The 57,671-nt window shown below is 41.2% G+C and carries 44 protein-coding genes (1 of these 44 running past the window's edge); 26 read left to right on the forward strand and 18 right to left on the reverse strand.

Features of this window, described 5'->3' with window-relative positions; all coding sequences use genetic code 11:
- Positions 1-402: 402 nt before the first annotated feature.
- Both CXF81_RS04250 and CXF81_RS04255 read left to right on the forward strand, forming a co-directional pair.
- Positions 403-4,881, forward strand: a complete 4,479-nt coding sequence (locus tag CXF81_RS04250; RefSeq protein WP_101180135.1) for a hybrid sensor histidine kinase/response regulator — start codon at positions 403-405, stop codon at positions 4,879-4,881.
- The gene (locus CXF81_RS04255; protein WP_101180136.1) at positions 4,874-6,661 is read left to right on the forward strand and encodes an EAL domain-containing protein; all 1,788 of its coding nucleotides are present in this window, start codon (positions 4,874-4,876) and stop codon (positions 6,659-6,661) included. The genes CXF81_RS04250 and CXF81_RS04255 overlap by 8 nt, the downstream gene beginning before the upstream one ends.
- A gap of 75 nt (positions 6,662-6,736) precedes the next feature.
- On the opposite strand, the gene yghU is transcribed toward CXF81_RS04255, so the two are convergent.
- The 8 genes from yghU to CXF81_RS04295 form a co-directional block, all read right to left on the reverse strand.
- Entirely contained in the window at positions 6,737-7,600 is an 864-nt protein-coding gene (gene yghU, locus CXF81_RS04260) for a glutathione-dependent disulfide-bond oxidoreductase (protein ID WP_101180137.1), read from the reverse strand.
- Between the two features lie 213 nt (positions 7,601-7,813).
- The gene (gene prpF, locus CXF81_RS04265) at positions 7,814-8,989 is read right to left on the reverse strand and encodes a 2-methylaconitate cis-trans isomerase PrpF (protein ID WP_101180138.1); all 1,176 of its coding nucleotides are present in this window, start codon (positions 8,987-8,989) and stop codon (positions 7,814-7,816) included.
- 14 nt (positions 8,990-9,003) lie between these two features.
- The gene (gene acnD, locus CXF81_RS04270) at positions 9,004-11,592 is read right to left on the reverse strand and encodes a Fe/S-dependent 2-methylisocitrate dehydratase AcnD (RefSeq protein WP_101180139.1); all 2,589 of its coding nucleotides are present in this window, start codon (positions 11,590-11,592) and stop codon (positions 9,004-9,006) included.
- Between the two features lie 190 nt (positions 11,593-11,782).
- Positions 11,783-12,904 carry a 2-methylcitrate synthase gene (gene prpC / locus CXF81_RS04275; protein WP_101180140.1) on the reverse strand — a complete coding sequence of 374 codons (1,122 nt, stop codon included), beginning with the start codon at positions 12,902-12,904 and terminating at the stop codon, positions 11,783-11,785.
- A gap of 31 nt (positions 12,905-12,935) precedes the next feature.
- Positions 12,936-13,814 (reverse strand): methylisocitrate lyase, encoded by an 879-nt coding sequence (gene prpB / locus CXF81_RS04280; protein ID WP_101180141.1) that lies wholly within the window; start codon positions 13,812-13,814, stop codon positions 12,936-12,938.
- 54 nt (positions 13,815-13,868) lie between these two features.
- Positions 13,869-14,525 carry a GntR family transcriptional regulator gene (locus CXF81_RS04285; protein WP_101180142.1) on the reverse strand — a complete coding sequence of 219 codons (657 nt, stop codon included), beginning with the start codon at positions 14,523-14,525 and terminating at the stop codon, positions 13,869-13,871.
- A gap of 195 nt (positions 14,526-14,720) precedes the next feature.
- The gene (locus tag CXF81_RS04290) at positions 14,721-15,917 is read right to left on the reverse strand and encodes an OmpA family protein (RefSeq protein ID WP_101180143.1); all 1,197 of its coding nucleotides are present in this window, start codon (positions 15,915-15,917) and stop codon (positions 14,721-14,723) included.
- Positions 15,918-16,153: 236 nt separating this feature from the next.
- Entirely contained in the window at positions 16,154-16,621 is a 468-nt protein-coding gene (locus CXF81_RS04295; protein ID WP_101180144.1) for a transcriptional repressor, read from the reverse strand.
- Positions 16,622-16,845: 224 nt separating this feature from the next.
- On the opposite strand from CXF81_RS04295, the gene nudC reads away from it, so the two are divergent.
- Both nudC and hemE read left to right on the forward strand, forming a co-directional pair.
- The gene (gene nudC / locus CXF81_RS04300; RefSeq protein WP_101180145.1) at positions 16,846-17,658 is read left to right on the forward strand and encodes an NAD(+) diphosphatase; all 813 of its coding nucleotides are present in this window, start codon (positions 16,846-16,848) and stop codon (positions 17,656-17,658) included.
- Positions 17,659-17,774: 116 nt separating this feature from the next.
- Positions 17,775-18,839 (forward strand): uroporphyrinogen decarboxylase, encoded by a 1,065-nt coding sequence (hemE, locus tag CXF81_RS04305; RefSeq protein ID WP_101180146.1) that lies wholly within the window; start codon positions 17,775-17,777, stop codon positions 18,837-18,839.
- An 86-nt stretch (positions 18,840-18,925) separates the two neighbouring features.
- Here hemE and queG read toward each other — a convergent pair whose 3' ends face one another.
- Positions 18,926-20,149: a tRNA epoxyqueuosine(34) reductase QueG gene (queG, locus tag CXF81_RS04310; RefSeq protein WP_101180147.1), complete on the reverse strand. Its 1,224-nt coding sequence runs from the start codon at positions 20,147-20,149 to the stop codon at positions 18,926-18,928.
- 19 nt (positions 20,150-20,168) lie between these two features.
- Here queG and CXF81_RS04315 point away from each other — a divergent pair, with 19 nt between their 5' ends.
- From CXF81_RS04315 to CXF81_RS04370, 12 genes are all read left to right on the forward strand, one after another.
- Complete coding sequence (locus CXF81_RS04315) at positions 20,169-21,668, forward strand: NAD(P)H-hydrate dehydratase (protein WP_101180148.1); 1,500 nt, start codon at positions 20,169-20,171, stop codon at positions 21,666-21,668.
- Positions 21,669-21,687: 19 nt separating this feature from the next.
- Entirely contained in the window at positions 21,688-22,170 is a 483-nt protein-coding gene (gene tsaE, locus CXF81_RS04320) for a tRNA (adenosine(37)-N6)-threonylcarbamoyltransferase complex ATPase subunit type 1 TsaE (RefSeq protein ID WP_101180149.1), read from the forward strand.
- A 153-nt stretch (positions 22,171-22,323) separates the two neighbouring features.
- Complete coding sequence (locus CXF81_RS04325; protein WP_101180150.1) at positions 22,324-23,658, forward strand: N-acetylmuramoyl-L-alanine amidase; 1,335 nt, start codon at positions 22,324-22,326, stop codon at positions 23,656-23,658.
- A gap of 41 nt (positions 23,659-23,699) precedes the next feature.
- The gene (gene mutL, locus CXF81_RS04330) at positions 23,700-25,553 is read left to right on the forward strand and encodes a DNA mismatch repair endonuclease MutL (RefSeq protein ID WP_101180151.1); all 1,854 of its coding nucleotides are present in this window, start codon (positions 23,700-23,702) and stop codon (positions 25,551-25,553) included.
- 15 nt (positions 25,554-25,568) lie between these two features.
- A complete protein-coding gene (gene miaA, locus CXF81_RS04335) occupies positions 25,569-26,507 on the forward strand; it encodes a tRNA (adenosine(37)-N6)-dimethylallyltransferase MiaA (RefSeq protein WP_369828639.1) in 939 nt (312 codons plus the stop codon).
- 94 nt (positions 26,508-26,601) lie between these two features.
- Positions 26,602-26,841 (forward strand): RNA chaperone Hfq, encoded by a 240-nt coding sequence (gene hfq / locus CXF81_RS04340; RefSeq protein WP_006014764.1) that lies wholly within the window; start codon positions 26,602-26,604, stop codon positions 26,839-26,841.
- Between the two features lie 107 nt (positions 26,842-26,948).
- The gene (hflX, locus tag CXF81_RS04345) at positions 26,949-28,232 is read left to right on the forward strand and encodes a ribosome rescue GTPase HflX (protein WP_101180153.1); all 1,284 of its coding nucleotides are present in this window, start codon (positions 26,949-26,951) and stop codon (positions 28,230-28,232) included.
- Between the two features lie 102 nt (positions 28,233-28,334).
- Positions 28,335-29,492 (forward strand): FtsH protease activity modulator HflK, encoded by a 1,158-nt coding sequence (gene hflK, locus CXF81_RS04350; protein WP_101180154.1) that lies wholly within the window; start codon positions 28,335-28,337, stop codon positions 29,490-29,492.
- Positions 29,493-29,495: 3 nt separating this feature from the next.
- The gene (hflC, locus tag CXF81_RS04355; RefSeq protein ID WP_101180155.1) at positions 29,496-30,380 is read left to right on the forward strand and encodes a protease modulator HflC; all 885 of its coding nucleotides are present in this window, start codon (positions 29,496-29,498) and stop codon (positions 30,378-30,380) included.
- Positions 30,381-30,678: 298 nt separating this feature from the next.
- Complete coding sequence (locus tag CXF81_RS04360; RefSeq protein WP_101180156.1) at positions 30,679-32,289, forward strand: AbgT family transporter; 1,611 nt, start codon at positions 30,679-30,681, stop codon at positions 32,287-32,289.
- 110 nt (positions 32,290-32,399) lie between these two features.
- Positions 32,400-33,491 carry a ferrochelatase gene (gene hemH / locus CXF81_RS04365; RefSeq protein ID WP_101180157.1) on the forward strand — a complete coding sequence of 364 codons (1,092 nt, stop codon included), beginning with the start codon at positions 32,400-32,402 and terminating at the stop codon, positions 33,489-33,491.
- A gap of 59 nt (positions 33,492-33,550) precedes the next feature.
- Positions 33,551-34,012 carry a DUF4112 domain-containing protein gene (locus CXF81_RS04370; protein ID WP_101180194.1) on the forward strand — a complete coding sequence of 154 codons (462 nt, stop codon included), beginning with the start codon at positions 33,551-33,553 and terminating at the stop codon, positions 34,010-34,012.
- Between the two features lie 58 nt (positions 34,013-34,070).
- Here CXF81_RS04370 and CXF81_RS04375 read toward each other — a convergent pair whose 3' ends face one another.
- Entirely contained in the window at positions 34,071-36,017 is a 1,947-nt protein-coding gene (locus CXF81_RS04375) for a TonB-dependent siderophore receptor (RefSeq protein WP_101180158.1), read from the reverse strand.
- 241 nt (positions 36,018-36,258) lie between these two features.
- Here CXF81_RS04375 and CXF81_RS04380 point away from each other — a divergent pair, with 241 nt between their 5' ends.
- Together CXF81_RS04380 and CXF81_RS04385 are read left to right on the forward strand one after the other, a co-directional pair.
- Entirely contained in the window at positions 36,259-36,585 is a 327-nt protein-coding gene (locus CXF81_RS04380) for a hypothetical protein (RefSeq protein ID WP_101180159.1), read from the forward strand.
- A gap of 273 nt (positions 36,586-36,858) precedes the next feature.
- Positions 36,859-41,469, forward strand: a complete 4,611-nt coding sequence (locus CXF81_RS04385) for a carboxypeptidase regulatory-like domain-containing protein (RefSeq protein WP_198556320.1) — start codon at positions 36,859-36,861, stop codon at positions 41,467-41,469.
- A gap of 70 nt (positions 41,470-41,539) precedes the next feature.
- On the opposite strand, the gene CXF81_RS04390 is transcribed toward CXF81_RS04385, so the two are convergent.
- Positions 41,540-41,902, reverse strand: a complete 363-nt coding sequence (locus CXF81_RS04390) for a DUF2237 family protein (RefSeq protein ID WP_101180160.1) — start codon at positions 41,900-41,902, stop codon at positions 41,540-41,542.
- 73 nt (positions 41,903-41,975) lie between these two features.
- On the opposite strand from CXF81_RS04390, the gene ubiG reads away from it, so the two are divergent.
- The 3 genes from ubiG to CXF81_RS04405 all read left to right on the forward strand — a co-directional run bounded on the left by ubiG (position 41,976) and on the right by CXF81_RS04405 (position 44,501).
- A complete protein-coding gene (ubiG, locus tag CXF81_RS04395; RefSeq protein ID WP_101180161.1) occupies positions 41,976-42,749 on the forward strand; it encodes a bifunctional 2-polyprenyl-6-hydroxyphenol methylase/3-demethylubiquinol 3-O-methyltransferase UbiG in 774 nt (257 codons plus the stop codon).
- Positions 42,750-42,856: 107 nt separating this feature from the next.
- On the forward strand, positions 42,857-43,465 hold the full coding sequence (locus CXF81_RS04400; protein ID WP_101180162.1) for a glutathione S-transferase family protein: 609 nt from the start codon (positions 42,857-42,859) through the stop codon (positions 43,463-43,465).
- A 25-nt stretch (positions 43,466-43,490) separates the two neighbouring features.
- A complete protein-coding gene (locus CXF81_RS04405; RefSeq protein WP_101180163.1) occupies positions 43,491-44,501 on the forward strand; it encodes a zinc-binding alcohol dehydrogenase family protein in 1,011 nt (336 codons plus the stop codon).
- Positions 44,502-44,568: 67 nt separating this feature from the next.
- Here the strand turns inward: CXF81_RS04405 and CXF81_RS04410 are convergent, their stop codons facing one another.
- Complete coding sequence (locus CXF81_RS04410) at positions 44,569-45,858, reverse strand: serine hydrolase (RefSeq protein ID WP_101180164.1); 1,290 nt, start codon at positions 45,856-45,858, stop codon at positions 44,569-44,571.
- A gap of 445 nt (positions 45,859-46,303) precedes the next feature.
- On the opposite strand from CXF81_RS04410, the gene CXF81_RS04415 reads away from it, so the two are divergent.
- On the forward strand, positions 46,304-46,681 hold the full coding sequence (locus tag CXF81_RS04415; RefSeq protein WP_101180165.1) for a GntR family transcriptional regulator: 378 nt from the start codon (positions 46,304-46,306) through the stop codon (positions 46,679-46,681).
- Positions 46,682-46,690: 9 nt separating this feature from the next.
- Entirely contained in the window at positions 46,691-47,533 is an 843-nt protein-coding gene (locus CXF81_RS04420; RefSeq protein ID WP_101180166.1) for a hypothetical protein, read from the forward strand.
- A 147-nt stretch (positions 47,534-47,680) separates the two neighbouring features.
- Here the strand turns inward: CXF81_RS04420 and CXF81_RS04425 are convergent, their stop codons facing one another.
- From CXF81_RS04425 to CXF81_RS04435, 3 genes are all read right to left on the reverse strand, one after another.
- The gene (locus CXF81_RS04425) at positions 47,681-47,917 is read right to left on the reverse strand and encodes a hypothetical protein (RefSeq protein WP_101180167.1); all 237 of its coding nucleotides are present in this window, start codon (positions 47,915-47,917) and stop codon (positions 47,681-47,683) included.
- A 182-nt stretch (positions 47,918-48,099) separates the two neighbouring features.
- Positions 48,100-49,737 (reverse strand): cisplatin damage response ATP-dependent DNA ligase, encoded by a 1,638-nt coding sequence (locus CXF81_RS04430; protein WP_101180168.1) that lies wholly within the window; start codon positions 49,735-49,737, stop codon positions 48,100-48,102.
- A 36-nt stretch (positions 49,738-49,773) separates the two neighbouring features.
- Positions 49,774-50,793, reverse strand: coding sequence for a ligase-associated DNA damage response exonuclease (locus CXF81_RS04435; protein ID WP_101180169.1), 1,020 nt, complete (start codon positions 50,791-50,793; stop codon positions 49,774-49,776).
- 164 nt (positions 50,794-50,957) lie between these two features.
- On the opposite strand from CXF81_RS04435, the gene CXF81_RS04440 reads away from it, so the two are divergent.
- Positions 50,958-53,423 carry a ligase-associated DNA damage response DEXH box helicase gene (locus CXF81_RS04440; protein ID WP_101180170.1) on the forward strand — a complete coding sequence of 822 codons (2,466 nt, stop codon included), beginning with the start codon at positions 50,958-50,960 and terminating at the stop codon, positions 53,421-53,423.
- A complete protein-coding gene (gene pdeM, locus CXF81_RS04445; RefSeq protein WP_101180171.1) occupies positions 53,420-54,163 on the forward strand; it encodes a ligase-associated DNA damage response endonuclease PdeM in 744 nt (247 codons plus the stop codon). Before CXF81_RS04440 ends, pdeM begins: the two co-directional genes overlap by 4 nt.
- A 6-nt stretch (positions 54,164-54,169) precedes the next feature.
- Here pdeM and CXF81_RS04450 read toward each other — a convergent pair whose 3' ends face one another.
- The 3 genes from CXF81_RS04450 to folM all read right to left on the reverse strand — a co-directional run bounded on the left by CXF81_RS04450 (position 54,170) and on the right by folM (position 57,156).
- Positions 54,170-55,060 (reverse strand): carbon-nitrogen hydrolase, encoded by an 891-nt coding sequence (locus tag CXF81_RS04450; protein WP_101180196.1) that lies wholly within the window; start codon positions 55,058-55,060, stop codon positions 54,170-54,172.
- Between the two features lie 47 nt (positions 55,061-55,107).
- Positions 55,108-56,175 carry an agmatine deiminase family protein gene (locus tag CXF81_RS04455; RefSeq protein WP_101180172.1) on the reverse strand — a complete coding sequence of 356 codons (1,068 nt, stop codon included), beginning with the start codon at positions 56,173-56,175 and terminating at the stop codon, positions 55,108-55,110.
- 273 nt (positions 56,176-56,448) lie between these two features.
- Positions 56,449-57,156: a dihydromonapterin reductase gene (gene folM, locus CXF81_RS04460; protein ID WP_101180173.1), complete on the reverse strand. Its 708-nt coding sequence runs from the start codon at positions 57,154-57,156 to the stop codon at positions 56,449-56,451.
- A gap of 191 nt (positions 57,157-57,347) precedes the next feature.
- On the opposite strand from folM, the gene folE reads away from it, so the two are divergent.
- A protein-coding gene (gene folE, locus CXF81_RS04465; protein ID WP_101180174.1) for a GTP cyclohydrolase I FolE crosses the window boundary here: on the forward strand, positions 57,348-57,671 show its 5' end (the start). It continues 378 nt past the right edge of the window; only the first 324 of its 702 coding nucleotides appear in the window; its start codon is at positions 57,348-57,350; its stop codon lies beyond the right edge, outside the window.

Genomic DNA, 57,671 nt, shown 5'->3' on the forward strand with positions numbered 1-57,671 from the left:
ATGGTGTCATCTGGCATTCAGTAACGGAGGTCAACCACGCGCAGAGTGCAGCAAATGATTCCGGAGTAAGTGGAATTAGTCCTCAGATGAAATTGATCAAAAAGTGGGCGGTCAAAAATATTGCGAACGCTTCTACTGAACCAAGCAATATTATTAAGTTAGAATTATCTAAAGAATAACAATAATTTAAATCATTTAGTTAATTATAAAAAGGCCTGATAGTTATTTGTAGGCCTTTTTTATACCTTTCGATAAAGTTATTTTGGTTTTGAATTGATAAATGTTTTAGACTACGGTTAGTTTATAAGAAATTTACCAGTAGTAAGTATGTTCGCCTTAATAATTAATAAGATACTTAGTCCAAAGTTTTTGTTTTCAATATCGTTATTCTTTTGCGGATTAATGATGGCGCAAACTATTGAAGCTAAATTGTTTTATGAAAAACTAAGTCGCGATATCTCCTTTTCTACATTGAATGAACGCCACGAACTCTCGGGACCCGTGATTAATGATATCGAACAAGATAATGATGGATTTATTTGGATAGCCACGCAAGATGGGTTAAACAAATACGATGGTCAAAAAGTAACTAAGTACAAGCATGAACCACAAGATGAAAATAGTCTCCCCAGTGGTTGGATTGTTGATATTTTTTCCGATAGCGAAGGCAATTTGTGGGTTGCGGGCAAAAATGCTATCAGCCTCTATATACCCGAAAGAGATTGGTTTCAAAATTTCACTGATCCAAAAGAGCATCCGCTTGCTCAAGGTCTGAAATTTACAGTAATATCGCAAGTCGAAAAAAACGAAGTTTGGTTTGGCACCCTAGATGGTGGCATCGCCGTTTTTGATATAACGAAAAAAAAATTCGTTGAGCAAATCAATAAGAAGAGCGGGCTGCAGTCAAACCATATATGGGATATCGCTGTTGATGATCAAAACAATGTTTTTGTGGCAACTAGAGATGCAGGTTTACTTTATAGGGCATCTGGTACAGATAAGTTTATAGCTTTTGACCTCGAATCAGATATTAAATTACCGACTGACAATATCCGCTCGATTCTTATAGATGAAGAAAATCGAGTGTGGCTTGGTTCAAGGAATTCAGGCCTAATTTTATTTGATCTTATTAATGGAGTCCAAAGACATTTTGAATCGAGTATCGACGATCTATCTGGTATTTGCTCAAACTCAATCAATGATCTCTTTCAAGATAATGGTGGTTATATTTATGTTGCCACTGACAGCGGTCTTTGTGAATGGGATGAAAATACAGAATCATTTATTCAATACATTCATAGTGATTCAAATGATTCCAGTTTAGCAGAAGGTCAAGTATTGAGCTTGTTACAAGATCAAGGAGGTGTTCTTTGGGTTGGTACGTTTTATGGTATCAGTAAATGGAACCGATCAGTTAACAGCTTCCAGCTTGTAAATAGCAAAACGCTAACAGGAAAAGACTTGTCGAGCGATGCTATCTATTCGTTTGCGGAGGCTAAAAATGGCGATTTGTACGTAGGCACTATGGGGGATGGTATTAATGTCATTGATGTTGATAAGTCAACCATATCTTATATAAAGGCTCAGCCCGGTATAGAAGGTGCTTTGCAAGATGATCGCATAACAAGTCTATTAATAGACTCTAAACAAAACTTATGGGTAGGAACGGTTTTTAACGGTCTGCACTTTCGAAAGAACGGCAGTGATAAATTTATTCATTACGAGCATGATCCAACTGATGACTCGACGCTAAGCTCTAATAAAATAAGTAAAATAATGGAAATTGGTAATGGAAATATCGCTGTCGGTACTTATGGAGGTGGTATTAATATCCTTACCAGTTCTGGTAATATACAACGATTTAAGCATGACGATAACAACAGACAAAGTCTGTCGAATGATAGAATCACTCATATGGTAGTGGGAGAAAATAGTACTATTTGGGTCGCCACTAATGGTGGAGGATTAGACCATTTTGATCTAACTACCAAAGAGTTTACAAATATTCCTTTAAAAAGTAAAGATATCTACAGCGTTTTGTTAACTGATAAATATCTTTGGTTTAGCACCAGTGATAAAGGTGTCGGCAGGATTTCAACAACAGACCTGAAAAACAAACAATTCAATTTTGAATATACTGGGGAAAATGAAGGCTTAGCGACTAACTTTACGTATGGATTGCTTTCTGATGAACTCGGTTATATATGGGTTAGCTCGTCAAAAGGAATTAGCTTTATATCACCGGAAAATAATAAAGTTAGTAATTTCGATACTAATCATGGGCTACAAGGTATAGATTTTAATAGTAGTGCATTTTTCAAAGGTCAAGACGGGCGAATGTTTTTTGGTGGTTCGAATGGCTTTAATACTTTCATTTCGAATAATGTCCCCGTCAATTTGTATAAACCACCAATTGTATTAACTGAGTATCGTCGATTAAACGACTCAATTCCCATTCATCGCGCTTTTAATAGTGAAGGTAATATAGAGCTCGATTATGACGAAGCTGACTTTGGCTTTAGCTTTGCTGCCCTTGATTACACGCGTCCCGAGTATAATCTCTATCAGTATCGCCTGGGTGGTTTTGACAGCGACTGGATCGACTTAGTTAATTCTAATCAGGTGAATTTTTCCACTTTATCAGATGGACAATATGTTGTTGAAGTGAGAGGAAGCAACAACGATGGTATTTGGTCTGACGATACTTTAAAAATTCATGTTGTCGTTAACCCGCCAGTATATCGCTCAAGTTATGCTTATTTAATCTACTTTTGGATATTCGTGTTTATTGCATACCGCCTATTTACCATGGCACAGCGAAAAAAGTTAAAGCAAATTGCATACAGCCTTCAACTTGAAAAAGAAGTCAGTTTAAGAACTACCGAACTTAAACAAGCAAATAATCAACTTGCCATTGCTGTAGAAGAAACAAGTAAGGCTAAAGATCTTGCAATTAAAGCCGCTCAAGCTAAATCAAACTTCTTGGCGATTGTTAGCCACGAAATTAGGACGCCAATGAATAGCATTATTGGTATGAGTGAATTACTTTTATCATCCCAGCTAAATGAAAATCAAAAGCGTTACGCGAATGCAGTTAGTCGAGCTGGTGAGAGTCTTTTGCAACTCATTAACGATATTCTCGATTTGTCAAAAATAGAGGCGGATAAAATTGAACTTGAAAACCATGAGTTTGATTTTCATGCATTAATAGAAGAATTGCTATTTTTGTTTTCCGTGAGAGCGTCAGAGAAGCAGTTAGAACTAGGGTATAGTATTTCCAAAGATTGCCCGAGATATATTCTAGGTGATGTCCATAGATTACGCCAAGTTGTGTCTAATTTACTGAATAATGCAATTAAGTTTACGTCTAAGGGAGGTATTAATTTAGAAGTTCATTTCGTGAACAAAGAGATTGTAATTTCTGTTACCGATACCGGCATTGGTATAGAAAAAGAGCATTTCGATAAGATTTTCAATGAATTTCAGCAAGCTGATTCAACCACAACCAGAAATTTCGGCGGTACTGGTTTAGGGTTATCAATTACGCGTAAAATAATTGATCAAATGCTGGCAAAAATTGATGTTGACTCAACTTTGGGCGAGGGGACTACTTTTACTGTTCGCCTTCCAGTAACGTTACCAAAGAAGAAGTATGTTGGTGTTTCTAAAGTGGAAGATTTAAGCATGCGGCCTATTCTATTAATTTGCACTAATGATATAGCTGCAAAAATGATGCAAAATACCTTCGAGCGCCTACAAGTACAAGCTTTGCAAACCACAATTGAGGCTCTGCGAGATGACGTTGCTCCAGCAGACAATGCGCTCATATTCATTGACCATCCCGATTTTTTGTTAAATCGTGCCTTTATTTCAACAACGCTCGAAAGTACAGACTACTGCGTGCTTTTACGGACTACTGAAAAAGCCGAGTCCGTTAATGAGTTTGGATTACGCCGTATTGAAAAACCAATTCGTCTAGATACTGTGCGTGCAGAGATCCTATATGCAAGTAACCTTGAAAATGACATGACAGAGACATCAGCTGAGTTAAGTCAGTTAACTGAAAATAATTCTCGTTTTAGTGCAAAAATACTCTTAGTTGAGGATGTTGTCGCTAATCAAGATGTTGCTGTCACTATGCTAGAAATGTTCGGATGTGAAGTTGATATCGCTGGCAATGGTCAGGTAGCAGTCGATTTGACCCAGAAAAGCCAATATGACCTTATCTTTATGGATTTGCATATGCCGGTAATGGACGGGCTAACGGCAACATGTATTATCCGTGAAAACGAAAAATCCACCGCACGGTCCATTCCAACACCTATTATTGCGTTGACCGCTGGTGTATTCGACGAAGAAAAAGGACTTTGCCTAGAAATAGGTATGAATGACTTTATGTTGAAGCCTTTTACGGCCTCTCAATTATTCAGTATGATTGCTGAACATATTCCTGAAAAACAAATAAAGATTAGTCCGCTGGATGCACTGTCAAGTTCTAAGCCTAATTTAAGTATAGAAGTTGATCATTGGATTGATGCCGACGCGGTCGAAAGCATTCGTGAAATTGAAATTCGAACGGGCAAAAAACTCTATTTACGTGTTGCCGATTCGTTTAATGCGGTCATGACTGAACAAATGCCTGCATTACTCGAGGCCTGCAGGAGCGGCGATAGAGCCACCGCAATGGAATTAGCTCACGCAATGAAATCACTTTCTGGCAACCTCGGTACCATCGCATTTACGAAGCTATTATTAGCTATTGAAACGGCTGCCAAAAAAAATCAACCGATAGATGACGCCGAAAAATTAGATGAACTTCAAGATGTTTTCGATAAGTCACTTGAAAGCTTAAAAATATTAATTGAGAAGATGTATGACTGAACCCTCGCTTAATAGTTGCACTGATGCGACTGTATTGGTTTGTGATGATGACCCAACCTACTTGTTGCTGATGGAAGAAACGTTAAGCAGTGATAATCTTAACGTACTGACGGCAGCCAATGGCCTGGACGCGTTGAAACTATATCTAAAGCATTTCCCCAGTATTGTACTGCTTGATGTGCATATGCCAATGCTGAGTGGATTTGAGGTTTGTGCTGAAATAAGGAAACATCCTAAAGGCAAAGATACACCAATCTTAATGGTGACTGGAGCCGACGATATATTGTCTATTGAGAGTGCTTATAAGCATGGCGCTACAGATTTTCTACCTAAGCCAATTAGATGGCCTATGGTTGCTCACCGAGTGCGTTATATGCTTAAAGGCAGCGAAACTTTTAATAGTCTAAAACAAAGCGAAGAAAAGATGCGTCGTCTGGCTTATTTTGATTCATTAACAGGACTACCAAACAGACAAAGCCTTGATGAAAGCCTGGAAAATGCAATTCTGTGTGCTGTCAAAGAACAACAGAATCTATGTATTATGTACATCGACTTAGATAACTTTAAGCGCATTAACGACACCCTAGGCCATGAGTTTGGTGATAAGTTACTTAAAAAAATCAGTGAAAAAATTCTTCATTGTTTGAAAGATGAAACCTGCATCCCAGAAACTCTGCAAAATACTACTGAAATTGAGGTATGTCGATTGGGCGGTGACGAATTTATGATCCTGCTAAACAATACCTTGAACGATGGTGACGTAAAGGTAGTTGCTCAATCATTGGTAGACTGTATTTCTGAATTAGTTTCAATTGATGATTACGAAGTTGCATTAACACCGAGTATTGGCATTGCCGTGTACCCCAGAGATGGTGCTAATTTGACAGAGCTGAAAAAGCATGCAGATGTTGCAATGTACTACGCAAAGACTATGGGCCGAAATGGTTATCGTTTCTATTCGGAATCGTTGAATGAAAACGCGATGAAGTTTTTGCAAATAGAAGGGTGTCTGCGCAATGCTTTAAACAATGATGAATTTTCATTACATTATCAGCCTCAGGTTTGTCTAAAGAACAAGAAAATAATTAGCGTAGAGGCATTGTTGCGTTGGGAAAGTCCTGAGCTAGGCAACGTAACGCCCAGTGAATTTATTCCTGTTGCTGAGGATTCTGGCATTATCAACGACTTAGGTGAGTGGGTAATGCGCAAAGCCTGCGTTCAAGCTAAAGAGTGGATGGACGCGGGTATGCAAAACTTTAGAGTGTCGGTAAATCTCTCTAGCATTCAGTTTAAGCGTGCATCGTTGCTGAATATGATAAAACGGGCGCTTGAAGACAGTGGATTGCCTGCATCATTATTAGAAGTTGAATTGACTGAAAGTGCAATAATGAATGATATCGACCAAAATATCACACGCTTAAATCAGATTCGTGATTTGGGCGTAGCTATCGCTCTTGACGACTTTGGCACGGGCTATTCATCACTTAGTTATCTAAAAAGATTTCCGATAAATACTCTTAAAATTGATCGCTCATTCATTATCACTATTGATACAGACCCAGAAGACGCTGCAATTGTTGAGGCAATTATTACGCTTGCAAATACACTGAAACTGACGGTTATTGCTGAAGGGGTAGAAACACATGGGCAGCTTAAAGCTTTAAATCGTTTTCATTGTGACATTATTCAGGGGTTTTATTTTAGTAAACCGTTGCCCGCTGAACAAATAACAGAGCTCCTTCAGCAACCGCTAAAAAAAGCCCTTTTCGCGCAAATATGAGCCCATTAATGCAGGCTGTATGATAGGCCTGATTAATGGAGGATAGCTAAATTAAATATATTTGATTATAGATGATTAAGCTAACTTATCTTGAGTCTTTGTTTTGAAGTCGGTTGAATCATGGCGTTCATGCAGTTGGCCTGCAGGCTCACCCCAAGTGCGATTGACCATTTTGGCGCGCTTAACCTGAGGACGCGCATCAATAGCCTTGGTCCAGCGTTGCAAGTGTTTATACTCTTCAACTTGCAAAAACTCACCCGCTTCATACAATTTACCGAGTGCTAAACCACCATACCAAGGCCAGATCGCCATATCAGCAATAGTGTATTCGCTACCACTTATAAACTCGTTTTCAGCTAACTGGCGGTCTAACACGTCCATTTGACGCTTTACTTCCATTGCATATCGGTTAATAGGGTACTCGTACTTTTCGGGAGCATATGCATAGAAGTGACCAAAACCGCCTCCAAGCATGGGTGTGCTGGCTATCTGCCAAAAAAGCCATGACATTGTTTCAGCTCGTTTAACCGGCTCTTTTGATAAAAATGTATCGAATTTATCCGCCAAATATAACAGTATTGAGCCTGATTCAAATATGCGCGTGGGTGTTGCTGTACTGTGATCGACTAGTGCTGGTATTTTAGAGTTCGGGTTAGCACCGACGAAGCCGCTGGTAAATTGCTCACCCTCCATAATGTTGACTAAATAAGCATCGTACTCTGCTTCTTTAAAACCTTTCACTAATAACTCTTCTAGCATCATGGTCACTTTGACACCATTAGGTGTTGCTAATGAATACAGTTGCAGCGGATGCTTTCCAACAGGTAAATCTTTGTCAGAAGTTGAGCCCGCAACAGGCCTATTTATATTGGCAAATTGGCCTCCACTTTCTGAATCCCAAGTCCAAACTTTTGGGGGCGTATAAATTGGATCTGCCATATTGCTTCCTTATCGTGTTAAAGGTGTTTGCGCCTGCATCGACGTCTCGTCAATACAAGATGTCATGAAATAGCAACAAAATATATGCTTATTAGAACTCAATATCACCACAAAGATATGAATAAAATAAAAACCATGCATTTAATACGCATGGCTTATTGAATAGTCTTTTACATATTCTAAAATATCGGGATGCAGATGGACGAAATCAAGTCACTCTGGGAGCGAGACTCGAATATTTCCTTCCATGAGAATTCTCGCGCTGCGACTCATAATAACTCGATCAACTTCCCATTGACCTTGTTTAATTTGCGCTTTAGCACCTACTTTCAAAATACCTGACGGGTGCCCGAATGTAACCGAGTCGCGCTTAACGCCGCCTGCAGCTAAGTTCACTAGTGTACCCGGGATAGCCGCCGCCGTGCCAATAGCAACTGCAGCTGTACCCATCATAGCGTGGTGTAATTGACCCATAGACAAGGCGCGAACGTTTAAATCAATGTCGTCACAAGTAATTTGTTTTCCGCTTGATGAAACATAGTTTTGTGGTGCTGACACAAAGGCAATTTTAGGCGTGTGTTGTCTAGCAATAGCGTCCTCGATATTTGATATCAGTCCCATTTTAACCGCACCATAAGCTCGGATAGTTTCAAATTTAGCCAATGCTTTACCATCATTATTAATCGCATCTTGCAATTCAGCGCCGGTATAACCAAGTTCATCTGCATTCAAAAATAAAGTCGGAATACCTGCGTTGATCATTGTGACTTTAAATGAGCCTATGCCTGGCACATTTAATTGATCAACTAAGTTACCTGATGGAAACATATTACCTTCGCCATCAGCAGGATCGACAAACTCTATTGTTACTTCTGCAGCAGGAAAGGTGACCCCATCTAATTCAAAATCACCGGTTTCTTGAACTTCTCCATTTGTTATTGGTACATTTGCAATAATAGTTTTATTGATGTTGGCTTGCCAAATTCTGACCACTGCAATGCCATTTTCTGGAATGCGAGTTGCGTCTACCAGACCATTACTAATCGCAAACGAGCCGACAGCAGCAGTTAGGTTTCCGCAATTTCCACTCCAATCGACAAACGGTTTGTCGATTGCGACTTGGCCGAAAAGATAATTAACATCGTGATCGGCTTTTTCGCTTTTACTCAGTAATACCGTTTTACTAGTGCTTGATGTCGCTCCGCCCATACCGTCGGTGTGTTTCCCATAGGGATCTGGACTGCCTATTACGCGCAGTAATAATTGGTTGCGAAATTCACCTGGGACTTGGGCTTTTTCTGGCAAATCATCTATTTTGAAAAATATGCCCTTACTGGTGCCCCCACGCATATAGGTCGCAGGCACTCTTATCTGTGGTGTAAAGTTCATAGTGTAGCTCCAAATTATACGGTAGCTTCGATAAAGTCTTGAGCAAAGCGCTGCAAAACTCCGCCAGCTTCATAAATAGAGACTTCTTCAGCAGTATCGAGACGGCATTTCATAGGAACCTTTATTGATTTACCATTTTTACGGTTTATTACCAGTGTAAGTAAAGCTCCAGGTGTTGGTTTACCCTCAACGTCATAGCTTTCAGTACCATCGATAGATAAAGTTTTGCGTGTTGTACCAACTTCAAATTCCAGCGGTAGTACACCCATACCAATCAAATTAGTTCTATGAATGCGCTCAAAACCTTCCGCTGCAATTACTTCAACACCCGCTAAGCGAACGCCTTTAGCAGCCCAGTCGCGTGAAGAACCCTGACCATAATCAGCACCGGCTACTATAATAAGAGGCTGTTTGCGCTGCATGTAAGTTTCAATTGCTTCCCACATTCGAGTAACTGTGCCTTCGGGTTCAATCCTAGCGAACGAACCTTCCTGCACTTTACCATCAACGATTGCCATTTCATTTTTTAATCTTGAGTTGGCAAAAGTGGCACGTTGCGCTGTTAAATGATCACCGCGATGCGTTGCGTATGAGTTAAAGTCGACTTCTGGTAGGCCCATCTTATGTAGATACTCTCCCGCAGCACTGTCCATTTGGATGGCGTTGGATGGTGATAAGTGGTCAGTGGTTATATTGTCACCTAGTACGGCTAATGCACGCATTCCTTGCATGCTACGCAAACCTGCCAATGCACCTTCCCAATATGGAGGGCGGCGAATGTAAGTACTTTGTGGACGCCATGCATATAGCGGGTCGTTGTCTTCACCATAATCGACACTTAAGTCGAACATTGGATTATAAATTTTACGGAATTGCTCCGGTTTAACGCTAGATTTTACTACAGCATCAATCTCTTCGTCGGTTGGCCAAATATCCATCAAGCGAATATCATTGCCTTGCGCATCTTTGCCTAATACATCTTTTTCGATGTCGAAGCGAATAGTGCCGGCAATAGCGTAAGCAACAACAAGGGGTGGACTGGCTAAAAACGCTTGGTCAGCATGTGGGTGAATACGCCCATCAAAATTACGATTGCCGGATAACACAGCGGTAGCATATAAATTACGCTGCTTAATTTCTTCTTCAATTTTAGGGTCAAGGGCGCCACTCATTCCATTACATGAGGTACAAGCAAAGCCGACAATACCAAAGCCTAAGTTTTCTAGTTCAGGTAACAGTCTCGCTTCTTCTAAATACAGTTGCACTGCTTTTGAGCCTGGCGCTAATGAACTTTTCACCCAGGGTTTTCTCAGCAATCCTAACTTGTTGGCGTTGCGGGCAATGAGACCCGCCGCAATCATATTGCGCGGGTTACTAGTGTTTGTGCAACTGGTAATAGCGGCGATAATCACAGCGCCATCTGGCATTTTACCTTCTTCATTTTCAACCACGCCGCTAATACCTTTTGCAGCTAGATCAGCAGTAGCCACACGACTATGTGGGTTTGAAGGACCTGCAATATTACGGCCAACAGATGACAAATCGAAGCCCAATACTCGCTCGTATTCAGCAGTGACTAAAGCGTCTGCCCACAAGCCGGTGTGTTTAGCATAATGTTCAACTAATTTAACCTGGTCATCTTCACGGCCAGTGAGCGTTAGGTAGTCAATAGTCTGTCTATCGATATAGAACATGGCCGCTGTTGCGCCATACTCTGGTGTCATATTTGAAATGGTAGCGCGGTCACCTAGCGTGAGGTGTTTGGTGCCTTCACCATAAAACTCTAAGTAGGAAGAAACCACTTTTTGAGCACGCAAGTATTCAGTTAGCGCCAGCACAATATCGGTTGCCGTAATACCTGATTGAGGCTTACCGGTTAATTCAACACCAATGATATCGGGTAAGCGCATGTATGAAGCTCGGCCTAGCATAACGCTCTCAGCTTCCAAGCCACCAACGCCAACAGCGATAACGCCTAACGCATCGACCATTGGTGTATGGCTGTCAGTTCCAACTAGAGTGTCAGGGAAAGCCACGCCATCTCTGGCTTGAATTACCGGTGACATACGTTCTAAATTGATTTGATGCAGAATGCCGTTACCCTGGGGAATAACATCGACATTTTTAAATGCTGTTTTTGTCCAATTGATAAAATGAAAACGGTCTTCATTACGACGGTCTTCAATCGTTCTGTTTTTGGCAAATGCGTCCTTGTCGGAACCACTATGTTCTACTGCTAATGAATGGTCAACAACCAATTGAGTGGGTACCACCGGATTAACTTTAGCAGGGTCGCCGCCTTTTGCAGCAATTGCATCTCTTAAACCGGCTAAGTCTACCAGCGCCGTTTGGCCAAGAATGTCATGGCACACGACTCTTGCAGGAAACCAAGGAAAGTCCAAATCACGTTTGCGCTCTATAATTTGCTTTAGGCAGTCAGTTAAGATTGCCGGGTCGCACTTTCTAACCAAGTTTTCAGCTAACACTCGTGAGGTATAAGGCAAGGTTTCATATGCACCTACTTTAATGTTATTTACGGCTTCTCTGGTATCGAAGTAGTCTAGCTGACTATTTGGTAAGGGCTTTCTGTAATCGTAGTTCATCACAAATCCTATAGTTCTGTAGGTTATCAGTTGCTAATGATGGTGCTTTGTATGACCGCCTTTACACCGACTGGCATGAGTAAAATGCATCAAAAGCAACAAAGTTCTTAACGTAAAGGCACTATTTGAAGCGCCTTTTGTATCATTAGTAGGTGTAGTAATAAGTAAATGCAGTGAATAAGTGCAATAACTATCTGTTTTCGATCGTTACGACTGGACGCAATTCTTCACCTGTGTAATCAGCTGACGGACGAATAATACGATTATCAGCGCGTTGCTCCATAACATGGCCAGCCCAACCTGTTAATCGAGACATAACAAATATAGGGGTAAATAATTTAGTCGGTATTTTCATGAAATTGTAAGCTGACGCATGAAAAAAATCAGCATTACAGAATAAGCCTTTCTCACGCTTCATGACTTCTTCACAGCGAACAGACGCTGAATACAAAACAGTATCACCTACATCTGCTGCTAGCTTTTCAGACCAGCCTTTAATAATGTCATTCCGGGGGTCTGATTCAGAATAAATCGCATGCCCAAAGCCCATTATTTTTTCTTTACGCTCGAGCTTACCCATCATTTCTTTTTCTGCGTGTTCAGCCGAGGTAAAGCCTTCAATCATTTCCATTGCCGCTTCATTTGCACCGCCATGCAATGGTCCCCTAAGTGTACCTATTGCACCCGTTACGCACGAATGTAAATCAGAAAGAGTAGATGCACAAACGCGAGCAGCAAAGGTTGATGCATTAAATTCATGTTCAGCATAAAGAATTAATGATACGTGCATGACTTTTTCATGCAGTTCTTTTGGTTTTTCTCCATGTAACATATGTAAGAAATGTGCACCAATTGAATCGTCATCAGTATCAACGTCAACACGAATACCGTCATGCGAAAAGCGATACCAATAACAAATAATACTTGGGAAGCAGGCTAACATTCGATCCGTAACTTGATCTTGTTGAGAAAAATCAGCTTCTATTTCGAGGTTACCTAGCATCGAACAGCCCGTTCGCAACACGTCCATTGGATGTGCATTAGCAGGAATACGCTCTAATACTTCTTTGAGAGCAGACGGCAGTGAACGCAGTCCTTTTAGCTTCGTTTTATAGGCGTTAAGCTCTTTTTGTGTTGGTAAATTACCCTTAAGGATTAGGTAAGCAACTTCCTCAAATTGGCATTTTGCAGCTAGGTCTTTTACATCATAACCACGATAAGTTAGGCCAGAGCCTGATTGACCTACTGTTGATAAAGCTGTTTTCCCAGCCACTTGGCCGCGTAATCCAGCGCCACTTAATACTTTTGCCATTGGTCTTCTCCGTAAATTTTGTCGGTCTAAATTATAGGTTCTTATTATCTGCAAACAAAGCGTCTAGCTTTTGTTCGTAATCGTGATAGCCAAGATAATCGTACAAATCCATGCGCGTTTGCATTGAGTCGACGACGGCTTTTTGATCACCGTTCACCAAAATCGACTCATATACCATTTCTGCAGCTTTGTTCATTGCTCTAAAAGCACTGAGAGGGTAGAGCACCATAGCGGCTCCCCATTCTCCAAGTTGTTCTTTGTTCCATAACTCAGTTTGACCAAATTCAGTGATGTTTGCCAAAATAGGCACGTCCAAGGCCTCAGCGAATGCGCGATAATGCGCTTCAGTTTTTACCGCTTCAGCAAAAATACCGTCAGCACCTGCTGCAACATAAGCTTTTGCTCGTCCAATTGCGGCGTCTAAACCTTCTTGAGCGAAGGAATCTGTGCGAGCCATAATGAAAAAATCAGGATCAGTGCGAGCATCAACAGCCGCTTTTATTCTGTCTACCATTTCCTCGACAGTCACAATGGCCTTGTTAGGGCGGTGTCCACAACGCTTTTGCGCAACTTGGTCTTCCATGTGAACTGCTGCGGCGCCCGCTTTTTCCATATCGCGAACGGTTTTAGCAATATTAAAAGCACCTCCCCAGCCAGTATCAATATCAACCAGTAATGGTAAATCGCAAGCTGAAGTAATGCGGTTAACATCAACCAAGACATCGTTGAGCGAGGTCATCCCTAAATCAGGCAGCCCGTAGGATGCATTAGCTACACCTCCACCAGAAAGATAAATAGCTTGATGACCAATTTTTTTCGCCATCATTGCTGAGTAAGCGTTGATCGTACCAACGATTTGAAGGGGGTTATTGTCAGTTAGTGCCTGCCGAAATTTTTTACCTGCGCTCATAATTTACCTCGTTGCTTTTCAGTGGGAGTAAAGTTAAAAAAACCACAAATCGGTTTATCGCAACCTAGCCTCAATATTTTGCTTTGAATAGAGAATGTGCCTACGCATTAGCATTTCAGCAAGTTCTTCATCTCGATTACTAATGGCTTGTACTATGTTCTTATGTTCTTCAAACGCGGTGCTAACCCGCGGGCCAGCCATACCTAATTGCACTCGATACATGCGAATGAGATGGTAAAGACCGTTAACTAACATCGAAATAAGATGATCATTTTTACTACCAACAATAATACGATAGTGAAAATCGACATCTCCAGCCTCTTGATAGTATGTTTGGCTTCCTTTCACTTCTTGAAAGTGAGAGTTTAGCAACACCTTCAAGTCTTCAATTTCGGTATCGGTCATATTCTTTGCGGCTAATCTTGCAGCCATGCCCTCGAGTGACTCTCTAACTTGATAAAGTTGAATAAGACCTTCGAGTGTTAATGCGACGACCCGGGCACCTATATTTGGTTTACGTTCTACCAAGTGGCAACTTTCTAAGCGATTAATTGCTTCACGGACAACTGCGCGACTTACGCCATATTTTGTCGACAATTCCATTTCACTTAGTTTACTACCCGCCTTAATTTCACCCTCAACAATATCACTCCTTAATTGAAAAAAAGTTTTGTCTGCTCCGGTGATAGCTTGCTCGGTAAAGGCGATCATTAAATTTGTCTAGGTGGATAGATTGTCGACAATATAGTTATTATTTGGTATAAAGTCAAATTAAATGCGGTGTTTTGTCGACAATATGACTAAAGTCTTACTGTTTTAATCATTAAATACAGGACCACTCGGGTAAAAAAAACACCGACTTTTGCAAGCCGATGCTTTTATTTTCTTAACGTGTACTACATCAAATTAACGGGTCGCTGTAGTTGATACTTTGGCAGAAACTTTAATTTCAATACGACGATTCACTTTATGCGCTTGTGCATTGTTATCAGTATCTTTCAATTGCGTTTCACCATAACCCACAGTAGTTAAACGAGATGCATCAATAGCGTATTTGGTAACCAGCATGTCTTTAAGCGAATCCGCTCGCTCTTGCGAAAGAAATTGATTATGTTCAGCAGCACCGACCGAAGAACTATGGCCTTCAATAACAGCAGTTGTGCTACCGTAGCGTTTCATGAAATCAACAAACTTAACAACGTTATCAGCGTCAGAGTTTTTGATTTGGCTACTGTTGTTAGCGAATAAAACGTCAAGTGCAACAGACACTTCTTTTTCTAATAACACGCTACAACCATCAGCATCTACTTTGTCCGTCATTGGAGTGTCAGGGCATTTGTCCTCGATATCCAATACACCGTCGCTGTCTTTATCTAAGTCAACGGAACAACCTTTTGCATTAACTTTAGTTCCTGCTGGTGTGTTTGGACACTGGTCAACAGTATTTAATACGCCGTCATTGTCCATATCAACGCTGCAACCTGTTGGATCTACCTGTGTTCCAGCTGGCGAGTTAGGACAACGGTCTACAGCATCATAAACGCCATCGTTATCGGTATCTTTGCGCACTGGAGGAGTATTTGTTTGACCAAATATATAAGCTAAACCCAATTTTGCGCTGTATTCATTATATCCCTGACCCAAATCACGGTATCCCGCAACTTCTGTAATTACGCGCATGCTGCCACTAACTTCCCAATGTTTACCAACACCGTAGCTAATCATGCGATAGCTATCTGCGACAGATTGATCGCGTAAACCACCAAAAAAATACGCTATATCATTATCTAAGAAGTACATTGCATCAGCACCCAACATGACGCCATCATCACCAAGCCCGGGCCGGTCAGGACCTTGCATATCAAGGGAAATGCGAGAAAGTTCAAAACGGATAGCCCATTTAGGATCGAAACGGAAACCTAATTCTCCCCCTAATCCTTTACCATCATCTAAATAACCCAAAGGCTCAGGTTTAACCGAATCTGGACTGTAATATTGTGCGAAACCACCGAGCCAGTTTTCATAGGGCGGGGCCTCTTGGGCAAGTGCGTTAGTAGATGTAGCGACTAGCGCAACCGTTGCGAAAATCAAAGAGCGTTTCATGACTGAATTCCTTTTTTCCAAATTAGTATAGTTGATGCATTGCTATAATTATCACCTAGATTAAAAGCAATTTCCAACTAAACCTAGATTTTTTAATCGAGTTTTACACAAGACTTATTAGCTAAATCAGGTTTTGTAATATGGCTACCTAGAGTTAACCCAAAAGTGAGTATTATCTTCGTGCTGCAGTGGTTATAGTGAAGCTAACAAAGGGTTTATTAGCTCAACGTTTACCGTTATTGGCATTTTTGGCAAACGCCATGGGCTTCTATCGTTTGGCGGAGGATCACAAACGCATTTTGATCTGCCTGCGCTTCGAGGGTTTCCTTTACGCCAGCCGACTGAATTTCCTGTACGTCGCCGCAAGTGTCGCAAATCAAAAACTGCACAGGATGGCTGCTATCAAAATGATGACAAGCCATAAACGCATTTGTTGATTCAACTTTATGCACGAGTCCTAAATCAAGAAAAAAGTCTAACGCTCTATACACGGTTGGTGGTTTAGCGTTATTTTCGGTTTTACGCAACTCATCTAATAAATCATAAGCACCTATAGCGCTATCCTGATTTATTAAGATCTCATAAACGCGTTCGCGAAGAGGCGTGAGACGCGCGCCTTTGTCTTTGCAGTAGGACTTTGCTTTTACCAAAAGAGATTGGTTTTGTTTGGATAACACCAAAGTAATTTTCCTGTTTACAAACATTTAAATAATGCAGTTGATTCGAATGGCAGTATAACACCGGAGTTTACTTCGACAACAGCAAAGGAGATACGTTTATACATAATTATAGCAACAATTAATACTATTTCTATCGACCGACTTGTTCAGGATACAGTTGCCTTTGCATATATATCAATATTAATATAGCGTTACGCTCCCAAACCCAATCCGCTTTGTGAAAGAACAGGCATTTAGTAAGGTTAGCCATGACAGCAACAACGAAAACTAAACGTTATTTTATTTTTTCGAATGACCGATTATTAGTGCCAGCAGAGGCCGATTTAAGCGCGGGGGTTGAATTATTGTCTGACCTTGCACAAGAGATTTTTTCTGAATATGCGGATCAAACCGTTCACATATACGCAAATGAGCATGTTGAACATCACCTTGTTGATATGCAAAAGGAAAAAGTCGAACACGATTCTGTGCGTTCAATTAGTTTGCGTGAAGTTGTTATGATGATGCCAAAAGAGGACTTCCAGCACGTTGCTCAAGCTTGGCAGTATGCTGTATTTTTGCGAACGCACCGGTTTTGTGGCCGTTGTGGTTCGCGAATGGATCGCGTGTTTTGGGAAATGGCAATGCATTGTCACTCGTGCCAGCATCGAAGTTATCCGCGCGTTTCTCCGTGTATTATAGTTGCGATACGTCGTCTAAATAAAATTTTACTAGCACAAGGTGAACGCCAAAAAGAATCAGGTTTCTTTTCTATCTTAGCGGGTTTTGTAGAAAGTGGTGAAACACTGGAACAGGCTGTGCATAGGGAAGTGTTTGAAGAAGTTGGTATAAAAGTCAAAAACGTAGAGTACTTTAGTAGCCAACCTTGGCCATTTCCGCATTCTCTTATGGTTGGTTATTTAGCTGAATACGACAGTGGGAACATTGTTGTTGATGGTAAAGAAATCATTCAAGCTGATTGGTTTGATATCGATGATTTACCCGTAGTGCCACCAAAATTTTCCATTGCTGGAGGATTAATTGAGGAAACGCAAAAAATAATGGCAAAAAAGACGGTATAATAAATGTAAAGTCGTCTCGAACTAGATAAATTGAATAAGTCGCTGCACAATAAGTAACTTATTAAAAAGCATTTATATGCTAACGAGTCAGTTTCAAATTTCACAATGAGTAAAGCATGACCCCACTAAAAAACGATAGATATTTACGCGCTCTTTTAAAACAACCTGTTGATGTGACCCCAGTATGGATGATGCGTCAAGCCGGACGTTATTTACCCGAGTACAAAGCGATACGCGCTGAAGCCGGAAATTTTATGGCGCTGTGTACCAATCCTGAATTAGCCTGTGAAGTCACACTGCAACCCCTTCGACGCTTTCCTTTGGATGCCGCAATTTTGTTTTCAGACATTCTGACTATTCCTGATGCGATGGGTTTAGGTCTATATTTCGAAGAAGGCGAAGGTCCAAAGTTTAAGTCACCTATCGTTGATAAAGCAGGCGTAGACAAATTACCTATTCCGGATCCTGAGCTCGAACTCAAATATGTGATGGATGCAGTGCGCACTATTCGCAAGAATTTGAAAGGCGAAGTGCCTCTTATTGGTTTTTCTGGCAGTCCATGGACATTAGCTACTTATATGGTGGAAGGCGGTTCAAGCAAAGCCTTCACTAAAATTAAAAAGATGGCATTTGCAGAACCAGCCATGCTGCACGCATTATTAGATAAGCTCGCCGAGTCAGTGATTTTATATTTGAATGCGCAAATTGCAGCAGGTGTGCAATCGGTCATGATATTTGACACTTGGGGCGGTGTATTGAGTCCTCGCGACTATAAACTTTTTTCTTTGCAATACATGGAAAAAATTGTTGCTGGATTAACTCGCGAATACGACGGTCAAAAAATACCGGTTACATTATTTACTAAAAATGGTGGTATGTGGTTAGAGTCGATTGCTGCAACTGGCTGCGATGCTATTGGTCTGGATTGGACTATTGATATTGCGGATGCAAAAGCACGCGTTGGTGATAAAGTGGCACTGCAGGGCAATATGGACCCATCCATTTTATATGCACCACCTGAACGTATTGAACAAGAAGTTCAAGATATACTTGCCGGTTTTGGGGAAGGTGAAGGTCATGTATTTAACCTAGGTCATGGTATTCACTTAGACGTGCCACCTGAAAATGCAGGTGTATTTGTTGACGCTGTTCACAAATACAGTGCTCAATATCACAAATAAGTAATTTTTAGTATGGCAGCTCCTGTCTATTATTAATAATGCGCAAAAACAACAAAAGCTGACTTGGCATTAACAAGTCGGCTTTTTCATTTGTGCTTAGGCATTCCTTTCTCTACGCTTCTGGCCAAACGCTGAGTTTTACGGTTTACGGTGTTTTTACCTAGACTACCGTCGCTTGCGCTGCCGTCTTCTTCTTTGTTTCGGGCAACGTTTGTATTAATGGGTTGGACATCAGATTGCATTACCTCAGCTAATGCCCATTGAATATGCTCTTGCACCATCTCATCGGGGAAATCCAGCGCGTTTTCCAATGCGCTTTTGATTTCTTGCGTTTCTTGCGGTGTTTTAGCTATTTGGTTGCCTAGTCCCACGGCAATATTTCGTTTCCATTTACGATAACCAATGCGTCTAATAGCCGAACCCTCTGTGTTCTTTAAGAATTCGTTTTCTGTCCATTTGAATAAATCAAGCAATGAGCGGTTGTGCATGTGCTGCCTTGCAAAGAAGTCTTTCTCTTCGGTTACCTTTGCATATTTATTCCAGGGACAGACAAGCTGACAATCATCACAACCATAAACTCTGTTTCCTATCGCTTTGCGATAAATGATGGGTATTTCGCCATCATTCTCTATCGTCAAATAAGAAATACATTTGCGCGCATCTACAACATAAGGGGCTACAATTGCTTGCGTTGGACAAATTGAAATACAAGCCGTGCATTTACCACAGTTCTCTTCAACAGGTTGGTCGACAGGCAACGGTAAATTAATGAATAGTTCGCCCAAGAAGAAATACGAACCGGCTTCTTTATTAATTGTAAGTGAGTGTTTACCTGTCCACCCAAGGCCGGCTTTTTCCGCAATGGCATGCTCAAGCACGGGAGCTGAGTCTACAAAAGGACGAAATGAAAAATCTTGGGTATATTCTTGAATTTGTTCAGCCAGCTTTTGCAATTTTTTGCGAATGACTTTGTGATAGTCTCTACCTAAAGCATAGCGGCTAATATAGGCTGTAGATGATGACTTTAAATTACTCGCGAAGGAAGCATCTGGTGGTAAATAATCCATGCGGACGCTGATAATACGCAAAGTGCCAGGGACTAATTCGTTGGGTGATAAGCGTTTTTCTACATTGCGTTCAAGGAAGCTCATGCTGCCTTGATAATCATTCTCAAGCCAGTTTTTTAATGCTTTTTCGTGCTGGCTTAGATCAACATCACTGATACCAATTTGCTGAAAACCTAGCGACTTACCCCAAGTCTTGATATTGTCTGTGAGCTGGCTCAAATCTATTGAATTAATAACTGACATTTTCTACGGACACACTCGCATGTTGCATAAAAATACAGCTCCAAGTCTAACACAGAAACTCTATCGTGCTGATCAAGTTAAGCATTTTGAATTAGAAGCAGCCGCTAAATTGGGTCTGTCGAAATTTGAACTAATGCAGCGGGCGGGCAAAGTCGTATTTGAACGTTGCATCTCATTAATGCCCAATACACAAACCTATTTAATATTGGTGGGTGTTGGCAATAATGCAGGTGACGGGTACGTCACTGCATTAAATGCAGTCAATGCAGGTAAAACAGTGATTTTATGTGCAGTTGACCCAGAACGAGAAGTCATTGGTGATGTTGCTCGAGCTCAAAAAGCTTGGTTAGATAACGGAGGTAAAATTGAAGCTTTTAGCCCTGAATTACTCGTTCGTTGCGACTTAATTATTGATGCACTTCTGGGCATTGGGATTGCCGGTATTATTCGCAATGAGTTTGCTGATGTAATTGACGCTATTAACGATTCAGCGATACCTGTTATTAGTGTTGATTTGCCCAGTGGGTTGGATGCAGATACCGGAGAATCACTTGGTCGCTGTATACAAGCCGACATCACTATTACCTTTGTCGGCATCAAGCTAGGTTTAACCACCGGGGCAGGCAAGCAATCTTGTGGACAACTGGTATTTGAAGATTTGGGTATTGGTAAAGCGTTTGCTGAAATCGCACGAAGTGATGCGAGTGCACTTGATATTGCACATTTTAAAGGACTTGCTCCAAGACCGGTGCATAGTCATAAAGGGTCCTACGGTCGTCTATTATGTGTCGGCGGTAATTCAGGCATGGCTGGGGCGATCAGATTAAGTGCTGAAGCAGCATTGCGCAGTGGCACAGGCTTAGTAAAAGTGTATGCCCATGAAAGCTCAAAAGTACAAATTAGTGCAGGACGCCCGGAAATTATGGTGACCTCTACTAATTTAGAGGATGCATTAGCATGGGCAACTTGTATTGTGATTGGTCCTGGTCTGGGCCAAGATAATTGGAGCCGCGCAACCTACGATACAGTTTTGCATTATTGTCAAAATAACCCCAAACCCATGGTAATTGATGCCGACGCCCTGAATATTATGGCAAGCACTGCATCATTCGTTAGCATCGACGATTATGTAATGACACCTCACAGTGGCGAAGCTGCGAGGCTGTTGAACGTAACTGTTGAAGAAGTGGAAAATAATCGATTTGTGTTTGCTCGCCAAGTTGCGGAACGATATCATGCAACATGTGTCCTAAAAGGCGCTGGTACTATTATTGATGATGAAAAAAGCGCCTGGGTTTGTAGGCACGGTAATCCAGGTATGGCAACGGCAGGTATGGGAGACGTCCTTACTGGTATTATTGGGTCATTGATGGCGCAAGGAGTAAGTACTCCCCTGGCGTGCCAATATGGCGTTTCCCTGCATGCAAAAGCCGGTGATATAGTTGCCGAGAAACAAGGTCAAAGAGGCATGCTTGCGAGTGATTTATTTGATACAGTGCGCATGTTAATTAATGAGTAATGTAGAGTGTATGGGGACCATGATAAAGAACGAATTTGTAGCTCATTCTGAAGACGATACACAACGTATTGCGATACAGTTGGCAAAGGTAATTATACAGCAAGGTCTAGGCGGTTTAACTTTTTATCTCAATGGCGATTTGGGGGCTGGTAAAACAACCTTTACACGTCATTTGGTCCAAGCCTTGGGGCATAATGGAAATGTGAAAAGTCCGACTTATACTTTGGTTGAGCCTTATGAGATAGAGGACATCAAGTTATTCCACTTTGATTTGTATCGCTTAGCAGATGCTGAAGAACTCGAATTTATGGGCATCAGAGACTATTTTAATGACAACAGTATGTGTCTGATTGAATGGGCTGAAAAAGGGTGGGGTTTACTTGCAAAGGCTGATGTAGAGGTGAACATTAAAATTGACAACGTTGGTGATGACAATCGATTGTTTGAGTTTGTAGCAACATCTGATGCTGGTGAACGTTTATTATCTGCGTTAACGCGATAACTATTCTGGATTAATAAAATTTGTAGATCGGTGGATGTTAATATGCCAGCCACTAATACGCAGAAATAGTAAGTCCGAAGGGTAATTTTGTATCGTTTGATACTGTGTTAATCTTATCTCGAAATTGTTGGAAAAATAAGAATAAAAAATACAATGAACCAGAATGCAGTTGCATGCAAAGTAGTGAGTTCGATACTAGCGCTTTTCGTTAGCCTGACCGCGTATGCTCAAACACAATCCAATATTACTGATATCAGGATATCTCCAAGCAACGACAGTACCCGCATCGTTGTTGATATATCGCAGCAAACACGTTTTTCCTATTTTAACCTGCAGTCGCCTGAAAGACTCGTGGTTGACTTCAAAGATACCAATCGAAAGTTCAATTTCAGCAAAGTGGATAACACCAGTCGCCTGATTAAAAAAATACGCTACTCAAAACCTAAGCTAGCTTCTGATATGCGTATGGTTATTGAATTAAACAAAGACATAGACGCACAATTATTTTCGTTGGAACCCGGGGCCGATTTTGGCTACCGCATTGTCATTGACCTAAAGGACCTTAATCCGACCCCAGTAGTTACTAGCACTGCTGCACCCAGACGTGATAAAGATATCATTATTGTTATTGATGCGGGTCATGGTGGTGTCGATCCCGGTTCGATTGGTCCTCAAGGAACATACGAAAAAAACATCACATTAAGCATAAGTAAAATGCTTGAAAAACGTGTTAACGAAGAGGTTGGTTTACGCGCTATTATGACGCGTCACGGTGACTATTATATTAGCCCTAATGACCGGCCCGATTTTGCAACCAAAGAAAATGCCGACTTACTCATCTCGATTCATGCTGATGCTTTCACCACTCCGCAACCAAGAGGCGGTTCTGTTTGGGTCCTTTCTAAGGGTCGAGCGGACAGTGAATTAGGTCGTTTGTTAGAAAGAACAGAGAGGGACTCGGAATTGCTAGGCTCAGCGGCTGATGTTATTGGTGATAGGGATACGGAGCGTTATTTTGCAGAAACTATTTTTAATATGTCCATGGATTTGTCTCGTGCGTCGAGCTATGACATTAGTAACAAAGTGATTAAAGAAATGAGAAAAGTAACGAGGATGCACAAGAAAGTTCCTCAAAGCGCGAGTTTAGCGGTATTGACGGCACCAGAAACACCCTCTATTTTAGTTGAAGTTGGATTTATTTCTAATCCTCACGAAGAAAAAAACTTGAATTGGCGGGCATATCGTCAACAATTAGCTGATTCACTATTTAAATCGATTCAATTATTTTTTAGAAATGCACCGCCCGAAGGCACTTTATGGGCTCAAGAGCGCGACAGCCAACCAAGAAAGCATAGGGTAAAAAGCGGTGATTCACTTTCACTCTTGGCGCAACGCTACAATGTTGATTTAGACAGCTTAAGAGAAGTAAATAATATAAAAGGTGATTTGGTAAGGATCGGGCAGACACTGACTATTCCTGAGAATTAACTAAACAAAAACGACGACCTAAATAAGCGAAGATACTAGCATTGACTATCAAAATACTCCCCGCCCGACTTGCTAACCAAATTGCCGCTGGCGAAGTGGTTGAACGTCCTGCATCCGTGGTTAAAGAACTCGTCGAAAACAGCATCGATGCGGGGGCTACCGATATATTGGTTGAAATTGATAAAGGCGGCCATAAGCGGATGCTGATCCGCGATAATGGTAACGGTATTCCAAAAGATGAGTTGAGCTTAGCATTAAGTCGTCATGCGACGAGTAAAATTCAAGATATTGACGATTTAGAGTCTATTACGAGTTTAGGTTTTCGTGGTGAAGCGTTGGCCAGCATCAGTTCCGTGAGTCGTTTAACGCTGACTTCAAAAACCGATGACCAAGCACAAGCATGGCAGGCCCATTGTGAAGGCCGAGAAATGGAAATTCAATTAAACCCTGCCGCGCATCCAAAAGGCGCATCGGTTGAAGTGCTCGATCTTTTCTTTAATACACCAGCTAGGCGAAAGTTTTTACGTGCTGAAAAAACAGAATTTCAGCATGTTGAAGAAGTTTTTAAGAGAATGGCACTAAGTCATTTTGAAGTTGGCTTTACTCTCAAGCATAATGGTCGGGTTGTACATCGCTTTCCTGCGGTATTGCCAGAGCTTAAAAATAAAAGAATAGCAGCAGTGTGTGGTCAGGCATTTTTGCAAAGTAGTATTGTTGTACACGGTGAATATGAAAACGTGTCGGTTATGGGATGGTGTAACGCAGTTGGTCAGGGGCGTGGGACTAACGATCTGCAATATAGTTTTGTAAATGGCCGAATGATGAAGGACCGCGTTATTTTACACGCTATTCGACAAGCATTTGAGGGCATGATTGATCCGCAAACCTATCCTGCATTTGTTTTATTTATTACCATGCCGCCTGCGGAGTTGGATATCAATGTGCATCCAGCCAAGCATGAAGTGCGGTTTCATCAGAGTCGCCAAGTGCACGATCTTATTTATAAAAGTGTTTCAGATGCATTGTTACTGAGTACTTCTACCGATGCTTTTGAGTTTGATAAAAACGAACAAGCTGACTCTGCTAACGCCAATATTACTTCATTATACGAAATACCAAAACACGCGTATCAGCAGCCATCAGGCGATAATTCAGGTGAAAACAGGCATGGAACGCAATCAGGTTATACACCACAAGCAAGAGGCTTCGAGAGTCAAAGTAATAACACAAAAAGCCACCATGGCGTCGGGCAGGTTAATAAAAGTGCAGCCAATCAATATCACAACCTAATGAGTCCAAGTACCGAACCTTATCGAAACTCTGTAAATAGTGATAGTCCTGATAAATCTGGCTTCTCGTTTCTGTTAACTGAATCAAAGCAACTTGTTTTCGTGCGCAATGAGAACGTGTGCTTTTTGCCCGCCTACCAAGTTCCGAGCTATGTTTTATATAAACAAATTCTGGCTTCAGATGTGCAACAACCATTATTGATGCCAGTTTCCGTGAAACAAAATATAGCTGGATCTCAATTAACGCCAGACAAGCAAGATCAGCAAGATATTTTGCAAAACAGACTGAATATTCTACAGGAACTCGGCTTCGACATTCAATTGCATGGCGCTAAGTGGATTTTGAGACAAGTACCAGCTTGCTTGAGGCCGCTTCCATGGGTGTCGATTTTACCTAAGCTGCTAGATACAGAAGTACCGCTCTTTAATACTAAAACGGTATTGCAATACATTTGTTTTTGTTGGGCTCAATCGTATGAATTTAGTGTTGCTGAATTACATACATGGTTTCATGCAATGTCGCAAACCGAGCAAATTCAGCTGATTGCGACGTCGGCTACAACGGTTGATATACCCATAGTCACCTTTTCAATTGATAAAAATTAAATGAGTGATCCTGCGATACCACAAAAACCAAACAAACCCCTATTGCCACAAGTCATTACTATTATGGGACCAACCGCGTCGGGTAAAACAGCGTTAGCCATTGACTTGGCTAAAAGGATAAATGGCGAAGTTGTTAGTGTCGATTCTGCTCTGATTTATCGGGGATTGGATATTGGTACTGCGAAACCGAAATTTGAAGAAAGAGGTGATATTAAACATTGGTTGATTGACATTGTTGATCCTGAAAACGCATACTCTGTGGCTGAATTTTGTAAAGATACGCTTGTTTGTATTGAAGATATATTGCGCAGAAGAAAGACTCCTATTCTTGCTGGTGGCACCATGATGTATTTTAATAGCTTAATAAAAGGGCTGTCTAGTTTGCCAAATGCCGATGTAAAAACACGTAGTCAAATACAATTATTTGTTGAGCAACACGGATTGCTAGCGGCGCATCAAAAGTTGAGCAATATTGATCCAGGAAGTGGTGCCCGTATTCATCAGAATGATCCGCAACGTATCATGCGGGCATTAGAAGTATATGCATTGACTGGTAAGACTATGACAGATTTACAAGGCATAAAACGGGATCCTTTACCGTATGAATTCACTCAGTTTAGTTTGATGCCAAATGATCGTGCGTTGTTACACGAGCGTATTGCTACTAGGTTTGATCTCATGCTACAAAATAACTTTGAACAAGAAGTAAGAAAACTACGTAAACATAATTTACTACACATTAATCTGCCTGCTATTCGCAGTGTGGGTTATCGCCAAATGTGGCAATATTTGGATGGTGAATGCAACTTTGATGAAATGCGGGAAATGGGAATTATCGCAACTAGGCAGTTAGCTAAGCGTCAAATTACGTGGTTAAGAGGCTGGGAAGGCGCTATTTCGTTAGAAACAGGCAATACAGAAAACATCAAACTGATATTGCAACATATTCGATAAAATTCGTTATATATTTTTGCTTGAATAGTATACACTTGTTAAGTAGTGAGAGTATTCCGAAAATAAAAAACATAATAAAGAGTAAGGATCACAAATGGCTAAAGGTCAATCACTTCAAGACCCGTTCTTAAATGCATTAAGAAAGGAGCGTATTCCAGTCTCAATATATCTTGTAAATGGTATTAAGTTGCAAGGTCAAGTTGAGTCATTCGATCAGTTTGTCATTTTATTGAAAAACACGGTGAGCCAAATGGTATACAAGCATGCAATCTCAACCGTGGTGCCTTCTAGAGCGATTGTAATGCCTACTCAAAGTGACGGTGAAGGCGAATAATGTCGGCGGGCCTCAATAACTTTGCCCGTAATCCAGTCATTTCGATGGAAAGTCGTGCTTCAACTAAAAGGCATGTTTAATCAAAAGTCATAACAACGGGGTTCTATTTGTTTGATCGTTACGAAGCCGGTGAACAGGCTGTTTTAGTTCACGTTGATTTCTCTGATAACAGTAACAATGAAGACTTAAACGAATTGCAGATGCTGGTAAGTTCAGCGGGTGTAAACGCAGCATCAGTGCTTACAACATCTAGACGGTCTCCTCAGGCCAAATTTTTTGTTGGTAGCGGCAAAGCACAAGAAATAGCCGATACCGTAAAAGCAATTGGCGCAGACGTTGTTATTTTCAATCACCAACTTTCTCCTTCACAAGAACGTAACCTCGAAGCGCTTATTTGCTGCCGAGTCCTTGACCGTACGAGTCTTATTCTTGATATATTTGCGCAACGAGCGAGGACTCATGAAGGGAAATTACAAGTTGAATTGGCGCAATTACGTCATTTGTCAACTAGACTTATTCGTGGTTGGACTCACTTAGAGCGGCAAAAAGGTGGTATCGGTTTACGCGGTCCAGGTGAAACTCAATTAGAGACCGATAGACGTTTGCTTAGAGCACGAGTAAAAGGAATTATTAAGCGCCTAGAAAAAGTGAAAAAACAACGTGAGCAAGGTCGCCGTTCTCGAAAACGTGCTGAAATTCCAACCGTATCGCTAGTGGGTTACACCAATGCTGGAAAATCGACACTGTTTAACACGATTACCAATGCAGGGGTCTACGCAGCTGATCAATTGTTTGCTACACTGGACCCAACGTTGCGTAAAATTGAGTTAGCAGAAGTTGGTCATGCTATTTTAGCTGATACAGTGGGTTTTATACGTCACTTGCCACATGATTTAGTGGCAGCATTTAAAGCCACGCTTCAGGAAACTCAGGAAGCTGATCTCTTATTGCACGTCATTGATTATGCGGACGATCAATATCTTGAATATACCGACCAAGTAAATGAGGTATTGGATGAAATTGGCGCTGGTGAAGTGCCGCAACTAATCGTTTGTAATAAAATAGATCGGTTAGAAGGCGTTGTACCAAAAATTGATCGCGACGATACTGGTCGTCCTATTCGTGTTTGGATTTCAGCGCAAGCAGGTTTGGGTATTGATTTATTAAAAAATGCCCTCACTGAATGTTTACACAAGACGATGGTTGAATATCGGTTAAAAGTTCCACCAAATGAAGGCAGTTTGCGTGGAATGCTCTATAATCTTAATTGCATTGCACGACAAAGCTATTCAGACGATGGATATTGGCTGGTAGATATCAAGATGCTTGAGAGTGATTGGAATAAAATAGATAAACAATTAGATAATCGTCTCAATAATTACATTTTGTGACGGTTATTTGTAAATTTAAAAATCTAATCTAATCGGCTTCTAGTATAAATATTAGTAAAACAAAAATGTAAGTATAAATGACTTTAATTACGGAGTGTCTGTATGGCTTGGAATGAGCCGGGTGGTGATAAAAACGACCCTTGGAAAAATCGCGGCGGTAAAGAACAAGGTCCACCAGATCTTGATGAAGTACTGAAAAATTTATTTAGCAAGTTTAGTAAGTCAGGCGGCAGTGGCGGGGGTAGTGGTAAAAGCTACACTGGCTTGGGCTTGGGCTTACTTGTTGCTATCATTGTTGTTATTTGGGGCTTAAGTGGTTTTTATACTATTAAAGAAGCTGAACGCGGGGTGATATTGAGATTCGGTGAAAACACAGGTCAGCTAGCACAGCCTGGTTTAAGCTGGAAGATGACGTTTATTGATGAAATTATTCCTGTAAACGTACAAAATATCAGCTCTCTAGGATCCGCTGGTTCAATGTTAACTGAAGACGAAAATATGGTGCGAGTTGAAATGGAAATGCAATATCGTATTGCCGACCCGTACCTTTGGAGATTCTCGGTTGTTAGCCCGGAAACAAGTTTAAGCCAAGCGTTAGATAGTGCAATTCGTTATGTTGTAGGTCATATGAAAATGGATGACATTTTGACTGATGGTCGTGAGACTGCCAGACAACGGGTTCGTGATGAATTGAACAGTATTGTTGGTGCCTATAACATGGGTGTTTCGGTTATCGACATGAACTTCAAGGATGCACGGCCACCGCAAGAAGTAAAAGCGGCGTTTGACGATGCTATTGCAGCGCAGGAAGATGAAGTTCGATTTATTCGTGAAGCGGAAGCCTATGCGAGAGAAATCGAGCCCAGAGCCCGTGGACAAGTCAATCGTATGAACGAAGAAGCTCAGGCTTATAAAGAACGTTCTATACTGGAAGCACAGGGTGAGGTAGCTCGGTTCGAGGAGTTATTACCACAATATTTGGCCGCACCAACGGTGACGAGACAGCGTATATATCTTGAGACAATGGAGCAGGTATTTTCGAGTACCACTAAAATAATTGTTGATACCGAGGGTAGTGGTAACATGTTGTACTTGCCTCTAGACAAGATTATGGATCGCACAAGCTCACAGACTCAAGCGCAGCGAGCTCAAGATAGAAACACATTGGAAGGATTGCGTAACTCACCAGCGGCAGAAGAGTTGTTGAATAGAACGCAAGACAACAATACACGCGGTAATAATAGACAGGGGAGAAACTAAAGTATGAAGAATTTACTAGCTATAGTAATAATCATCCTGTTGGCCATTGGTTACGGATCTATTTTCGTGGTCAAGGAAGGAACGCGTAGTATCGTTGTACGTTTCGGTAAAGTAGTTGCAGATGATGAAGGTAAAACTCAGGTTTATGGACCAGGTCTGCAATTTAAATTAGCTGTTTTTGATACAGTGAAAGTATTGGATGCTCGTATTCAAACGTTGGATGAGCAACCAGACCGTTTCGTGACGATAGAAAAAGAAGATCTGATTGTCGATTCCTATGTAAAGTGGAAAATCGAAGACTTTGAGCGTTATTACTTGTCAACGGGTGGCGATAGATTCCAAGCAGAAAGTCTATTAAAACAGAAAGTAAACAACGGGCTTCGTTCTGAATTTGGTTCTCGTACAATCAAACAGATAGTATCTGGTGAGCGTAGTGAATTGATGGATGAAGCAATGAAACAAGCTTCAGGCAGTACTAATGAATTAGGTATTCAGATTGTTGATGTGCGGGTAAAACAAATCAATTTGCCCACTGAAATCAGTGAATCAATATTTAACCGTATGCGTTCAGAACGTGCTGCTGCAGCAAGAGAGTATCGTTCAGAAGGTAAAGAGCAAGGCGAAATTATTCGCGCAAATATCGATGCTAAAGTCACGATTATGTTGGCAGACGCAGAACGTAATGCGCGTCAGTTACGTGGTGAAGGTGCTGCGCAATCAGCGAAAATTTATGCTGAAACATTTTCTAAAGACCCCGAGTTCTACTCATTTTTGAGAAGTATGGATGCCTATAGAAATGCATTTAACAGCAAGCAAGATGTGATTGTGTTAGAGCCCGACAGTGAGTTCTTTAATTACTTAAATTCACAAGCAGGCAAAAGAGAGTAATATTCTTTCAGGTCTAGGTAATGGGGCAGTGCGGGTAATTAGCACTGCCCCTTTTTTTGTGTCTAATAATGAGTCTGTGCAATTAACGTAATGAAATCATTGTTTGATGCAGGCACCACTATTTTAGTTACCCTAGCTCTAACTAAAAGTTACACAAGATTAAATGTAATTCTAGATTTTGTTGCTTTAGTGAACTACATTCCTAAACAACAACGGTACATTACAATTTTTTATGAAATGCTGCCGTATTTTATGTATTATTTAACGCTCTAACAAAAACAATAAAAGAGAGCGACATTTGAGTAGCCGCAATTCACCTTCAAGCCCACCATCTAAACAACCGCAAGATTTATCTCAATCTGGTTGGTTTTCACGATTTCTCTCAACCGTAGAATGGTTAGGTAATCTTCTTCCCCATCCGATAACGCTATTTGCTTTATTGGCGGTGGTTATTGTCTTATTGAGCGGCGTATTAGGTTACTTTGACGTTAGTGTTGTTGATCCGCGTCCAATCGGCAGTAAAGGCCGAGATGTGGACGGCATGATTGAAGTTATTTCACTTATGGATGGTGATGGCTTGCGTAGAATAGTGACTGGCTTAGTTACCAATTTTACGGGCTTCGCGCCGCTGGGCACAGTATTGGTTGCATTACTCGGAGTGTCATTGGCTGAACATTCTGGATTGCTGAGTACAATAATGCGTTCAATGGTAATGAATGCTTCACCGCGCATGGTCACGGTTGTTGTCGTTTTTGCTGGTGTGGTTTCTAACACAGCTTCAGAATTAGGGTACGTGGTAATGATCCCCCTAGCAGCAATGATTTTTCATTCATTAGGTCGACACCCGCTGGCTGGTTTGGCGGCGGCTTTTGCTGGTGTGTCTGCCGGATACAGTGCAAATATTCTGATTGGAACCGTAGACCCGTTACTTGCCGGATTTACTCAAAGTTCAGCTCGTATTATTGACCCTGAATACACAGTTAGTGCTGAAGTGAATTGGTACTTCATGATTGTTAGTACTTTTGCTGTTGCTGCGATGGGCGCTTTTGTTACTGAAAAAATAGTAGAACCGAGGCTAGGAAAATATAACCCTGATGATGCATCAATAGACTTAGGCAAACAACAACTCGATAGTCCTACCGCAATTGAAGTAAAAGGCATGAAATGGGCTGGTTTAAGCTTCCTAATTTTATTAGGGATTTTAGCGTTAACTGTCGTTCCGGCTGATGGTATTTTACGAAACCAAGAAACCGGGCTGGTCAAAGGGTCACCATTCCTACAAGGGATTGTTGTTTATATCTTCGTCACTTTTGCAATCCCAGGGTTTGTGTATGGAAAAATTGTTGGTACGATGAAAAACGATCGTGATGTCATTGATGCGATGTCAAAGAGTATGAGTTCTATGGGCTTGTATATCGTACTTGTTTTTTTTGCAGCTCAATTTGTTGCGTTCTTTAAATGGACGAATCTGGGAACTGTGCTCGCAGTAAAAGGGGCTGCAATGCTTCAAGCCACCGGTTTAGATGGACCTGAAGTGTTTGTTTTATTCATTCTGATGTGTGGATTAGTCAATTTGTCACTTGGCAGTGCGTCAGCTCAGTGGGCGATTACGGCACCCATATTTGTACCTATGTTGATGTTGATTGGGTATTCTCCAGAAGTGATTCAAGCAGCTTACCGAATTGGCGACTCAGTAACGAACGTTATCACACCCATGATGAGTTATTTTGGCCTCATATTAGCAATAGGTGTTCGCTATAAGAAAGACCTAGGAATAGGAACTCTAATAGCCACAATGTTGCCATATACGTTAGTATTCATGGTAGGTTGGACTTTATTATTCTATTTGTGGGTTTTTGCATTTGGTTTGCCAGTAGGGCCAGGCGCGCCAACCTATTACACGCCGTAGATTAAAAATGAAAATGCAGATACTTTTGGGCCTGCATTAGGTCCAAAAGAGACTTAGCACCGTATGGACCATACGGTAAATTAGAATCAGTATCTAACACTAAAGAAGCTATGAAATATAAATCACAATCATCCTTTACGCATGCTCAAGCAGATAAAGTTGGCGTATTAATTTCTAATCTTGGTACACCTAGAGCGCCTACTAAACAAGCGCTTAAGCCCTATTTAAAACAATTTTTATCTGATCCTAGGGTCGTTGAAGTGCCAAAAATTATTTGGTGGTGTGTACTTAACCTTATTATTTTAAATATTCGTCCAAAGCGGTCTGCTGAGGCTTATAAAACAGTGTGGACGGATGAAGGTTCGCCATTGCTCGTACACACAAAAAATCAAGCTTCAGGACTCGCGCAAAAGCTCAAAGCAGAATACGGCGATAATGTAGTGATTAGTTACGCAATGCGTTATGGACAGCCGTCGGTGAGTCGCGCGATTGATGAACTGCTTGATCAAGGTGCTAGGAAAATTGTAGTACTTCCCCTGTATCCTCAGTACTGCGCGTCTACTTCAGGTTCAACGTTTGATGCTGTGGCAGAAGATTTTGTTAAAAGACGCTGGCTGCCAGATTTTCGCTTTGTAAGTCACTATCATGACAATCCTGAATACATAAAATGTGTTGCTGATAAAATTAAAATGCATTGGAAAACGCACCCGAGAGCGGACAAGTTACTTTTTTCTTATCATGGTATTCCCAAACGCTACTTGGTAAACGGTGACCCATATCACTGCGAGTGCCACAAAACTTCTCGTCTTATTGCTCAAGAGTTAGGTCTTCAGGAATCTGAGCATATGACGACATTCCAATCCCGATTTGGACGTGAAGAATGGCTAAAACCTTATACTGACCACACTTTAAAATCATTTCCTGAACAGGGCGTGAAGTCGGTTCAAGTGGTGTGCCCCGGTTTTTCATCAGATTGTTTGGAAACTATTGAAGAAATTGGTGAAGAAAACCGAGAGTACTTCGAAGAGGCTGGCGGTGAGCGTTATGAATACATCGAGGCGTTGAACAGCGACGAAGCGCATTTAACAATGTTGCTTAATGTGATCAAAGATAACTTGCAAGGTTGGAACCTCGACCCCAGTAAAACAAACGATTATGAGCAACGTAGCACACTCGCGAAAACGTTGGGTTCAGGTGAGTAATGTCGCAAGAAGATGCTAAAAAGCAAACTAACACGGTTAATACTGTGAAAGATGAAGCTATGAAAGAGTATTCGACTCAAACACTTGGGAATGGGCTTGAAGATAATGATTTTCGCGCGCCCGATGCTCTGCTGCAAGCGCAGCAATTGGCTAACTTACTAGATACAGCGGTAAAAATCCCATTCATCGGTATATCCGTTGGTTTGGACTTTTTGATCGGTATGGTTCCAGTTATAGGTGATACAGCAATGCTAATAGCGTCCTTAAGAATTGTTCAATTAGGACGCAAGTTAGGTTTGCCAGCGCCGCTGCAAAAGAGAATGTTGCGTAACACTATTATCGATTTTGGTTTGGGTTTTATACCGCTCTTTGGCGATTTAGTTGATTTGTTTTACAAAGCCAACCTGAAAAATGTACGCATTATGGAGCAATGGTGGATAGAACAAAATAAGCAACAACTTGATGCCCTAGCTAAACAAAAATTACTTAAGTGGGAACAACAGCAAGACTCGGTTATATGAGCTACATAAATCCTGCGCTGGAATTTAGCTGCACCATTGTTTCGATTTAATCAATAAACTAAAATTGATATTTTAATTTCAGGCCAAAATTACGGCTTTGTAGCCGTGCTGCATCTTCATCAGCTGAAGCCCTTGTGTCCTGGTTTAATAAATTTTTACCATATATACTCAGGTTTATGTTATCTGTAATTTGCATTGCAGCGGTCAATGACCATTTAATATAGCTTTTGAGTTCGCCTTCACCATCACCCACTTCATCTTGGGTTAAGCCATGTTGAATAAGATTATAGATTGTCCAATTCCCTCGCTGCCACTGCGTTTTGATATCGATGCGTGAGCCTAAAATATCTGCTAAATTTTGAGCCTGATCATCCTTTCCACTTTGCTTTTGATAAGCAATTTCTTGCGTAATGTGAGCATTTACTTGCCATTTGACAGCGGCTTCAAGCCCCTTAATGGTGGCTTTGTCAATGTTTCTAAATGTTCGATCGCGGTTAGCTAGTTCAAAGCGTTCAATATAGTTATCAAGAGCGTAATAATAGCTTTGTAAATTAAACTGCAGATTGTCAGTGAAGGCATAATCAAGCGTAAATTGTCCGCCTTGGCTTCTTTCTGATTTTAAATCGGGGTTTCCAATGGTGCTACCGCGGGGTGTTAGGCCGTTAAAATAAAGTTCAGACAGGGTCGGGAATCGAAAGCCTGTGCCAAATTCAGCGTGTAATACGACCTTGTCAGTGAGTAACCATTCAGAATTGAAGCTGTAATTTATGCGTTTTGCCGTATGAGAGGTGTTAGTAGTGTCTTCCTTTTGTTTTATCTGATCAAAGCGAATTCCGCCAGATAAACTGTAGTCAGAAAATCGCCAGTGCTGATCAACAAAAAATCCAATGTTATTTTGGTGACCTTCTAAAATTTTCACATCGGCTAGAATATTACCGGCTAAGTCATATTCCTTGTCATTAATATCAACACCTCGTCGACTGACCGCATCGAACCCTGCGCGACCATTTCCTTGCATAACGGAAAATGATAATAAGCCCGTTGCGCCGATAGTATTGGATTGATATTCGGTAAAGTTTTCTCTGGAATCGACTCGCAGCGTCTCTGTATCCCAGTTTTGATTATGATGATAAATACTCAAAAGCCAGTCATTTCGCCGACTAATTTGCACTTTTGCCAAATTGTGAAACTCGTCCGGGTAGGAAGTCACTTGCTGATTTGGAAACAACCTTGAACTTTTACCAATATCCGTTCCTTGGCTGGTCAGTAACATAGACTCTATATCAATATTATTAATACTGGTTTTGTACTTCAATAAACCGGTTGTTTGGCTAAATCCATCGTCTAATTTGTTACCATTGGCGTCTTCACGTCGGCTGGATGCGCGACGTACTATTCCACTTTGGAATTGATGTTCGATAGTATCCTTGCCATAAGTTGCCGATATTTCTGAGTTACCACCACCAGTCTCTGTGACAAGCCCAAGCGAATTAGAACCAAATTCGCTTGTAAACAAACTCACAACGCCTCCCAATGCATCCGAGCCATATAAGGTTGAACTAGGTCCTTTTGTGACGCTTAAACCTGACATTAGCGCCTGTGGTGCAAATGATACTGAGTTTCCTGCTCGGCGGTCGGTAAAAATTGGAATGCCATCTACTTCAGTGCGCAATCGCCATCGACTAAAGCCACGTATGCTATAGCTTTGAAATAACCCGCCCTGTCCTGAAGTATCAATTCCCGGTAACGTTGCTAGCCAATCGGCTACTCTCACTTCGGTATCGTTTTGTTGGGCAAAGCTTATACCGACGACACTTTGATTGACCAAGCCTTCATTACCTAGCAGGTTACGTTGACTCATGATTGAAATGGTTTCGATTTTAGAAGTGTTATCAGATGCTTCTGCTGCAACTGCATTGTTTGCAACAAAAGGAAGATTAGCGATTGTACATAAACTTAAATAGAAATTGATTTTATTGACGCGAAAAAACCTATTCGGCTGCATAGGGCAAATACTCTTATTACTGGTGAAAAGGAGAAAGTGTTAAGCTGCATATTATTATTCTTATTATTTAACTATTACGTTGTTTATCCGCTTTATTATTTAACTTATTGACTTGTTTTATCGAGTAAAGTGCATTTGTAGACCATACTAAATCAGAAGCTATTTTGTTTTTACTCAAATATCGAAAGGATATAAAGGTAATCTGAACACCATCTTAATTATAGCATAAGGGAATTTTGGCATGAAGCGTTTACGTTTAACTTTTACTTTAATAATCGCGGTATTTATTTTATTTGCATGTAAGGATAAACCCATGAATGAAGGAAATAAACAACCCGAATTAGCCGTATCAGCAATAGACTGCACAAATGCAGAAGATAAAATCAAATGCGAACAATCAAAACGTAAATCTATAAGTTTAAAAGACTTAAGCGAATCTTCTGTAAATAAATTAGTAGCAACTTGCGATGATAAATTCCGTAACGAGTTTGGTGAATGTGAAATTCCGAATCATCCTCACCCTAAAGAACTGATTAAAAAACCCATCGAAAAAGACATTAAAAAATAAGAGTAGTCAATCGGATCTGGAATGCTTTGATGATCGACGTCTGTCTGCAAAAAATTAATTCACTTACAATTCATTTACTTTTTTGGGTTTACTTATCTTTTCAACTTGGCATACTATAATTTGAGTGATTCAAATTGAATCCACCAGGGAAAAGCATGGACGGTCTATCTCTGTCCATACAACCTCTTCAACTATAGTGACAAGCGAATAAAATACTTACCTATAAAGTAAGTGCGCACATAATGTCACATACAAAAATAAAAGGCAGGGAACGTGTCTACATATATAAAAAAAATAACCACTTATTGTGGCTTGGGTATTTTTGCCCTAGCTGGTGTTGCAGGTGTTGCACAAGCCAATGACAAAAACGCAAATATACATACTACTCTTTCAAAACCTAAATTAAGTAAGCCGCTGCGTGATCTTGCTCAGCCACTCCCTAGATTAACTTCCGCACGTTTAGATAAAATGCGGGCGGCCGGTGATAAAGTCCCAGGAGAAGACGCAGGTTACGTTGTGCCTAACTTCAACTATCCGCTAGTGTCTTCTTATTTAGAAAAAGCAGCAGATGTGCCCGCCGACACCGTAATTCAATATGAACTAACAAGTGGGGGTAAATTTCAGCGTAATTTAGCTGCAAACGTAACACTTGGTGCTGGCTTCGATGGCATGGGTAACGTTTCTGGCGTTGCTCCACCTGATACAAATGCCGATGTTGGTCCGAATCATATTGTGCAAATGGTCAATGTGGCTCTTAGTATATGGGATAAGGAAGGAAACGAACTTCTTGCGCCAACTGCAATCAATGTATTGTGGGATGATTTTGGTGGTCTTTGTGAATCGAATAATAACGGTGATCCTATCGTTCTTTATGATTCACAAGCCGATCGTTGGATGATTACTCAATTTGCTATCCCGAGTGGTTTTGACAACAACCGTGCCTGTATTGCGATTTCTCAAACAGGAGATCCAACCGGCTCATATTACCGATATGATTTCCTTTACAGTAATGTCAAATTTAACGATTATCCGCATTACGGTGTATGGACTGACGCATATTATGCTGGTGTGAACCAGTTTACAGGTAGTAGCTTTACGGGTTCGGGCGTTGTTGCCTATGAACGTGATGCAATGCTAGCGGGTCAACCTGCTAGACAAGTCATCTTTGATCTAGAGACATCAAACCCGAATGCATTTACTCCAATGCCAGCTGACATTGACGGTATTTTCTTGCCGCCAACGGGTATGCCGGGTCTTTTTGTTACTGCAGATAATCCTGGTGAATTAAACCTATGGCATTTCGATGTCGATTGGGATAATACAGACAATAGCTCATTCACACTAGCAAACACACTTTCTGTTAGCGCTTATAGTGGTGCAGTTTGTGGTTTTAATCGTGACTGTATCGAGCAACCAAACGAGCAAAACTTAGATGCGATTGGTGGCCGAATGATGTTCCGTCTTGCGTATCGCAATTTGGGTGGCTCTGAGAATAAACTCATTGCTAATCATACTGTGATTGGCTCAACATCGGATAATGATATTGCTGGCGTTCGTTGGTATGAAATTGATATCGATGATGACGGTTTTCAAAAGACGGATACTAATGGCGATCTTATGCCAATAAATAACGGCACATTCAACTTAGACGACGGTAATTCACGTTGGATGGGCAGTGCTGCTATGGATGCTGTTGGTAACATCGGTGTTGGTTATAGCGTATCTGGCAATGATTTATTTCCGTCAATTCGCTTTAGTGGCCGTTCACAATCTGACGCTGCAAATATATTAACAGTGCCAGAAATAGAGATTAAAGCAGGTGAAGCATCTCAAGGCGGCATAAACCGCTGGGGCGATTACTCAAGCTTAAGCATCGATCCAACTGATGATTGCACCATGTGGTACACCACTCAATATTACAAGGCCGAAAATGCAGAGACTCGTGGTTGGAGTACCTACATCGGCAGCGTGAAATTTGATGATTGTGTTGCAGGCCCTTCGGGCAAGATTACAGGTATTATTAGCGATTCAGCGGGCAACCCAATTGCGGGTGCTCAAGTCACTATTGGTGCATTAACTTCAATAACAAATAGCGAAGGTGTTTACACTTCAACGTTACCTGTCGGAGAAGACTTCACTGTTTCAGCATTTAAATATGGTTGGGATGTTTCGGAAACAACGGGTGTAGATGTAATTGAGGATGAAGAAACAACAGTTGACTTCAGTCTAGCTGCTGCAACGCCGATTACGGTTAATGGCATCGTTGCTGACGGTTCAGGCCTCAACTCACCATTGTTTGCTGAAATTGTTGTTGACGCTCCTGGTACTCGTTTAACTGTATTTACAAACCCTGTTACTGGCGCATTCAGTATTGATTTGTTCGAAGGGACATTAATCAAAATGACAGCAATGTCTGTTGATGCCGGTTACATTGCTCAAAGCGCAGATTTTACGCCGACCGCCGGTATGCCACAAAATTTCGATTTGGTTATTTTGGCAAGCTGTATTGCAAAAGGCTATGATTTCTCGGTGCCTTCATTCGTTGAAGACTTTACGGGTGGCGTTCCTCCTACTAATTGGACCGTCGCTGATACTGGTGACACAGGCTACGTATGGGGTCCTGGTTCTGCTAGTGCCCGCGGTATTCTATTGGGTTCTGGTGAAGCCGCATTTATTGACAGCGACGATGCTGGTAATGGCGATACTGCGAGTACCTTAACTAGTCCCGTAATTCAAGTTGCTGATGTTTCATCTACTATGCTTGCATTTGATAGCTGGTTCAGAACTTTCGCTGGCTCTGACGTATACAACCTAGAACTTAGTGTTGATGGTGGTGCTTGGGTATCAATCCTTAATATGAGTGCGACCAACGCGGCTGAAACTTTATCCGTTGACTTAGCGGCTCAAATTACAGGTGCCACTAGTTTTCAAGTTCGTTGGAATTATTCAGCAAATTTCGAATATTATGCAATTGTTGATAATGTTCAAATTGGTGGTAACACTTGTGAAGCCCTAAATGGCTCTATTATTAACGGTGTCGTTTCTGATGCAAACACCGGTAGCCTATTAAATGGCGCCACTATATCAACTAGTGATGATTCAGTGTCAACAATAGCGACAGATAGTGTCGAGTTCCCTGGTGGATACTTCTCGATATTTGTTCCTGCTGACGAAGATACAATCTCTGTATCATTCGCTAACTATGAAACTGTTGACGTTACTGCTGCTGATGTTGTTCCTACAACACCAATTGCATTGAACGCACCACAGTTTGATATTGCTGATTCTTTAGCAACCATAAGCGTTACTCAAGGTCGTGTTGGTACGTCGTCAATTACATTGGAGAATACGGGGACAGCTGAAGGTGACTATATAGTTCTCTTTACGCAGGCTCCTGATGCTAATTCTACGGCGCAAGTTACCGGTCCTTTCCATTCATCTTCACGTCATTTTGGTCCTAAGAACCTAACTGACTTAGATGCAAAAAAGGCGCGCTTTATTGTTGAACAAAAGTCATTTCAGCTACCTCAAGCAACATCTGACGTATTGGGTGGTTTTGGTCTGTCAGACCAAATGGCGTTCCCTTGGGGAGTAGGTATTAATAAAGATACGGGTAACTTCTACGTAGGTGACCTTCTGGCTGGTGGTGCTGCTGTTGATGCAATTTATGAATATGCTCCAAACGGTGCTTACACAGGAAATAGTATCGACAACACCACTATTTCTGGTATTTTTGCTGCTGATATGGCCTACAACGGTCGTACTGGCATGTTGTGGCAAGTCGAAGCAGGCAACAACGATTGTATCCATGAAATTGATCCTGTTGCGCTAGAATTAACCGGTAAGCAGATTTGTCCTGCATTTGGTACAAATCAGCGCGGTCTAGCTTACGATCCGATCACCAATACGTTCTACGCAGGTTCTTGGAATGACAGTATCATTCACCAGTTTACAGTTGATGGTACGATATTGCGTTCTGTGAATGTTGGTCTTGCAGTATCTGGTTTAGCGCTTAATCCAGTTTCTGGTAAATTGTATGTAATGCAAAATACATCGACTGCATTTGATGTGACTATATTAGACGCTAACTCTCCTGAGTTTGATGCACTAACGGGCTTTAATTTGTTAGCTAGTGACGCATTACCTGTTGATCCTTTAGAGGGTGGTGAGCAATCAGGTTTAGCAGCGCAATGTGACGGTACCCTTTGGACGCCTTCACGTTCACTCGCTGGTTTAATCGCTTTTGAAAGCGGCGAGACTAACTTCTGTGAATGGAAGAACCTTCCTTGGGTTACTCAAACATCTATGGTTGCTGGGACATTAGCAGCAGGTGCTTCTACTGATATTGAGTTAGAGTTTGATACTACTAATGTTGAAACAGGTAGCTACTCTGCTCAAATGGTCACGTCTGGAAACACACCTTATGCTGATTCAAGCACTGCAGTCGCATTGAGTGTTACAGCGCCAGTTTCTGGTGACGTATCATTAGCATCAGTCGAAACTAAAGTGATCAATGGTCAGCCTGCACTAGTGTCAGTTAACCGAGTTGATGGTTCAGACTTCGCAATAAGCGTAGATTATGAATTAGGTAACGGAACCGCGAGGCAAGGTGAGCACTTTATTGCGCTTGAAGGTACATTGACTTGGGAAGATGGTGATACATCTGCTAAAACAATTACAATCAATACAGTGAATACTGATCTAAATGAAGATCTAGGTTTCTCCGTAGTGTTAACGCAAACGACTGGCGGCGCTGAAATTATTCGCGCAAGTACCGCAGTTATCATATTAGGTGATAAGAAATCTGATGGTGGTAGCTTAGGTTTCCTATTAGTCGCTCTGCTTACTTTAGGTGGATTAGCAAGAAGACGTTATAAGTTCTAACGTAAACAAAAGCAATAAAAAACCCGCAATGAAAATTGCGGGTTTTTTTATATTTAAAAAACGTAGCCTATTAGTTTTTATGGCTATATTCTGTTAACTCTTCTAGCCCAATGATGCTCAACGCAGCTTCATTTGTTGCCTCGAGGTCAATCTTAGGTGCAACCTCCATATATAAGGCTTCGCGCCATCTCATTGCACACAAACACCATTTATCCCCTGGTTTGAGTCCCTCAAATTGATACATTGGATTTGGTGTGATTAAGTCATTACCGCGAGCTAATGAGTAATTAAGAAAGTCTTCTGTGACTATTGCACAAACACTGTGATTACCTGCATCACCCTCAGGTACGTAGCAAAAACCTTCCCGAGTATATCCCGAGTTTCCACAACATAATTTCAATGTCGTCCCCAGTACGTTTTTTTGATTCGCCATTTGTAATCCTTAAGCTTTATTTTGCGTATTAATATTATTACTCATTTATTTCGAGTTAAGGGTAGTTATTACTATGTTAGACAAGAGTAAATTCAGTCATATTTCAAAAACCAATGAAAATTCTAGCAATGTTTCTGCAGCAGAGATAGAGCGATTTGATAATCTCGCTGAATCTTGGTGGGATCCAAATGGAAAATATAAGACGGCATTGATTTTTAATCAGGCTCGTATTAGCTACTTCATTCCCCAAATTTGCCAGCGTTTCGGTAAAGATCCTAGTCAAGCTGACTGCTTAAAAGGGCTTACTATCCTCGATGTTGGCAGTGGCGGTGGACTGGTTTGCGAGCCCCTAGCAGCCAGAGGAGCAGCGGTTGTAGGTATTGATGCCAGTGGCATGAGTATTGCGGTTGCCAAGCGACATGCGCTTAAATCGGGCTTAACTATCGACTATCGACACATGTTGTCATCAGACCTTAGCAAACAAGATGAGAAATTTGATGTTGTGATTAACGCCGAAGTTGTTGAACACGTGCCAGATCAAGCCGCGTTAATTAAACAGTGTGGCGATTTAACTAAGGATGCCGGATTTGTTATTCTTGCAACGCTCAACAGAACACTTAAATCATATATCATCGCGATACTAGGGGCTGAATATGTCATGCGATATTTACCTGTAGGTACTCATAGTTGGACCAAGTTTGTTAGACCACTGGAACTGAATCAGATGGCTAGCTCGGCAGGACTAACTCAAATATCCGAATCGGGCATGGCTTATAATCCGATAAGTCGACGTTGGCGATTGACTAAAAGTTTGTCGGTTAACTATATTCAATGTTATAAAAAATAAAAATAGCTGATGCGGTCGGTTGCCCTATATCGTCATGGTCTAATGCAGTATAGTCAGATGCAATAAATGCATTATATTGGACCTGAACCCAAAAGGAATATTGATTGATGAAAATTTACGACACTAAAACGGCGCCCACTCCAAGAAGAGTTAGGATTTTTTTAGCAGAAAAGAATATTCCTATGGAGTATGTTCAAGTTGACCTACAAAAAGGTGAGAACCTGTCTATAGAAATGCGCGCTAAAAACCCGATAGGTAAAATCCCAATATTGGAACTGGATGATGGGACTTGTATCAGTGAAAGTGACGCCATTTGCCAATATTTTGAAGCACTCCAACCGGAGCCCTACTTGTTTGGTGAAACGCCTCTGCAGAAAGCCCAGATAGCAATGTGGTCGAGACAAGTGGAGTTCTATTTATTTATGCAAATTGGTATGTGTTTTCAACATACAACCGGTTACTTTAAAGACCGAATGAATCCAATTAAAGAGTATGGTATTGACGCTGGTATTAATGCGTCAAAGTTTTTAAATGTGTTAAATCGTCAGCTTGAAAAAAGCCAATTTGTTGCTGGCGATACATTTTCGATCGCTGATATCACGACAATGTGTTCAATTGATTTTGGTCGTGTGGTGGATGTTCGCATGAAAGACCAACATAGTGCGTTGCACGAATGGTACAAACGTGTTTCTGTAAGACCCAGCGCCAAGGCATAAATTTAATAAACACCAGGGTTTTACTATGAAAGCAGTTGCATTTACAAACAGTCTACCAATCGATGATATCCATTCATTAACTGACACAGAAGTGCCGACACCAACAGCCACGGGTCGTGATATTTTGGTCGAGGTAAAAGCCATTTCGGTTAACCCAGTGGATTACAAAATACGCCAAAATATGCCCCCAATAGATGGACAAGCTAAGATTTTAGGGTGGGACGCAAGTGGTGTCATTATTGAAATTGGTCAAGACGTTGAAAACTATCAGGTCGGAGACCTTGTTTATTATGCGGGTGACTTAACTCGTCCCGGCTCTAATGCACAATACCAGTTAGTTGATGAGCGTATCGTTGGAATGAAACCTGCTAATCTCTCGTTTGCGGAGTCTGCCGCTTTGCCCCTTACCTCTATTACCGCATGGGAATTACTGTTTGAACATTTACAACTAGGAAATGTGGATACAGATCGTCCCATTTTATTAGTAACCGGAGCGGCTGGCGGCGTCGGGTCAATTTTGATTCAACTTGCAAAACAATTAACCAATGCAATTATTATTGCTACCGCCTCACGCGATACCACTCAGGCTTGGGTTGAATCATTAGGGGCTGATCATGTGATTAATCATCATCATGATATTAAACAACAGCTATTAGATATTGGTATTAATGAGGTAACTCATGTTGCAGGGTTAAATGCAACGGAGTCATATTTTTCAACTTTTGTGGATCTACTAGTTCCTTTTGGAAAAATAGCGATTATTGATGATCCAAAAAATATCGATATCGGTCTTATTAAAAGGAAGAGTTTGTCTTTTCATTGGGAATTTATGTTTGCACGAAGCATGTTTAAAGCGAAGGATATGTGCGAGCAATCAGTGTTGCTAAATAAGATAGCTACATTGGTGGAAGAAGAAAAAGTACGCACAACGTTAACTCAAACCTTGGGTACGATTAATGCGATCAATTTACGCAAAGCGCATCAGCTTTTAGAAGCAGGGCAAGCACAAGGAAAGATTGTACTTGCCGGGTTCTAACAATACCTTAAATCGGCTGTGATGAGATAAAGCAAGCCCGACCTCTACCAGGCGTTAGTTACTCGAATTACTTTTCATCAACTAACGCTTGATAGGTTAAATTTCGTAAATCGTCGGCGTAACGATGTGTTCCGTTTGGAATAAACTGTGCCATACCTATAATAATGATGTTTTCAACTGGGTCAACTCTAAAGTAGGTTGATGCTGCACCTGACCAACCAAAGTTACCTTCAGAACCCATAAATTTTAGATCGCCGGTATCCATGGTAACTGACATTGCCAGTCCATAACCTTCTCCGTTAGCCCAAGCGCTGTAGGGCAGCAAATTAGAAGGAAGATGATTTGAACGCATATATTCAACTGTTTTACGCCCTAAAATTCGCACACCATTGACTTCACCATTATTTAATAACATGCGAGCAAATGTCAGGTAATCGTCGATTGTTGAGACCATTCCACCACCGCCATTGTGGATCGCTGGATCACTCAGATAGTCACCTAAGGGTTCGTTTTCCATTACCGCAGTTTCACCTTGTTTATTATTGTTGTATATCTGGGATAAACGATGCACTTTCTCAGCAGGTACATAAAAACCAGTGTCTTGCATATCTAACGGAGTGATAATTTCTTGCTTTACATATTCACCCAGCTTCATACCACTGATTTTTTCCACTAAAAAGCCAATCACATCAGTATTTACGCCATAATTCCACTGTGTACCAGGTTGATGATTAAGCGGCAGTTTAGCGAGCTCTGTTAATACATTTTCGGGTGTTGCCTTGCCCTGCATCATCGGTGAAGCGCGATAGAGTTTGTCAACTTCACTTCCGGTAAAGCCGTAGCTAAAACCCGCAGTATGAGTAAATAAGTCAACAATCCGAATTGGTGATTTGGCATCTTCTAAAACCATACTTTCGCCACTGCCTCTAACATATACTTTCAAATTAGCAAGCTCAGGCAAGTACATCGCAATAGGGTCATTCATATGAAACTTCCCTTGCTCCCAGAGGGTCAATGCGGCAACAGCCGTAATCGGCTTGCTCATGGAGTAGATCCGGAAAATGGTATCACGTTGCATGGCTTTGCCGGCGGCTCTGTCCTGCATGCCCTGCGCAGCGAAGTGAACGATTTGATCATTGCGTGACACTAAGGTTGTGATACCTGCAAGTTTGCCTGTATCGATATATTCTTGCATCTTGTCATTGATGCGCAGTAAACGTTGCTCAGAAAAGCCTTGTTGAGTGTTAAAAGATGGCGTTTTACTTTGTGGTTGCGGCACATAACTGCCGTTTTCACTGATAGACACGACACAGGCGGATAGTGACAAACTAAAGAGAACGACTAAGATTTTTTTCATAACTATTTTTTATTATTTTGAACGTCACTTAGTGTAACCGTTGTAACTTCCCTTGCAAGAGAGAATTTGTTTACGGGTACTGCCAACTCAATCTTCTGATAACGCGGGGTTTTCAATTCCTGTAAATTCCTTACGGATATTTCTAAGTAGCTCTTCAAATAACGCTTGCTAACAGTAATATTACCTATTACTGTATGTACCACTTGTTGTATGGGGTCATATAATTAATTGCTCTGAATATGTTTATTAAAACTCAAGGCGATAAACATTTTTTTAAAATAGAAATAGAAATAGAAATAGAAATAGAAATAGAAATAGAAATAGAAATAGAAATAGAAATAGAAACGAGCAATATTAACGGAGTTAATACGACATGGTACATCAACATGAATATCGATTTCTAAGGCTATTAAATTGAGTAGTCACTCCCAATGAGGCGCATTTTATGATTACGATCGAGCTGGACTCGCCAGAACCATTGTTTAATCAATTGATTATTCAAATCAAAAAAGCGATAGAAGCAAAGCAGCTTTATGCCGGTGATGCCTTACCTTCTATTAGGCAACTTGCAAACGATCTAGACATTAATTCAAAAACGGTGGCCAAAGCTTATAGACTGCTCGAGCGTGACAAAGTAATAGAAACCAAAGGCTACAGGGGAACTTATGTACATCCCAATGCATTGGATAATGTGCAATTTAATTTAAATGGATGGCTATATTCACAAGTTAGCTTTGCGGTAAATAGTTATCGTGAAGCCGGAGCAACAGATTCTGAAATACGTATTGCATTTAACCAAGCAATGACAAATACCAAAAAGTGAGGGCTAATTATGTTCGACTGGATAAGTAACACAACCTACTGGCTTTTTTTTAGCCAGGTCATTATTACCTTAATTGTTGTACCAATGATCATCCGTAATAACTTTATCGATTTTGCAAGAAGATACGGAATGACTCAGTACCCGAATGCAAAAAATGCAATTGAGGATTACTTATTGTCCAACATTAGCATTTTTAAAATTGTAGCTGGAGGCTTATTCTTATTGTCATTTGCGATAGTAGCTTACGCTGCTGTTAATCAAGCTGAATTGTTTAGTTGGGATAACCAGGCTGGTTTAACCTGCTTATTCTTCATTGCTATTATTCCGGTGTTGGTGATGGCGGCAATCCAAAAACGTTTCTTCTCGTTATTGGCCGACTATAGTGACGATAAACGGGTTGCGACTCTTAAAGTTAGGGGGGTGCGTGATTTTATTTCAAAGCCGATGATTTTATTCATATTCAGCGGACAGTTTTTATTTATTGGTAGCGTTGTCTATTTTGTAAATCATCCATTTGATGGCTTTGGAGGATATTTAAATTTATTGGGCTTGGCTTTTTTAGATAGCATATTCATTATCACGATTTATTTTATTATGAATAATAAAAGGCTGGCGTTGATTAAGGACCCTAACCAACGATTTGTTGGCCAACAAAATGCAATTTCAGTGAATGTTACCATTTGGATTGTTGCGTTGTATTATCTTTGTTTATCGCTTTGGATATCAGGACTAGATTTACTCTCGTACAGGATATTTATGCAATCTTTATATATTCATCTCATGTTTCTGATGGTCGCGTTTGCATCCAAATTACCAGCGTCTTTTTATCAGGGGCTTGAAGAAAAGCAATAAATTACTAACTAGTTGCCGTAACAAATAAAATGCTGCAATCACAGTAAAAGCATCGTCTTTAAATGTTGAAAACAGCGCGCAATAAAAGTGATTAATTTAATCGGACAACTTATGCGTTATGCGCGCGCACTCTGCGCGCGAGTTGCTTTATCCGCTAGTGCCGTTGTATTTTGCAGCACTAATGATTGACCAGATGTGTGCAATTGCGCCGATAGGCCACATAAAGATCAGAATAACGGTGACGGATAAAGCGTAACTGACTGTGGCGACGATAAAAAAAGTCAGTGCCGCCATTATTCTACCTTGTACTAATTGTCCTAAACCGGGAATAAAAAATGAGCAAATTGCAGCAATTACATTACCGCCTGATCCTTGTCCTGACATAAGTCCTCACTTATTAGCTCCAATACTGGAGCGTAAAATAATTAACGTTGTATTTAATTTATTAGAAATGACTCAACTGTACAAGTATGTAATCTGATTAGATTGTTAGTAGTTGTTACACAAGCCCTATAGGAAAGTCGTCAGTAGTATAGATACGTCGAGTTCTTGGTAACGATTTTGGCTTATTCTTCGATCATCAATATCAACGTTGTCAACCGGTCTGCTTCACTTGCCGGCTTGTCCCAGCGTATTCTATGAATTCTAGGGAAGCGCAATGCAACTCCCGATTTATGTCTTTTTGAATGGTGAACCGAGTCAAAGGCAACTTCAAAAACTAACTCTTTTTTCACTTCTTTGACCGGACCAAAGCGCCCGATGGTATTATTTCGTATCCATTTGTCTATTTGTTTTAACTCGTCATCAGTAAAACCACTGTATGCTTTGCCGATAGGTAGTAACTTATCATCTTGCCAACAACCAAAGGTGTAGTCCGAATAAAAGGATGAACGTTTGCCATGGCCGCGTTGTGCGTACATGACAACGGCATCTACTAGCTTTGCATCGCGCTTCCATTTGTACCATTGTCCCTTGGGCCTGCCGGCCACATAAAGACTATTGCTATTTTTGAGCATAAGTCCTTCAATAAAACCGTTGTTAGAGGTATTTGCTTTATCTCGCAGCGCATGAAGTTCTCGAAGATTGTTAAACAGCAAAGGCTCAGAAAGCCTTAGCAGCTTTATTAACGGTTGTTGAATTGATTGCTTTTTAAACCAATCTGTTAGTGTGAGGACACGCTGGCGTAATACTTGCCCTCTTAGGTCAATACCGTCGATAAATAAAGCGTCATAGAGCATCATTCCAACTGGGATCTCCTGCATCAGTTTTTTACTAGGCTTGTTTTTATTTAAGCGCTGTTGTAACTGATTAAAGCTGTTTATTTGCGTTGCTTGCATCGCTAGTAGTTCACCATCAAATACACCGGATATGTTGTCTTCATCGATACTTTCAAGCAGATCAGGAAAGCTTCCGCTAATGTCATCACCTGTGCGGCTGAAAAGGGCTTTGCCATTTTCATTACAAACGAGTTGTGCGCGTATGCCGTCATATTTCCACTCAGCTTGCCAGCACTGTGAGTTAATTTGAGCCAGCTCATCGGGCCCGATCGGATGCGCAAGCATGACCGGTTGAAACGTAATCTTTTTTGATACATCGGGTTTATCTACTTTGCCTTCCAACCAATCAAATAGGTCAAGATAAGGCGGTTCTACACCGTGCCATATACGCTCAATATCTTCAGTGGTAATGCTATTTTGTGGCAGCTCATTAGCGTATTCAGCTAAGACCTTCTTTAAGAATCGAGCAGATAAACCAATACGCAAGCCTCTGGTGCCTAATTTAATTAATGCCCAACGTTGGTCCGCAGTCATGCGATCTAATAATTCAACGAGAGTATCTTCAACTTGTTGTTTGTTACTGTGTTTGAACGAGTTCACAAGCTCGTCTAAACTAGGTAATTGCTTGCTGGTTTTCTTGTCTTCTTTACTGCTTGGAGTGGGCCATAAATGTGCGACGGTTTCACTCATTTCACCCACATAATCATACGATAAATCAAACAATACCGGGTCAACTCGTGTGCTGACTAAATCTTTGATTAGTTTTCGCTTGAATAAATCAAAATTTAAAGTACCTGCAATTGCGGCGATCGCCCAGCCTTTATCCGGGGTCGATGTTGTGCGTAAATAGTCGCGTAAAATAGCCGACTTAGCCAAGTTACTGGAGGTGAAGTAGAGTTTGTCAACCAGCTTTGCAAACGCTTCCATTAGACCCTGTCTGCTTTGTGATATAGACCTGCATATTTATTCACCATCATCATCGCCATCTGAACGGCCGATTAAGGATAAGGCTTTTGCTTGATACCCCATCAATTGTGCTTGATGCACTAACGCAGCTTCACGCCCATGAGTCACCCATACTTCCTGTGGGTTAACTTGTTTGAGTGTTTGCAGTAACTCAGGCCAATCACAGTGATCAGAGATGATAAGTGGTAACTCGGCTTTACGTTGCTTGGACCGAGCGCGTATTTGCATCCACCCAGATGCCATTGCTGTCATAACATTGGGTAATTTACGTGACCATCTGTCATGTAGAGCGGAGGGTGGCGCTAATACTATTTCACCTGCTAATGACTTAAGGCTCTCGACTTCTGTAACAGGAATCATATCGCCCAGCGTAACACCATAGCTACTATATAACTCGCACAGCTTCAATAGAGCACCATGCATATAGATAGGTTTGTGATAACCCAGTTCTCGCAATGCCAAAATGACCCTTTGGCATTTGCCAAGTGCATAAACTCCGACCAAATGGCAACGCTCTGGGAACAGAGCGAGTGATGTTAGCAGCTTATTCACTTCTTGGTTAATTGGTGGGTGTTTGAATACAGGTAAGCCAAATGTTGCTTCGCTAACAAACACATCACACTGCGTTACTTCAAATGCGGCGCAGGTTGGGTCATGGCTACGTTTGTAATCGCCAGATAATACCAGGCGGTGATCGCTGTGATCGATGACCGCCTGTGCTGAGCCAAGAATATGGCCCGCAGGTTTAAACATTAAGCTGCCATTGCGTAGCGAAATGTTGTTACTATAATTTAACTCTATTTGTTTTTCAGCATGGTTATCGCCGTATCGAATACGCATTATGGCCATGGTTTCAGGAGTGGCATATACTTCACCGTGGCCAGGTCTTGCGTGATCAGCATGCCCGTGTGTAATGATGGCCCGATGCACTGGATTTACAGGGTCTATATAGGCGTCGAGGGCCTCGCAGTACAAACCATTTTCGTTGCTGTTAATCCAATATCGAGGATGCTGCATATAACTCATTATGAAACGTTAAGTATCGATTACTTTTATTACGAATAAAATCACTCTTTAGTCCGTTTATTTTCAACTTTTGCTCAAAGTAGTGGCAAATTTGTCTGTAGCTTGAGTTAATAATTACTAAGCCTTTTGCATCAATAAGAGTTGACATTTATTTAATGAAATCTATTCCTGATAACTTTGTACTCTGGTTTGCAGAACGTGGCTGGACATTGCGGTCATATCAAAAAAAGATGATTGCTGCTTTTCGCAACAATAGATCAACCTTACTTATTGCGCCAACCGGCGCAGGGAAAACACTGTCGGGCTTTTTACCCTCACTAATCGACCTTTCACAGCAAAAGCAAACAGGCCTTCACACACTTTACATTTCACCATTGAAGGCGCTGACGCATGATATCCATCGAAATTTGCAACAGCCTATTGATGAAATGGGTCTTGGCATTAGTTTGGGCGCTCGAACGGGTGACACGACCTCTTATCAGCGGCAACAACAGCGTAAAAAGCCACCAAATATTTTATTGATAACGCCAGAATCACTGATGCTGATGTTGTCATATGCTGATGCAGCTCAGATATTTGGGAACGTCAAAAATGTGATTATAGATGAGGCACATAGTTTCGCCTTCACCAAACGCGGCGATTTTACTGCCTTGGCGTTGGCCCGTTTGCAATATTTAAGCCCAAAAATGATACGTTTTGGCTTATCGGCAACGGTGGCGGAACCAGCATCATTGGCAGCTTGGTTGGGCGTTAATGGCGAACCTACCGATATTTTACAGCTAAACAGTCCGGTTAAACCAAAGATCAAAATTTTAACATCAAAAGAGCGTATGCCTTTTGCTGGCAATATGGGCACATATGCCGTTAAAGAGATCTATTCACAAATTGCTCAAGCGCAAACCACCTTGATTTTTGTGAACACGAGAGCTCAAGCAGAGTTGATTTTTCAACATTTGTGGAATGAAAACAGTCAGTTGTTACCCATAGCGATTTATCACGGATCGTTAAGCAAAGAGCAACGAATAAAAACAGCAGCGATGATGGCATCAGGAAAACTAAGGGCAATTGTTGCAACCTCTGCGTTAGAGTTAGGTATTGACTGGGGTAATGTCGATTTGGTCATACAGGTGGGTGCACCTAAAGGAGTGAGTCGCTTGTTACAACGAATTGGGCGTTCAAATCATACTATGGATGAGCCTTCTAAAGCACTGCTAGTGCCTGCAAATCGATTTGAAACCTTGGAATGCCAGTCCGCTATTAATGCGATTAAACGCAATGAATTGGACGGCGACACCCCAGTGTTAGGCGCACTCGATGTGTTACCACAATTCATTCTAAACTGTTTGTGCAGTGAAACCGCAGATGAAGAGAAGATCTACCAACAGGTGGTTAATACCAGTCCGTATGGTGGTCTTGATCGACTCACTTTCAGCCAACTCTGGCAATTTACTGAAAATGGTGGCTATGCACTGCAGGCTTATGAGCGCTATAACCGACTAAGACGATGTGAAGATGGTTTGTTTGAACCCGCGTCAAAACGCGTTATTACGCGCCATCGTCAAAACATAGGGACAATTGTTGAAGCGGGTAGGTTAAAAGTGAAGCGCTTACGGCGCTCCCATCAAGGTAAAATTATCGGCGAAGTAGAGGAGTATTTTGCACAAACGCTAGTGCCCGGTGACACTTTTTACTTCGCGGGCGAAGTACTGCGTTTTGAAGGTATTCGAGACATGATTGTTGAGGCTAAGCCTGGAAAAGCTAAAGAACCTAAAATTCCTAGCTATTCAGGTGGGCAAATGCCATTGAGTAGCTTTCTAGCTGATGGTGTTCGTAACTTACTGAATCGTCCCGAAGAGTGGAATAAAATGCCTAAGCAAGTTGTCGATTGGCTTGAATTACAAAGTGCTTTTTCGATGATCCCGCAAGCCAATAAAATACTCATTGAGCAATTTCCTTACCGCCAGACACAGTGCACATTGTTTTATACATTTGAAGGGCGTAAAGCAAATCAAACCTTAGGTATGTTAATAACAAGGCGTATGGAAAAAATGGGGCTCAAACCACTTAGTTTTAGTATTACCGACTACGGGCTTTCAATTTCTTCTATAGAGGCCGTCATTAGCGAACATCTGACAAGCTTATTTAATCCTGATATTTTGGGCGCTGAATTGGAAGAATGGATGCTGGCAGCACCAATGCTCAAGCGTTCGTTTCGCAGAGTGGCTATTGTCAGTGGGCTAATCGAACAACAATATCACAGCACCAAGAAAACGATGAAGCAAGTCACATTTTCAACAGATTTGATATATGACACATTGCGTGAACATGATCCTGAGCACATTCTCTTGCGGGTTACCAGAGAAGACGCTGAACGTGAATTACTCGATTTGCAGCGTTTAGCTGATATGTTGACACGATTCTATCAGCAGTTTGATTTTAACGCGTTGCCTAAAGCCTCACCGATGGCAATTTCTATCGTACTTAACGGTAAGTCTGAGCAAATAAAAGGGAAAGGTGCTGAGTCTTTACTAGAACAGGCAAGTTTATATCAAGAGGCAGAAAACATGCTGCAAGAAGTCAAAGATCTGCTTAATCCCAGCAATATAGGAAAAGCAGTTTGATATTAGAGAATGGGTTAATTTCAAGATTAAAAAAGCACAAAGCCTGTATCATTGACTTTGCGCATAATCGTATCATTTTGGATGCGTCGGGCACCTTATTCTGGCCGGCCTATGACTTGTTAGTTTTTTCTGATCTGCATTTTGAAAAGGGCAGCTTTTTGTCACAATTTGCAAACCCTTTGCCAAGATTAGACACTCAAAAAACGCTGAATAGCATGCAAAATGTATTGACCCTTTATCAACCCACATGCGTTATCTGCCTGGGCGATAGCTTTCATGATGGCAACGCGATTAGTCGAATGGATTTACGTAATGTTGATGAGCTTAATAGCATGGTCAACTCGGTATTAAATTGGCAATGGGTACTCGGCAATCATGACCCTGAAATACCTAAACAAATAGCCGGTCAATCAAGCGCAAACCTGACAGTAAATAACCTTTTATTAGTTCATGAGCCTGAAGAACAGATCCAAGAAATGCAAGATGACCAGCCAATTGAAGCTCAAATAATAGGACATTTTCATCCTAAAATGCGTGTCAAAAAAATGGGACACACGATGTCAGGTAAGTGTTTTGTTGTTGGCAGTGAAATATTACTCATGCCCGCTTTTGGGCAGTATACCGGAGGCCTTTCTATTGACCATGAAGTCATTAAAAATACGGTAGGTAAACCATCATTAAAATACTTTTTATATGAGCAAAAAATATTTAACATCAAGTCGCATAGCACAGAAGCCTAGTTATTTTCAGTCACGCCAGCGTTTCGTTAAATCAGCATATGCATCTATTCTTCTGTCTCTGAAATACGGCCAAATTCGTTTCACGTTTTCAGTGCGTTGCATATCGAGTTCAACTGCCAGCACTTGGTCATCTGCGCTGTTTGCTTGAGCTAGTATTTCACCTTGTGGGCCGGCAATAAAACTGAGTCCCCAAAATTGAATGCCAGGAGCGCTAGCAATGGGTGAAGGTTCAAAACCAACGCGATTAGCAACAACAACCGGAACCGAATTTGCTATGGCATGAGCACGCTGAATGGTCTGCCATGCATCTTGTTGTCGCAGTTGTTCGTCAAGCGTATCGGTTTTATCCCAGCCGATTGCCGTTGGATAAAATAAAATATCTGCGCCAGCCATTGCCATTAACCTCGCTGCCTCTGGATACCACTGGTCCCAACAAACCAAAACACCAAGTTTTCCGACACTGGTTTGAATAGGTTCAAAGCCGATATCGCCTGGCGTGAAATAAAATTTTTCGTGAAATCCAGGGTCGTCAGGAATATGCATTTTACGATATTTGCCCGCTATCTCTTTGCTTCGATCAAAGACAACCGCAGTATTATGATACAAACCAGATCCGCGTTTTTCGAATAGTGAGGTGATTAAGACGATGTTTAGTGAGGCTGCTAGTTGACCAAAATAAACCGTTGCATCGCCTGGTATTGGTTCTGCCAAATCAAAAGCGTCCACGTCTTCTTGTTGGCAAAAGTATAGCGTACTGTGTAACTCCTGCAATAAAATACATTCACAGCCACCAGCAGCTAACTGCTTGACTCTTTTTGCACTCTTAGTCCAGTTTTCAAGTTTGTTGTTTGATCCAACAGATTGCTGAACTACGCCTATCTTTAAGGTCGATTTCATTGCCTTTGAACCCGCTTTTTTAGTCAGATTATCTGACGATTGAGTACTCATAGCTCGCACACTCCAGTTTGGCCTTTTTCAATAATCTCAGGCTTTATGGTATCGCAAGGCACCTGCATTGTAATGCAATGTAAACTACCGAATTGCTGAACTAGTGGTGCGCAATTAAGAGGCACAATTTTGTGGTTTGGGAATGCATTTTGAATGATTTTTAAAGCCTCTACATCTTCTTCTTGCTTATAAATGGGAAATAATACCGATTTATTACAAATTAGGAAATTAGCGTAAGAAGCAGGTAATCGCTCACCATCCTGATTGTGCATTTCGGGTAAAGGAAGTTCGTAAATTGCATGTGTTGGAAGCGCTTTCTGGCATTCCATTCGCAACTTAAATAGTCCGTCAAAATGACTGTCATTGGGTCGATTGTAAGCGCCTTGAATAACTAAACCGTGCAACGGAGTGAAGCGCACTAAAGTATCAATATGTCCGTCGGTATCATCGCCCTCTAAATAACCATACTCGAGTATACTGATGTTAGCTGCCCCCAGTTTATGAGTAAATACATCTACATATTCTTTTTCAGTTAGAGTACCGTTTCTTGATGCGTTAAATAAGCATGATCGGGTTGATATTAGATGTTGATTTTGGTCAATTTCAAGCGCGCCTCCTTCCAACACAATGTCACAATGCTGCATAGGTTGCTGACAAAGACTAGCCAAAATGAGTCGATTTATGGTGTCGTCTTTAGTGGCATCAAATTTCTGACCCCAGCCATTAAACCGAAAACTTACCGGTACGTTACCATTAGCTGACTCGCAAGTTAAAAACGCATAATCACGAGCCCATGTGTCATTGTAGTCACAGGTCACGCAGAGCACCTTTGCCGTGTCTGGAATAAGGCTTTTGATTAAAACTAACTCTTGTTTACGACACAGCAGAATAACAATCGCATTGGCATCATTAATGGCATTAATTATATCAACGTAAGTAATTTGTACTTCGTGAAGCCATGGATGCCAATCGGTATCTACGTTGGGCCATGCAAGAATAACCGCTTCTTGCTCAGCCCACTCAGGGAGAAGGGTCAAATCTTGCACTGAATTTTTAAAGGACATAGTTGGCGGAGTTCCTAACTAAAACGAGTATTTAAAATGAATGTTTGGATTATAGCGATTATTGCGCCCATTGCCATGTTGTTAAGAAAGTTCGATGCGGCTGCCTATCAAAATATAGATAACTAACAAAATCAACGTCAGCTCTTTGAGCATAATCTTCATTCAGCAAGTCATAAATATTGGCGCTCAAGACCATTTTTTCTTTATCTAAATCAGTAATGCACTTTGCATTAAAAAGTGCTTTGAATTAGCAACGGTGATTAAATAACTGGCTTATTTTAAATGCCGACCACCATCTAAGTGCAATGTCTGTCCGGTTATATAATGGCTGCTTAGCAAATAATTAACGGCTTTCACTGCTTCTTGTGCACCGGGGCAAACTTCCAGTAAAGATTTTTTAAGTGCTTTTGCACGATAAGCAGCTGAGTCGTCCTCATTAAACATGAGCAAGGCAGGTGCAATGCTGTTGACTTTTACCTTTGGCGCTAGCAATGCACTGAAAGACAAAGTCAGATTGTGCAGAGCAGCTTTACTGGCCGCATAAGCAATGTGTTTTTTACTGCCTTTTACTTGCACATAGTCTGTCATGTGAATGATGTCACTCACAATATCGTTCGCTGACAGCATATCTTGCAATGCTAAATTTAATTGATAAGGCGCATTTGCATGTACTTGCATCATTTTCTGAAATAGTTCGTTGTAATCCTCAGTGTCGGCTTCTTGATCCCAATCTGATGCATTGTGGATAATCGCACGCAACGACGAGGTTTGATTTTTTACGTCTGAAATCAGCTTCAATAAACTATCTTGAGTTGAAAAGTCAGCTTGGATTAACATTGCCCCCAATGCTGTCAGCTCATCTACTGAGGGCTTTTTCGTTCTATATGTTACAATAACCTTATGGTGCTGAGCTAATAAGTCTTTTGCGACTGCCAAGCCTAGGCGTTGGGTGCCACCTGTAATGAGTATGGGTGAAGTCATGAAGAAACCGAATCCTTATGGTGTGTGCAATTGATAGGTCAGTGAATCGAAGCTTAAAGAATATACGTTGCTTTTCTTAAATTCGAACAAAATTAACTTTTTTTGAAAAATTTAAGAGACAGAGGTGAAAAAGTAAACCTTTCTGACAATGTAGTACGTATACCTTTATACATAATAAAACGGAAGACCAAATGTTAGCACATGAAGCTATAAAAATTCGCGGAGCGGCTGAACACTTAATTTCAGCTGAAGCGACTATTGTCCGCCGAGCATTGGAAGCCAAAGGTCTTGAAACGCCGATGGCCGAAAACGGATTCAGTAACGAAGAGAAAAGAATAAAAATTCAAGCAGCAATGCGCGTTGTAATGGAAACCCTTGGATTAGATTTAAGTGATGATAGTTTACACGATACGCCAAATCGCATCGCTAAAATGTACGTGAATGAAATTTTTTCTGGATTGGATTACCGTGCTTTTCCAAAGATAACTCAAATTCAAAACAAAATGAGCATCGAC

Origin of the sequence: Glaciecola sp. 33A (assembly GCF_002836745.1) — a bacterium.
Lineage (GTDB): Bacteria > Pseudomonadota > Gammaproteobacteria > Enterobacterales > Alteromonadaceae > Glaciecola.

Bases quoted from the DNA above. Each gene is read 5' to 3' on its own strand.
- CXF81_RS04250 (WP_101180135.1), top strand. From the start codon at position 403: ATGATGGCGCAAACTATTGAAGCTAAATTGTTTTATGAAAAACTAAGT.
- CXF81_RS04255 (WP_101180136.1), top strand. From the start codon at position 4,874: ATGACTGAACCCTCGCTTAATAGTTGCACTGATGCGACTGTATTGGTT.
- yghU (WP_101180137.1), bottom strand. From the start codon at position 7,600: ATGGCAGATCCAATTTATACGCCCCCAAAAGTTTGGACTTGGGATTCA.
- prpF (WP_101180138.1), bottom strand. From the start codon at position 8,989: ATGAACTTTACACCACAGATAAGAGTGCCTGCGACCTATATGCGTGGG.
- acnD (WP_101180139.1), bottom strand. From the start codon at position 11,592: ATGAACTACGATTACAGAAAGCCCTTACCAAATAGTCAGCTAGACTAC.
- prpC (WP_101180140.1), bottom strand. From the start codon at position 12,904: ATGGCAAAAGTATTAAGTGGCGCTGGATTACGCGGCCAAGTGGCTGGG.
- prpB (WP_101180141.1), bottom strand. From the start codon at position 13,814: ATGAGCGCAGGTAAAAAATTTCGGCAGGCACTAACTGACAATAACCCC.
- CXF81_RS04285 (WP_101180142.1), bottom strand. From the start codon at position 14,525: ATGATCGCCTTTACCGAGCAAGCTATCACCGGAGCAGACAAAACTTTT.
- CXF81_RS04290 (WP_101180143.1), bottom strand. From the start codon at position 15,917: ATGAAACGCTCTTTGATTTTCGCAACGGTTGCGCTAGTCGCTACATCT.
- CXF81_RS04295 (WP_101180144.1), bottom strand. From the start codon at position 16,621: ATGTTTGTAAACAGGAAAATTACTTTGGTGTTATCCAAACAAAACCAA.
- nudC (WP_101180145.1), top strand. From the start codon at position 16,846: ATGACAGCAACAACGAAAACTAAACGTTATTTTATTTTTTCGAATGAC.
- hemE (WP_101180146.1), top strand. From the start codon at position 17,775: ATGACCCCACTAAAAAACGATAGATATTTACGCGCTCTTTTAAAACAA.
- queG (WP_101180147.1), bottom strand. From the start codon at position 20,149: ATGTCAGTTATTAATTCAATAGATTTGAGCCAGCTCACAGACAATATC.
- CXF81_RS04315 (WP_101180148.1), top strand. From the start codon at position 20,169: ATGTTGCATAAAAATACAGCTCCAAGTCTAACACAGAAACTCTATCGT.
- tsaE (WP_101180149.1), top strand. From the start codon at position 21,688: ATGATAAAGAACGAATTTGTAGCTCATTCTGAAGACGATACACAACGT.
- CXF81_RS04325 (WP_101180150.1), top strand. From the start codon at position 22,324: ATGAACCAGAATGCAGTTGCATGCAAAGTAGTGAGTTCGATACTAGCG.
- hfq (WP_006014764.1), top strand. From the start codon at position 26,602: ATGGCTAAAGGTCAATCACTTCAAGACCCGTTCTTAAATGCATTAAGA.
- hflK (WP_101180154.1), top strand. From the start codon at position 28,335: ATGGCTTGGAATGAGCCGGGTGGTGATAAAAACGACCCTTGGAAAAAT.
- hflC (WP_101180155.1), top strand. From the start codon at position 29,496: ATGAAGAATTTACTAGCTATAGTAATAATCATCCTGTTGGCCATTGGT.
- hemH (WP_101180157.1), top strand. From the start codon at position 32,400: ATGAAATATAAATCACAATCATCCTTTACGCATGCTCAAGCAGATAAA.
- CXF81_RS04370 (WP_101180194.1), top strand. From the start codon at position 33,551: ATGAAAGAGTATTCGACTCAAACACTTGGGAATGGGCTTGAAGATAAT.
- CXF81_RS04375 (WP_101180158.1), bottom strand. From the start codon at position 36,017: ATGCAGCCGAATAGGTTTTTTCGCGTCAATAAAATCAATTTCTATTTA.
- CXF81_RS04380 (WP_101180159.1), top strand. From the start codon at position 36,259: ATGAAGCGTTTACGTTTAACTTTTACTTTAATAATCGCGGTATTTATT.
- CXF81_RS04390 (WP_101180160.1), bottom strand. From the start codon at position 41,902: ATGGCGAATCAAAAAAACGTACTGGGGACGACATTGAAATTATGTTGT.
- ubiG (WP_101180161.1), top strand. From the start codon at position 41,976: ATGTTAGACAAGAGTAAATTCAGTCATATTTCAAAAACCAATGAAAAT.
- CXF81_RS04400 (WP_101180162.1), top strand. From the start codon at position 42,857: ATGAAAATTTACGACACTAAAACGGCGCCCACTCCAAGAAGAGTTAGG.
- CXF81_RS04405 (WP_101180163.1), top strand. From the start codon at position 43,491: ATGAAAGCAGTTGCATTTACAAACAGTCTACCAATCGATGATATCCAT.
- CXF81_RS04410 (WP_101180164.1), bottom strand. From the start codon at position 45,858: ATGAAAAAAATCTTAGTCGTTCTCTTTAGTTTGTCACTATCCGCCTGT.
- CXF81_RS04415 (WP_101180165.1), top strand. From the start codon at position 46,304: ATGATTACGATCGAGCTGGACTCGCCAGAACCATTGTTTAATCAATTG.
- CXF81_RS04420 (WP_101180166.1), top strand. From the start codon at position 46,691: ATGTTCGACTGGATAAGTAACACAACCTACTGGCTTTTTTTTAGCCAG.
- CXF81_RS04425 (WP_101180167.1), bottom strand. From the start codon at position 47,917: ATGTCAGGACAAGGATCAGGCGGTAATGTAATTGCTGCAATTTGCTCA.
- CXF81_RS04430 (WP_101180168.1), bottom strand. From the start codon at position 49,737: ATGGAAGCGTTTGCAAAGCTGGTTGACAAACTCTACTTCACCTCCAGT.
- CXF81_RS04435 (WP_101180169.1), bottom strand. From the start codon at position 50,793: ATGCAGCATCCTCGATATTGGATTAACAGCAACGAAAATGGTTTGTAC.
- CXF81_RS04440 (WP_101180170.1), top strand. From the start codon at position 50,958: ATGAAATCTATTCCTGATAACTTTGTACTCTGGTTTGCAGAACGTGGC.
- CXF81_RS04450 (WP_101180196.1), bottom strand. From the start codon at position 55,060: ATGAAATCGACCTTAAAGATAGGCGTAGTTCAGCAATCTGTTGGATCA.
- CXF81_RS04455 (WP_101180172.1), bottom strand. From the start codon at position 56,175: ATGTCCTTTAAAAATTCAGTGCAAGATTTGACCCTTCTCCCTGAGTGG.
- folM (WP_101180173.1), bottom strand. From the start codon at position 57,156: ATGACTTCACCCATACTCATTACAGGTGGCACCCAACGCCTAGGCTTG.